The sequence below is a fragment of the Fusobacterium sp. genome (genome assembly GCF_019012925.1).
In the GTDB taxonomy this organism is placed as follows: Bacteria; Fusobacteriota; Fusobacteriia; order Fusobacteriales; family Fusobacteriaceae; genus Fusobacterium_A.
The window spans coordinates 1-57,671 of sequence record NZ_JAGIRL010000015.1 but is presented as its reverse complement, the minus strand read 5'-3'; the positions used below and the strand labels follow the sequence as shown (position 1 = coordinate 57,671).

Sequence of the window (57,671 nt, the reverse complement as noted above, 5' to 3'; positions counted from 1 at the left end):
CTTCTTACACATATGAGTGAAGAGCCAGGAATGAAGGTTGTATTGGATAATTTAGATGAAAAAGCTTTTTTGAATATGGAGATGAGATTGGGAGAAGGAACAGGTGCTGTACTCACTTATCCAATGATAGAGTGTGCTATTGATATGATAAACGGGATGAAAACACCAGTAGCTGTATATGAACTTTTTAAATAGAACTCTTTTTAGGAGGAAGATATATGGAGAGTAAAGTTGAGGGTCATAGAGAAAGACTTAGAAAAAAATATTTACAGGGAGGCTATTCAGCTTTTCACGAATATGAGATACTAGAACTTTTATTGACATATGTGATACCTAGAAAAGATACCAAGCCAATAGCTAAAGAGTTGATAGAAAAATTTGGAAATTTAGACAATGTAGTAAGTGCTAATTATGAGGAGCTTTATAGTATAACAGGGATAAAGGAGAGCAGTGCAATCTTTTTAAAAATATTGGGAGATCTATCTAAAAATCTCTATAGAGGAGAATTAGAGAGAGAGGAGATACAGCTTAGAGATAAAAACTCTCTTTTGAGATATTTGAGAAGTGAGATTGGATTTTCAAATCGAGAGGAGTTTAAAGTCTTATTTGTAAATAATTTCAATGTACTTACAGGGAGTGAAACTCTTTTTACAGGAACAATAGATAAGAGTGCTGTATATCCGAGAGAGATCTTAGAGAGAGCTTTGTTTTATAAGGCTAAGGGAGTGATATTTGCACACAATCACCCTTCTGGAAATATTAGACCTTCTAAGCAGGATATACAGATAACTGAACATATGAAAGAGGTTTTAGAACTGGTTGAAATAAAGTTATTAGAGCATATAATTGTGACAAGAGACGGATATTTTAGCTTTTTAGAAGAAGGCTTGATTTAGAAGCTTGTATTGTGACAAAAATTATGATAAGATGATATAAAATATGTGTGTAGTAAAACTTGGAGGATTAATGGAAAATTTAAATAAAGAACAACAAGAGATACCTCAAGAACCTAAATTTTATAATGTATTAGGAGTTATGTTTGAGGTTACTAAGAAGAGATATTACTTTGAAGTTGTAGATAAAGTTGAGTATAAAAAGGGAGATAAGGTAATAGTCGATACTATAAGAGGAAAAGAGATTGGAGTAGTTTATGGAGAACCAAGAATGGTAAATGAAAAAGATCTAGTTCTACCTTTGAAACCAGTGTTGAAAAAAGCAAGTAAAGAGGAAGAGGAGAAGTACAAAGAGTTAAAAAAACTATCTCTAGAAGCTAAAAATATCTGTAAAGAGAGAATAAATCATCATAAATTACCAATGAAACTTGTAGAAACTGAGTATACATTTGATAAGACAAAATTGATATTTTACTTTACAGCAGAGGGAAGAATAGATTTTAGAGATCTGGTAAAGGATTTGGCTAATATATTTAGAGTTAGAATAGAGTTGAGACAGATCGGTGTTAGAGATGAAGCTAGAATATTGGGTACAGTAGGAGTATGTGGAAAAGAGCTATGTTGTAGAACTTTTATTAATAAATTTGACTCTGTATCTATAAAGATGGCAAGAGATCAGGGATTGGTAATAAATCCAGCAAAAATCTCTGGAGTATGTGGAAGATTACTTTGCTGTATAAATTATGAGTATCAGCAATATGAAGAAGCATTAAGACGTTATCCAGCAGTTAATCAGCATGTAAAGACTCCAAGTGGAGATGGAAAAGTTATGAGTATAAGTCCTTTAAATGGGTATCTGTTTGTAGATGTAGAGAATAAAGGTATGATAAAATTTGATGTAGATGAGATTAGATTCAATATAAAAGAGGCAAATAGATTGAAAAATGCTAAGACAGCAGAGGAGTTAGCTCATAAGGAGTTAGAGAAGGAATAGTTATGTTGTGTAAAGATGAAAATATGACATTACTAAAGGATGATTATAAGATTATTCAAAAAATAAATGGATTTAGATTTTCAGTAGATGCAGTGATACTATCAGACTTTTTTTTACCTAGTAAAAGTGGAAAAATATTGGATATAGGAACTGGAAATGGAGTGATTCCAATACTACTCTATGCTAAGGATAAGGGAAAGGATATAACAGGGATAGATATTCAAGAGGAGAATGTTCTATTAGCTAAAAAAAATGTAACATTAAATAGCTTAGACGAGTATATAAAAATAATAGGTTGTGATATCAAGGATTATTCAATGGGTAATTCCTTTGATTATATAGTTTCAAACCCACCATATATGAAGGTAGATGGAAAGAAACAAAATGATTTAACAAGTAAGGCTATAGCTAGACACGAGATAAAACTTAACTTATTGGAGCTTGTAAAAAGTGCTAAAAAACTTTTAAAACCAAGAGGAAGTTTTACCTTTGTACACCAAAGTTATAGATTTACAGAGATTGCAAAAGTATTGGAAGAGTGTGGTTTTTCTCTGAAAAGAGTGAGATTTGTCTATTTTTCTAAGGAGAAAAATTCAAATCTTGTTTTGATTGAAGCTTGGAAAGGAAAAAAAGCACAACTGGAGATAATGCCTCCTCTTTTTCTTGAGGAGAGTGGTTATTAAAAGAGAAAAAAGTAACTATAATTGATTGACAACGAGATTTTTATTATCAAAACAGAAGGAGAAAATTTACGAGAACAAAATGGAACTTTTAAAATTTGTTGAACAAGATGATCTAAAAGGATTTAAAGAAAATTTAGATATGGACTCTATTGAGGAGTTGGATGATAAGAAAAATACAATTTTACATCTTTGTGTAGAAATGGGTAAGTATGAGTTTGTAGATGCTTTATTATACAATGGGGCAGATCCTAATGCTAAGAATAAAGATGGAAATACAGCTCTACATATTTCAGCTCAAAAAGATAGTGGAAAGATAATGGAAATTTTATTAGAATTTGGTGGAGATTTAGATATAAAAAATAATCATCAGAGAACAGCTATTAACTTAGCAAGAGTTTCTAAGTCAAACAATGTACTAAAAGTTATTGAAAATAGTGGTGCTGATTATGTAGGAGCTGGAAGTGGCTTTGAAAAGATGAGTCATCATAGAAGATTAGAAGATTATTAAAATAATTGTAAATAAAAAAGAAGAAAGTTGGATAAACAATTTTCTTCTTTTTTTCATTAAATAGTATAAAGATTATTTCAAAACTTTTTCATATGCTATTTTATCCCCAGCAATAAATACTAATCCACAATACTCATAACCATTTTTTTCAAATAGGTGTTTCATAGTTAGATTGTCAGGTGCAGTATCAACTCTTACTGATGAGATATTTTTACTTATTGCTAAATTCTCAGCAAACTTAAAAAGTTCACTTCCATACCCCTTTCCTCTAAGAGTTTTATGCATAGCACATCTATGTATAGAAGCGTACTCAGAATCAGTTTTCCAAGCTCCTCTAATAGCTCTATAGATCTCATCATCAACAAAATCTACCACAAGATATCCTCTTACAAGATTATCTACAATTAAAACATATCCTATCTTTTTTTCTATATCTCCTAAGATAACCTCTCTATTTGGATATTCTCCACTCCATTGAGTAAGACCATTTTCTTTCATATAGTCTTTAGCATGGGATATTATCTCTAAAATATCTTCTACATCTTTAATTTCAGCTTTTCTAAAATTCATCTTTTCCTCCAATTTAATAAAAATTAACTAAATTATATAGTGCTAAAAATTCTTTGTCAATATTTAAGACGAATTTACAAAGATTTTACAAAAAATAAATAATAAATTAACATAGAAAAGATAAAATTAATTTGTCAAAGAAATTAAAATAGTGTGGAGGGAATTTATGTTAAGTAGAAAAAAAATAATGTTTTTAGGAATGACAATGATGGCAGTGACAAGCTTTGCACAAGCTAAGTATGTATTCTATTTTATAGGAGATGGAATGGGAGCAGGTCAAAGACAGATAACTGAAGAGTTTAAAAAACAGGTATTAAAAAAAGATGAAAAATTATTGATGAACTCACTACCAACAGTAGGAATAACAACTACTTATTCAGCAGACACTTTAATAACAGATTCAGCAGCAGCAGGAACAGCCTTAGCAACAGGACACAAAACTAACAATGGATATATAGCAAAAGATAAAGATGGAAAAGATTTGAAAACCCTTTTAGAAATAGCACAAGAAAAAGGTATGGCAACAGGATTAGTAACAACTACAAGAATAACTCATGCAACTCCAGCTGTATTTGCTTCACATAATATAGATAGAGATGATGAAAATGGCATAGCTGTTGATTATGTGGATAGTGGTGTAGATTATTTAGCTGGGGGAGGATATAGACATTTTGTTGGAAAAAATAGTGGATTAACAAGTAAAAGAAAAGATGATAGAGATTTAATAGGTGAATTTAAAGAGAGAGGATATCAAGTATATTTAGGGGAAAAATCAATAAAAGATTTTGAGAAGTGGAATCCTAAAGAGGGAGAAAAAGTTTTGGCTACTTTTAAAGCTTCACATATGCCATATACAATAGATGATAAAAATGGAGAGTATCCAACTTTAAAAGAGATGACTGATAAGGGAATAGAACTTTTATCTAAAGATAAGGATGGATTCTTTATAATGGTAGAGGGAGGAAGAATAGACCATGCTTCTCATGCTCAAGATGTTGCAGGGACAATATATGATACTCTAGCTTTTGATGATGCAATAAAATCAGCATATGAATTTTATAAAAAATATCCACAAGATACATTAATAGTTGTAGCAGCTGACCATGAAACAGGTGGAATGGGAATGGGATTTGGGAATAATTACTATATGAAATTAGATGAGCTAAAAAATGTAAAAGTCTCAATAGAAGATACATTACAAGGGATATATAAAGGGGATAAAACAGAGTATTTTAACTATATTGAAAAAAACTTAGGACTTAAAAATTTAACTGATAAAGAAAAAGAAAGTATTTTAAGAGCTATGAAAATAGAAGATGAGAAGGAAGAGGTTGGAGATACATTTGGTGGATATAGTCCTACTGCAATAGCTGTAGCCCATATTATATCAGAAAGATCAGGAATGCAATGGACTACTTTTGCACATACAGGAGTACAAGTACCATTGGCAGTTGTAGGTGAAGGAGCAGAGAAATTTACAGGATTTAAAGATAATACTGATGTGGCTAGAAGTATAGCTAACAGCATGGGAAAAGAGATAAAATAACCTTAGGGGGTTAATTAGGTTGAAAAAAATAGGAGTTATGATAATAGTATTTTCTCTTGCTTTTCTAATTTTTAATGAAAAAATAAGAGAATGTATAGATGAAAAAGTATTAAAAAAAGAGCAGATAGGGAGAGTTATATCAATAGATAACAGTAATATGATAACTCAAGGAATCTCTAGAATAGGAAGTCAAAATTTAGAAGTAGAGATATTAAGTGGAAAGTATCAAGGGGAAGTAATAGAGATAAATAATTTATTGAATGGTAGTATGGAATATGATGAGGTTTATTCAACTGGAGATAAAATTTTAGTTGCAATTTTGGAGAATGAGGGTGAAATAGTAGGGAAAGCACTATCGTTATTAAGAATGGATAAAATTATGGAGCTAGGCTGTATTTTTATAGTTTTATTATTAATCTATGCTAGAGGAATAGGATTTAAATCACTTATATCATTTGTGGGAAGTGTAGTAATAATTTGGGAATACTTAATACCTGCATTAAAAGATGGTGAAAATATATTTTTTATAACAATTATAACTTTAGTATTTTTATCAGCATTGATTATTTTTTTAGTAGCAGGATTTACACGAAAGGGTATCACAGCTTTTTTAGGAACAATGTCTGGATTATTTACTACAGCAAGTTTAACTTTTCTTTTTGGAGATATATTTAGGATAGATGGAATGAATCAGCCTTTTGCTCAAAGTGTTGTTTTTGCAAGTGCTATGAGAATAGATATATTAAAAATATTTTATTCAGCTATAGTGATAGGTGCAAGTGGAGCTGCAATGGATATAGCAATGGATATGGCAGCAACAATAGAGGAGTTAAAATATCATAATCCTAAAATTTCAACTCATCAACTAATAAAATCTGGATTTAATGTAGGGAGATCTGTAATAGGAACAATGACAACCACATTGTTATTAGCATATTCAGGAGGATTTTTAACTTTAATGATGCTATTTTTAGAAAGAGATATGACATTGTTACAGATTTTAAATATGAAGCTGATAACTTCTGAAATAATTAAAATAATAATAGGGAGCATAGGGTTAGTGGTAGTAGCTCCAATGACAACTTATATAGGGGGAGTGATTTACTCTTTACAAATAGATATAGAGAGTATCTTAAAAAAGAGATGTCCACTTAAAAAAGTTTTTAATATAATTTTAAAATAAGAAAAATTAGAAAATAGGATTGTTGTAAAGAGAGACAACAATCCTATTTTTATTATTATTTCTTATGATATAGGGAGTAAATATGGTATAATTAAATTATAAAAATAAAAAAGGTGATTCAATGTTTAAATTACATTCTAAATATACTCCTATGGGAGATCAACCACAGGCAATAAAAAAAATAGTTGAGAATATAGATAATGGGATAGCAGACCAAGTACTTCTAGGGGTAACAGGATCTGGAAAGACTTTTACTATTGCTAATATAATAAAAGAGACAGATAGACCAGCACTTATATTAGCTCCAAACAAAACATTGGCGGCACAATTATACAGTGAATATAAATCATTTTTTCCAGAGAATGCTGTTGAATACTTTGTATCTTATTACGATTACTACCAACCAGAAGCATATATAGCTGTAACAGATACATATATAGAAAAAGATTCATCTGTAAATGATGAGATAGAAAAATTGAGACAGGCAGCAACAGCAGCTTTAATTAATAGAAGAGATGTAATAATAGTAGCTTCTGTATCGGCTATTTATGGATTAGGATCAGCTGAAACATATAAGAAGATGACAATTCCTATTGATAGAAAAACAGGGATTGGTAGAAAAGAGCTAATCCAAAGATTAATAAGTATTAGGTATGAAAGAAATGATCTAGCTTTTGAAAGAGGAAAGTTTAGAATAAAGGGAGATGTAATAGATATATATCCTTCGTATATGGAGAGTGGATATAGATTGGAGTTTTGGGACGAGGACTTAGAAGAGATCTCAGAGATAAATACTTTAACAGGACAAAAAATAAAAAAGAATCTAGAGAGAATAATGATATATCCAGCTACTCAATATTTGACTGAAGATGGAGATGTAGAAAGAATAATAGCAGAGATTCAAAAGGATAAGATAGAAGAGGTTAAAGCCTTTGAAGAGAAGGGAAAACTTTTGGAGGCTCAGAGATTGAAACAGAGGACAGAGTATGATATAGAGATGATAAGAGAGATTGGATATTGTAAGGGTATAGAAAACTATTCTAGATACCTATCAGGAAAGGGAGTAGGAGAGACACCAGATACACTATTACAGTATTTTCCAAAGGATTTTGTTACATATATTGATGAGTCACACATATCTGTTCCTCAGATTAGGGGAATGTATAATGGAGATAGGGCAAGAAAAGAAGCTTTGGTGGATAATGGCTTCAGATTGAAATCAGCACTTGATAACAGACCTTTGAGATTTGAAGAGTTCCGAAGATTAACTGGACAGACAGTTTTTGTTTCAGCGACTCCAGGAGATTTTGAAATGGTTGAATCAGATGGAAATATAGCTGAACAATTGATTCGTCCAACAGGGATATTAGATCCTGAGATAGAGGTCAGACCAACTAAAAATCAAGTAGATGATCTAATGGAAGAGATCAGAGTGAGAGCAGAGAAGAGAGAGAGAGTTTTGGTTACAACACTTACTAAAAAGATGGCAGAGGAACTCACAGAGTATTATTTGGGACTTGGAATTAGAGTTAAATATATGCACTCAGATATAGATACATTGGAGAGAATAGATATAATAAAAGGGTTACGTAAAGGTGAATTTGATGTACTGGTTGGGATAAACTTACTTAGAGAGGGATTGGATATACCAGAAGTTTCTCTTGTAGCTATATTGGAAGCAGATAAAGAGGGATTCTTAAGAAGTAGGCGTTCATTGGTCCAAACTATAGGAAGAGCAGCTAGAAATGTAGAGGGAAGAGTTATACTTTATGGAGATATTTTAACAGATTCTATGAAGGCAGCTATAGATGAAACATATAGAAGAAGAAAGATACAAAATCAGTATAATATAGAGAATGGTATAGATCCTAAGACAGTGATAAGAGAGATAAGTGAAGATGTTATAAATCTAGATTATGGACTACCAGAGGAATTGACAAAAGATAAAGATATCAAGAGTTTTAGTTCAAAGAGTGATATTGAGAAAGAGATAGGAAAACTTGAAAAAGAGATTGTAAAACTATCTAAGGAGCTGGATTTTGAAAATGCTATAATAAAAAGAGATGAGATGATAAAATTAAAAAAATTGTTACTAGATTTTTAATTTGAGGGAGAATTATGTTTGAAGAGAGAACTTATTCAGTAACTGAATTTAATAGAATGATAAAAGGGTATATAGAAGATAACCCAAATTTGAAAGAGTTTTTTTTGGAAGGGGAGCTTTCAGGAGTAACCTATTATAAAAGTGGACATCTCTATTTTAATTTGAAAGATAAAGAAGCACAAATAAAGTGTGTGGCTTTCAAGTATAAATTTAAGAGAATAGCTGAAGATTTAAAAGATGGAGATTCAGTTAAATTATTTGGAGATGTTGGCTTTTATGAAAATAGAGGGGATTTCCAAGTTTTAGTTAGACATATTGAAAAGAAAAATATGTTGGGGGATATGTTTGCTAAGTTAGAAGAGTTAAAAAAAGAGATGGAAAAGAAGGGATATTTTTCACCTCTCTACAAAAAACCACTACCTAACTATCCAAGAAATATTGGTGTAGTTACAGCAATTACAGGAGCAGCTGTACAGGATATAATAAAAACAGTGAAAAAGAGAGATAATACTATAAATATATATGTGTATCCAGCTAAAGTACAGGGAGTGGGGTCAAGTGATGAGATAGTGAGAGGGATAGAGGTTCTAAATCAGATTCCTGAAATAGATATGATAATAGCTGGAAGAGGTGGAGGAAGTATAGAGGATCTATGGGCTTTTAATGAAGAAAAAACAGCTATGGCATTTTTTAATTCTGAAAAACCAATAATATCAGCAGTAGGGCATGAGATAGATAACCTTTTGACAGACTTAGTTGCAGATGTAAGAGCAGCTACTCCAACACAGGCAGTAGAGCTATCTGTTCCAGAGAGAAAGAGGAGTATAGAGGGATTAGAGGATAGAGAGAGATACCTAAATACTCTTATGAAGAACATATTAAATAAGAAGAGAAAAGAGTTAGAGAGCAGAGAGAATAACTACTACATAAAGAGTTTTTCAAAAGTGATAGAGGAGAAAAACAGTGTTTTAGTTGAGAGGGAGAGAAGGCTACAACAGGCTATTACCTATTACATAGAGGGTAAAAGAAATAGTTTGGAGAATAAGATACAGAGATTGATAACTTTAAATCCTCTAAAAACATTGGAAAGAGGGTATAGTGTTGTTAGTAAGGCTGGTGTTAGCATAAAAAGTGTAGATGATTTAGATATAGGAGAGGAGATTGATATCAGATTAAATGATGGATCAATTTCAGGAAGAGTAGAGAAGATTATAAAGATTTGAGGAGATATTTGATGAAGAAGATAGTAAGTTTATTGTTTTTAATGGGAAGCTTAGTTTATGGAGAGGGATTTTTATTCTGGAAAGGGGACAGTGAAAAAGAGAAAGTAGATGTAAGTAGACAAGAGATGAATCAGAGATGGGAGAGAATAAAAGAGTTGGATCAACAGATCTCTTTTGATAGGGATAAATGGAGATTACAGAAGAATTATAAGGAGTATAAAAAGGAATTTGACATCTATATGGATTATCTACAAAACAACAGTAATGAGCTTTTTAATGTGGGAGATTACTACTTTAAAAATGGAAGATATGAAAAAGCTTATGAGGTTTTTTCAAGGGATAATACAAACATAAAGAATGTTTTTGGGGCAGCTACATCAGCAAGATTTTTAAATGACAATGAGAATGCATTGAGACTCTACACTCAGAGTATAGAGATGGATCCTAATTTCTATGAAGCATATTTAGGAAGAGGGGTTATAAATAGAAATATTGGAAACTATTCAGAGGCTATCAATGATTTTAATAAGTATATGAAATATAGACAAGATGAAGCAGTATATACAGGGCTTGGAGATGTTTATATGATAACTAAAAATTATGGAGAAGCAAAAAATATATTGGAAGTTGGAAGAAATAGATATCCTAATTCGAAGGTAATAAGAGATATGTTAATAAGACTATATGCAGAGCTAAAAAATAATTAAAATCACAAAAGAGGTGAGGGGCTTGGAGTGGTATAGGTTAAAAGTGGTGGATATAAAAGACAGGACATTTAGAATACTACTGAAGTTCTTTGAAGAGTATGAAGATATTTTTAAAGTTGATAAAAGAGTGTTACAAGATAGCTACAAATTGGAGATTGAAGAGATAGAAAAGATTTGGGACTCTCAAAAAGTAGACTTGAAAGAGGAGATAGAAAAATTAAAAGAGAATAGAGTGTCTCTTCTTTTTATCAAAGATGGAGATTATCCAGAGGAGTTAAAAAATATAGCAAAACCACCAATATTTATGTATTATAGAGGAGATATTTCTATTCTAAAAGGGAAAAAGATAGGGGTAGTAGGGACAAGAAGGCCCACCTCATACGGAAAGATAGCTTGTGAAAAATTAGTAAGAGAGTTGGTGGAAAATGGAGTAACAACTGTCAGTGGACTAGCAAGTGGAATTGATAGAATCTGTCATCAAAAAACATTGGAAAATGGGGGAAAGAGTATAGCAATTGTGGGTAGTGGATTGGATGTGGTATACCCTAAAGAGAATGAGAGATTATGGCAAGAATTAGGAGAAAAGGGTTTAATTATGAGTGAATATCCTTTAGGAACGTTGCCGTATGCTTACAATTTTCCAATGAGAAATAGAGTAATAGTTGGAATTTCACAAGGTATAACAGTGGTTGAAAGTAAGATAAAAGGTGGAAGTTTAATTACAGCTGAATTGGCATTGGAGGAGGGAAGAGAGGTATTTGCAATCCCTGGTGAGATCTTTTCTCCTGTGTCAGAGGGGTGTAATAATCTTATAAAAAATTCGAGTGCTAAATTAGTAACCTCTGTGGAGGATATATTAGATGAATTTAATTGGAAAAAGAGAGTAAGTGAGGAAAAAAAGAAATTAAATTTGACAGAATATGAAGAAAAAATATACAATGTTCTTGAGAGAGAAAAAAATCTAGATGAGATTATTATGGCAACTTTGATGAAACCAGGTGAAATACTATCTATTTTAATGGATTTAGAAGTAAAAAAAGTGGTGATGAGTGTTCCTGGAGGAAAGTATAGGAGAAAAATTTAAATAGAAATCTTGATTTTTTTTTAAGAATTTAGTAGAATGAAACGGAAAAGAGATAATAGAGCAACAGGGGTGAAGTAAGTGGCAAAGACAACAGATAAAAAAAATTTAGTAATAGTTGAGTCACCAGCGAAAGCTAAGACAATTGAAAAAATTTTGGGAAAGAATTTTCAGGTTGTAGCATCATTTGGACATGTGAGAGATTTACCTAAGAGTAAATTAGGAGTGGATGTGGAGAATAATTTTACTCCGTCATACTCTACAATCAAGGGAAAAGGTGATGTAATAAAGAATCTTAAAGCTTTGGCAAAAAAATCAGATAAAGTTTATCTAGCATCTGACCCTGATAGAGAAGGAGAGGCAATAGCTTGGCACATAGCTTATGCTTTAAAATTAGATGAAAACGACACTAATAGAATAGAGTTTAATGAGATAACTGAACACGCAATAAAGGAATCGATTACTCATCCGAGACAGATCGATATGAACAAGGTCAATGCCCAACAAGCTAGAAGAATATTGGATAGATTGGTAGGGTATGGAATAAGTTCACTGCTTTGGAAGAGTATAGCTTCTAATACCAGTGCTGGTAGAGTGCAATCAGTGGCTTTAAAACTTATTTGCGATTTAGAAAATGAGATAAAAAAATTCGTGCCAGTAAAATTTTGGGAGGTAAAGGGAGATTTTTCCAACAAACTAAAATTAGCTCTATATAAAGTAGAAGGAAAAAAAGTTGATAGATTAACTGATGGGAATGTTGTAAAAGAGATAAAATCAATAGAGAAAAAGGAATTTACAATTAGTGAGGCTAAGGTAAGTAAGAGAACTAAGAACTCACCACTACCTTTAAAGACTAGTACTTTACAGCAGTTAGCTTCATCATATTTGGGATTTTCAGCTTCCAAAACTATGAGAGTGGCACAGGGGCTATATGAGGGTATAGATGTAAATGGAACTCATAAAGGTTTGATTACCTATATGAGAACAGACTCTACAAGAATCTCTGAAGATGCTCAAGAGATGGCTAAAAACTATATTTTAGAGAACTTTGGTAAAGAGTATCTAGGAGTGAAAAAAGAGAGTAAAAGTAAGCAGAAGATCCAAGATGCTCACGAGGCAATACGTCCAACAGATATAAACTTAACTCCAAGTATATTGGAGGTCTCTTTAGATAAGGATCAATTGAAATTATATAAATTGATTTGGGAGAGATTTTTGATATCTCAATTAGCTCCAATGAAGTATGAACAGTTTGAATTGGTAGCTACATATGATAAATTTGACTTTAGAGGAACAATCAATAAGATAATATTTGATGGTTATTATAAAATATTTAAAGATGAAGATGAATTGCCATTAGGAGATTTCCCAGAGATTAAGATAGGGGATAAAACTAAATTAGAAAAATTACATATTAAAGAGGATTTCACAAAACCACCTTCAAGATTTACAGAGTCATCTCTTGTAAAAAAATTGGAGGCAGAAGGAATAGGAAGACCTTCAACTTATGCTTCAATAATAGAGACATTGAAGAAGAGAGAGTATGTAAAAATAGAGGGGAAAAGCTTTATTCCAACAGAGTTGGGATTTGAGATAGAAGATGCTTTAGATAAAAACTTTCCAAATATAATGAATGTAAAATTTACAGCTGAAATGGAGAATCAATTAGACGAGGTGGCAGAGGGAGAAGAGAACTGGATAACTCTACTTTCTGTATTCTATAAAGAGTTAAAAGAGTACATAGACAAGTTTGCTGAGAAGGTAGAGGAGGAAGCTAATCGTAGAATAGAATCAGATGTACCTTGTAGCTGTGGTAAGGGAAATATGATATTAAAAACAGGAAGGTTTGGAAGATACCTAGCTTGTCCAGAGGTTGATAAGGACGGGGAGTGCAAGGAAAAAATATCTTTGAAAGGGATAGATATTCCAGCTGAAGAGATAAAACAAGGTAAGATCTTTGTGAGAGATAAGGTAGAAGAATTAGTTAAAACTAAGCAAGGAAAAGCTACAGATGTAAAAACTGAAAATGGAGATATGTATCTATTGAAAGTTGGAAGATTTGGTAGCTATTTAGAGAGTGAAAAATATGTTCAAGATAATTTAAGAATGCCATTACCACCAGAGATAAGAAAAGCTTTAGCTAACAATCAGATTCAAGAGAAAGATGGAGTTATGCAGATAAATGCAGAGCTTTCAAAACTATTAGCTGAAGATGAGAAGATTTTAAAAGAAGCTGGGGTATGTGAAAAATGTGGAAGACCATTTAAAATTGGTAGAGGAAGATGGGGTAAATTCCTAGCTTGTACAGGATACCCAGAGTGTAAGAATATAAGAAAGATAGATAAAAAATAAGGAGTACTTAATGACAAATAAAGAGGTAATAGTAGTAGGAGCTGGACTTGCTGGAAGTGAGGCAGCTTATCAACTTGGTAAAAGAGGGATAAAAGTTAAACTTTATGAGATGAAGAGACATAAGAAGACAGAAGCTCATAAAAGTGATGATTTTGCTGAGTTAGTGTGTAGTAATTCATTGGGAGCAGATAACCTAGCCAATGCATCAGGACTTATGAAAGAGGAGTTAAGAAGATTAGATTCGTTGGTAATAAAGAGTGCAGATAGAAATAGAGTTCCAGCAGGACAAGCTCTAGCTGTGGATAGAGATGGATTCTCTCAAGAGATAACTAGAGTTTTAAAAGAGATGGAGAATGTAGAGATAATCGAAGAGGAGTTAACTGAGATACCAGAGGATAAGATTGTTCTTATTGCTTCAGGACCACTTACATCTGAAGGATTATCTAAAAAGATTGCTGAGATTACTCATAGTGATTATCTATATTTTTATGATGCAGCAGCTCCAATAGTTACATTGGAGTCGATAAATATGGATATAGCATACAGACAGTCTCGTTATGGTAAGGGTGAGGGAGAGTATATAAACTGTCCAATGGATAAGGAGCAGTATTATAACTTCTACAATGCTCTAATAACAGCAGAAAGAGCTCCATTAAAAGCATTTGAGGAGGAGAAAATATTTGATGCTTGTATGCCAGTGGAGAGAATAGCTATGACTGGAGAGAGAACACTTGTATTTGGACCATTAAAACCAAAAGGACTTATAAATCCTAAAACAGATAAGATGGATTATGCAGTTGTTCAATTGAGACAGGATGATAAAGAGGGAAAATTATATAACTTAGTAGGTTTCCAAACAAATTTAAAATGGGGAGAGCAGAAGAGAGTTTTCTCTATGATACCTGGACTTGAAAATGCGGAGTTTATAAGATATGGAGTTATGCATAGAAATACATTTATAAATTCAACTCAATTATTAGATGAGAGTTTAAAATTAAAAACTAGAGACAATGTGTATTTTGCAGGTCAGATCACAGGAAGTGAAGGTTATGTATCCTCTGTGGCTACAGGAATGATGGCTGCTATAAATATAGCTAATAGATTGGCAGGAAAAGAGCCATTTGTATTAGATGACAGAAGTGCTATTGGAGCAATGGTTAAATATATAACTGAGGATAAGAAAAACTTTCAACCAATGGGACCAAATTTTGGAATTATAAGAAGCTTAGATGAGAGAATAAGAGATAAAAAAGAGAGATATAACAAGATCTCTACAATAGCTTTAGAGTATTTAGATACTAGATTAGCTGATGTTAAATAAATTTATAGTTGTACCAGAGAGAGAAATGTTATATAATTTGGAGTGGTATAGTTAAATATGGAGAAAAGAAATATAGAAAGAGATATTAAAGATTTTCTATATTTTGCAGAGTTTGGAGATAATAAAAGCTCGAACACTGTAAAATCTATGAGAAAAGATTTACTTCAATTAGCACAATATTTAAACGAGATAGAGAGAGTAGAGTCGAGTATAGATGTAGATTCTGTTATGATTAGAGGATTTATAGCTTTTCTTCAAGAGAATGGGATAACTAAAAGAACTGTAAATAGAAAATTATCATCTATACGTTCATTTTTTAAATATCTTGTGAAAAATAGAAATGTTAATCAAAGTCCAGTTGAAGTGGTAGCTTCTCCAAGTTTTCTTGTAGAGAAACCAGATATACTAAGCTTAGATGAGATCAATAGATTACGAGATGTGATCTCATTAAAAACAGCTAATGGATTGAGAGATAGATTGATGTTGGAGCTATTGTATTCCAGTGGAATAACTTCTACAGAGATGCTAGGAGTTGGAGAGAAGGTTTTTGATCTAGATAGAAGAGAGCTATATGTTACAAATGGAAAGAGCAGTAGAGTTGTATTTTTTAGTGAGAGAACTAGAGAGTTTTTCAAAAAATATGTAGATTCTAAAAAAGAGAAATATGGAGAGAGATACAATCCAGATATACTCTTTGTAAATGGTTCAGCTACTAGATTAAGTGATAGATCTCTACGTAGAATAATAGATAGATATGCTGAGAGAGCTGGAATAGATCGTGAGATTAGTCCGTATAGTTTTAGACATACATTTGCTGTACATATGCTGAATAACGGTATGGATCTACTATATTTAAAAGAGTTGATGGGACATGCAACTCTTGAGAGTACAAGAGTTTATCAAGAATTGATAGAAGTGAAACTTTAAAGAATGGATAGTGTGAGGAGAGCAGATATGATAAGAGCTACTACTATAATTGCAGTAAAAAAAGATGGGAAAGTTGCAATGGCAGGAGATGGGCAGGTAACTTTTGGAGAGGTAGTATTTAAAGGAAATGCTAAAAAAATAAGAAGAATAGAGAAATATAATGTAATGGCTGGATTTGCTGGAGCAGCAGCAGATGCTTTTGCATTGATGGATAAATTTGAAAGTAAATTAGAGGAGTTTTCAGGAAATCTAAAAAAATCAGCTGTAGAACTAGCTAAGGAGTGGAGAAGTGACAAGGCTTTAAGAACTTTAGATGCTATGTTGATAGTGGCAGATAAGGAGAGTATATTGGTTCTCTCTGGAAATGGTGATGTAATAGAGCCTGATGGAGATGTAGCAGCTATAGGAAGTGGAGGAAACTATGCTTATGCAGCAGCTAAAGGAATACTTCTTTATGGAAAGGATATCTCAGCTGAAGAGGTGGCAATAGAAGCTATGGCAATAGCAGGTGAGATGTGTATTTATACTAATTCAAATATTACATATGACGTAATTTAAAATGAGGAGAAGATAATATGAGTAAGAAAATTTGTATCGGTTGTGGAATAGAACTGCAAAGTGATTACCCAGAGAAGAATGGATATCTTCCGGCAGCTAAGTTAGAAGAGGCTGGAGACCATTATTGTCAGAGATGTTTCAAGATAAAAAACTATGGTAAGTATATGCCAGTAAAATTGACAAGAGATGATTATAGAAGAGTTGTTCAAGATGAGATGGGAAATGCTCAAGTGGCAATAGCTGTTTTTGATATCATTGATTTTGAAGGATCTTTTGATGATGAGATATTAGATGTATTAAGAGAGATGGATTCAATAGTTGTAATCAATAAATTGGATCTTATACCTGATGAAAAACACCCTTCTGAAGTGGCTAACTGGGTAAAGGTAAGACTTGCTGAAGAGGGAATTTCTCCTTTAGATATCGCCATTGTAAGTAGTAAGAATGGATATGGAATTAACGGAATATTTAAAAAGATAAAACACTTCTATCCAGATGGAGTAGAAGCTTTAGTTTTAGGAGTAACAAACGTAGGAAAATCAAGTATAGTAAATAGATTGTTGGGATTGAAAAAGGTAACTGTTTCTAAATACCCAGGGACTACTTTGAAGAGTGTAAGAAATCAAATACCTCATACAAAGATAACATTGATAGATACACCAGGATTGATTCCAGAGGGAAGAATATCAGATTTAGTATGTGAAAACTGTAACTTAAAGATGATACCTGCTAATGAGATCTCAAGAAAGACATTTAAAATGTCAAAAGATAGAGCCTTAGTTATAGGGGAGCTAGTTTGGTTTAAAGTTCTAAATGATGAAGAGACTAAACCAATATTTTCACTATATGCAGCTAAAGAGGTAACTTTCCATGAGACTAATTCTGAAAAATTAGAGGAGTTACTAAAGAGTGATAGAGGAGATCTATTATCTCCACCTTGTGATCACTGTAGAGATGAGTATAGAAAATTAGAAAAGAAAAAACAAAAAATTGTTGTAAAAACAGGAGAAGAGCTTGTATTCAAAGGACTAGGTTGGATTTCAGTTAAGAGAGGACCACTAGAGATAGAGGTAACAGCTCCAAAAGAGGCTGGAATTGTAATAAGAGATGCCTTTATCAAGCCTAAAAGATAATTATGAAGATATTCAAGCACGAAGTGAGTGGGACAGTAATAACAACAGTATTTTCAATATTGGGAACAGCCTTAGTAATAATCTTAGGAAGCTATAATGTTAAGGATCTAACTGAAGCTAAAAAAGCTGAAAAAGTTTTGGAGGAGCTAAAGGGATTGAGAGTGGCTCTTGAAGAGTATTATCAGTTGACAAGAGAGTACCCAAATTTGACATTAGAGGGAGCTAAGGATAATTTGAGGATACTGGATTATAGAGATGAGAATGGTAATCTTATATCATTTGCCAAAATTTATGGTCATGATACACTACCTAAAACTCCAGCTGTTGAAGATATAGTGGAGAGCAATGCCATTTATAATACAAACAGTTTTAAACAAGATGAGAACTATGGTGGTTGGAATTATGACTATACTGGAAAAACAGGCGAGATACATGCAAACTTACCAATAAATATATATTCTCAAGGAATAGATTGGAATAACTATTAAAAGAACAGGAGAGAGATTTTTTATGAAAAAGTATGATATTATTTTTCTAGGTGGAGGACAAGCTGGAGTTTTTGGAGCTTATGAAGCTATTGAGAAAAATCCAGAGCTAAGCATTTTAATATTAGATAAGGGAAAAATGCTAAAGCAGAGAGTTTGTCCAAAGGAAAAATTAGGGAAATGTGTGAGTTGTCCAACTTGTGCAATAATCTATGGAGTGAGTGGAGCAGGAGCTTTCTCTGATTCAAAATTCAATATGGATTATAGAGTAGGTGGAGATGTACATGTAATTACTGGAAAAAAACTTGTTAATGACACTATCAATGATGTAGTTAAAGTATATAGAAAGTTTGGATTTAATGAGGAGCCTACAGGGTTAAAATATAACCAAACTATGGAGCAGATAAAAAAAGGTTGTATTGAAAATAGAATACAATTAGTAGATACACCTACTATGCACTTAGGAACAGATGGATCTAGAAAACTTTATACACAATTGATAGATTATTTAATAGAAAAGGGTGTAGAGTTTGTTACTGAAAGAGAAGTGGATAGCCTAATAGTTGAAGATGATAGAGTGAAGGGTGTAGTGGTATCTCATAAAGGAGAAGAGGAGAGATACTATTCAGATAATGTAGTTGCAGGAATGGGAAGAAGTGGTGCTAAAAAGATGATGGAACTTTGTCAAAAGCACGGAATCAAATATGAGAATGGTGCAATTGATATTGGAGTAAGAGCTGAAATTCCTGATATTATAATGAAGGATATAAATGAAAATTTCTATGAAGCTAAGATGATCTACTACTCAAGAAACTATAGAGATAAGATGAGAACATTCTGTAGTAATCCAAGTGGATTTATAGCTGCAGAAAAGTATGATGATTTCATATTAGCTAATGGTCATGCTTATAAGGATAGAAAATCAACTAATACTAACTTAGCACTATTGTGTACAAAGAAGTTTACTGAACCATTTAATCAACCTTTTGAATATGCTACAGCTATAGCAAAGATGTCATCTATGCTAACTGGAGGTAAACTATTAGTTCAATCTTATGCTGACTTGAAAGAGGGAAGAAGATCTACAAATGAGAGATTAGAGAGATTGAATATAGTTCCTACTACAGAGGACTATGTAGCTGGAGATATAGCTCTAGCTTGTCCACAGAGATTACTAGATAATATAATGGAGTTTATTGAAGTTTTAGATAAGATAACTCCAGGATTTGCTTCAGGAGACCTATTATTATACTTCCCTGAGATTAAATTTAGAAGTACAAGATTAATTATCAATGAACATATGGAAACTTCATTAAAAGGGCTATATGCAGTAGGAGATAGTTCTGGTTATGGAAGTGGACTAAATATAGCAGCAGTTATGGGAATGCTTGCAGTAAGAGATATAATAAGTAAATAATTGAGTTAAAAATGGTGCATTGTCTTTCATTTTTTGGAGAAAAAGGCACCATTTTTTATAGCTTTGAATTGAAAAAAATAATATTTTATGGTAAAATGAAGTGAAAGAGATTACTAGGAGGAGAAGAATGGGTTTTTTTAGTAAACTATTTAAAAGAAAAAAAGATGATGAGCAGGAGAGCTTGAAAGTAGCAGAAGTTGAAATAGATGAGTTACTAGAGAAAAGTCAAGAGAGCGAAGAGGAAAAAGAGGAGATACAATCATCAGTAGAAGCTGAAAATGATACTCCAAAGATAGAAGAAGAAAACATTGAAGAGAAAAAAGAAGATGTAAATATAGAGCAAACAGATGGTGATATAGATAACAAAATAGATGAACAAGTAGAAGAACCAAAAAAGGAAGTAGAAAAAGTTGAGATAGAAGAGGTTAAAGAGGAGAAAAAAGGCTTCTTTGCTTCATTAAAAGATAAACTATTCAAGTCTAGAGAGGGACTGTTTGGTACATTAAAATCATTTATTTTAGGAAGAAGCGTAATAGATGATGAGATGTATGAGGAGTTAGAGGATATTTTAGTACAGTCAGATATCGGTATGGATATGACTCTAAAGATAGTAAAAGAGCTTGAAAAAGAGGTAAAAAGAAGAGGGGTAAAGGATCCTAAAGAGGTTTATCCCGTACTTAGAGAGGTAATGGAAGGATTCCTAATAAAAGAGGATAATGAGATACATATTGAAGATGGAAAGCTAAATGTGATTTTAGTTGTAGGAGTAAATGGAGTTGGAAAAACAACTACCATAGGAAAGCTAGCTTCAAAGTATGTTAAAGAGGGTAAAAAGGTTATATTAGGAGCAGGAGATACCTTCAGAGCTGCTGCAATAGAGCAATTAGAGGAGTGGGCTAACAGATCTGGAGCTGAGATAGTAAAGAGTACTCAAGGATCAGATCCAGGAGCAGTAGTGTTTGATACTTTAGCAGCTGCCCAATCAAGAGGAGCTGATATAGCTATTATAGATACTGCTGGAAGACTTCATAACAAAAATAACCTAATGAAAGAGTTAGAGAAGATTCATCACATAATTAAGAAAAAATTGGGAGATCAAAAGTATGAGTCTATATTAGTTATAGATGGAACTACAGGACAGAATGCTCTTAATCAAGCAAAAGTTTTTAATGAAGTGACTGAACTGACAGGGTTCATTATAACTAAACTTGATGGAACTGCTAAAGGAGGAATAGTATTTAGTATTTCAGAGGAGTTAAAGAAACCAATTAAATTTATTGGTGTTGGAGAAAAGATAGAAGATTTAAGAAAATTTGAAGCTAAAGAATATATACAAGCTATATTTGATTAAGAAATAGTATATATATTGTATATCTTTAAAAAAAGTATTTGTATTTATACTTAAAATTTGTTAGTATATACTTAACATCATAAAATGATGTGTTTATTTGTATATAAATTATATTTAAGATAAAAAATTAAGGAAGTGAGTATTTTGAGTTTTTTAGTAAAAATCAGAGAAAAGGCAAGAGAAGTACAAAAATCAGTTGTATTACCAGAAGGAACAGATGAAAGAGTTGTAACAGCAGCAGCTAAAATAGTTGAGCTAGGAGTAGCTAGACCAGTTGTTTTAGGACACAGAGACGATATGGAAAGAGTTGCTAACGACTTAGGAATCAGCTTAAGAGGAGTAGAGATAATCGAAGCAAAAAATCCTCCAAAACTAGAAACTTATGCAGAGAAATTAGCAGAATTAAGAGCTAAAAAAGGAATGACTGTAGATCAAGCTAGAGAGATCTTATTAAACGATCCTAACTTCTATGGAGCTATGATGGTTAAAATGGGAGATGCAGATGCTATGGTATCTGGATCAGACTCTCCAACTGCAGATGTACTAAGAGCAGGATTACAAGTAATCGGAACAAGAAAAGGAATAAAAACTGTATCATCAGTTTTCGTAATGGAATTAACTGAAAGACAAGATACTTACGGAGACGTTTTATTATTCGGAGACTGTTCAGTAATACCAGTTCCTACATCAGAGCAATTAGCAGATATAGCTGAAGCATCAGTTATAACAGCTGATAAAGTTGTTGGAATGCAAGGAAAAGTTGCTTTATTAACATTCTCAACTAAAGGATCAGCAAGCCACCCAGATATAGATGTAGTTATCGAAGCAGGAAAAATCTTAGCTGAGAGAAAAGTTGAGTTTCCTTACACAGCTGAAGTTCAAGCTGACGCTGCATTAGTTAAGTCAGTAGCAATGAAAAAATGTCCTGAGTCAAAAGTAGCAGGAGATGCTAACATCTTAATATTCCCTAACCTAGCAGCAGGAAATATTGGATATAAATTAGTTCAAAGACTAGCTGGAGCAAATGCATATGGTCCATTAATTCAAGGACTTGCAGCACCTATTAACGACTTATCAAGAGGATGTTCAGTAGATGATATCGTTAACTTAGTAGCAATCACAGCAGTACAAGCAGCAGAATAATAATTTTAAGAGGAGATATAATAGAATGAAAGTTTTAGTAATTAACTGTGGAAGTTCATCATTAAAATACCAATTAATGAATCCAGAAACAAGAGAGGTTTTTGCAAAAGGATTATGTGAAAGAATAGGAATAGATGGTTCTAGAATGGAATATGAAGTACCAGCTAAAGACTATGAAGTAAAAATCGAAAAACCAATGCCAACTCACAAAGAAGCTTTAGAATTAGTTATTGGAGCAATAACTGATAAAGAGCACGGAGTAATTGCATCTGTAGAAGAAGTTGAAGCAATAGGACACAGAGTAGTTCACGGAGGAGAAACTTTTGCAAGTTCAGTATTATTAACTGAAGAGGTAATGGCTGCAGTAGAAGCTAACAACGAATTAGCTCCACTACACAACCCAGCTAACTTAATGGGAGTAAGAACTTGTATGGCATTAATGCCTGGAAAACCTAACGTAGGAGTTTTCGATACAGCTTTCCACCAATCTATGCCAGCAAAAGCATTTATGTATGCTTTACCATATGCTGATTACACAGAATTAAAAGTAAGAAAATATGGATTCCACGGAACATCTCACTTATTCGTATCTGAAACAATGAGAGAGATAATGGGAAATCCTGAGCATTCAAAAATAATAGTTTGTCACTTAGGAAATGGAGCTTCTGTTTCTGCTGTATTAGATGGAAAATCAGTAGATACATCAATGGGATTAACTCCATTACAAGGATTAATGATGGGAACTAGATGTGGAGATATCGACCCAGCTGCAGTATTATTTGTTAAAAACAAAAGAGGATTAACTGATAAAGAAATGGATAACAGATTAAACAAAGAATCTGGAATCTTAGGAATTTTCGGAAAATCATCAGACTGTAGAGATATGGAAGATGGAGTAGCTGCTGGAGACGAGAGAGCAAAATTAGCTGAAGAGATGTTCATCTACAAAATCAAATCATATGTAGGAGCTTATGCAGCTGCTATGGGTGGAGTAGACGCTATCTGTTTTGCTGGTGGAATCGGAGAGAACGCAGCAGGAATAAGAGAGAGAGTAATTGAAGGATTAGAGTTCTTAGGAGCAAAAATCAATAAAGAAGTAAACTCAGTAAGACAAAAAGGAAATGTAAAATTATCTACAGATGATTCAAGAGTATTAATCTACAAAATACCTACAAACGAAGAGTTAGTAATTGCTAGAGATACTTATAGAATCGTTACTGGAAAATAATAAAATATGTAAGAAAATCATATATAAAAAATAAAAATGGTTATATAAGAGAATAAAATCAAAAAAATTTAAATAATTGTTGACAAATTTTAAATATGATTTAAAATAATAGTATAGAAGTAAATTATAAAAATACTTTCATAAAAGAATTATAGGAGGAAATTGTAATGGTTAAAAAAATGCAGACAATGGATGGAAACCAAGCTGCAGCATACGCTTCATATGCGTTTACTGAAGTAGCTGGAATTTATCCTATCACTCCATCATCACCAATGGCAGAGTACACAGATGAATGGGCTTCAAAAGGAATGAAAAATATATTTGGAGTACCAGTAAAAGTTGTAGAAATGCAATCAGAGGCTGGAGCAGCAGGAACTGTACACGGTTCTTTACAAGCAGGAGCTTTAACTACTACTTATACAGCTTCACAAGGATTATTATTAAAAGTGCCTAACATGTATAAAATAGCTGGAGAGTTATTACCAGGAGTAATTCACGTTTCAGCTAGAGCATTATCAGCTCAAGCTCTATCTATCTTTGGAGACCACCAAGATATATATGCAGCTAGACAAACTGGTTTTGCAATGTTAGCAACTAACTCAGTTCAAGAAGTTATGGACCTTGCAGGAGTAGCTCACTTAGCAGCTATCAAAACTAGAGTTCCATTCATGCACTTCTTTGATGGATTCAGAACTTCACACGAAATTCAAAAAGTAGAAGTAATGGATTACGAAGTATTCAAGAACTTAATCGATATGGAAGCAGTTCAAGCTTTCAGAGAAAGAGCTCTTAACCCTGAGCACCCAGTAACTAGAGGAACTGCAGAAAACGATGACGTTTACTTCCAAACAAGAGAAGCACAAAACAAATTCTATGATGCAGTACCAGATGTAGTAGCACACTACATGGCTGAGATCTCTAAAGTAACTGGAAGAGATTACAAACCTTTCAACTACTATGGAGCACCAGATGCTGAGAGAATAATCGTTGCTATGGGATCAATCTGTCCTATATCAGAAGAGACAATAGATTACTTAAATGCTAAAGGAGAAAAAGTAGGGATTTTATCTGTACACCTATACAGACCATTCTCTGCTAAATACTTCTTTGATGTATTCCCATCAACAGTTAAGAAAATTGCAGTTTTAGACAGAACTAAAGAGCCTGGATCACAAGCTGAGCCATTATTACTAGACATTCAATCTCTATTCTACGGAAAAGAAAATGCTCCAGTAATAATCGGAGGAAGATACGGATTATCTTCTAAAGATACTACTCCAGCTCAAGTTATAGCTGTATTTGATAACTTAAAATTAGACCAACCAAAAGATAGATTTACTGTAGGAATAGTAGATGACGTTACATTTACTTCACTAGAAGTAGGAGCACCTGTAACTGTAACTGGTGACGATGTAAAAGAGTGTCTATTCTTCGGATTAGGAGCTGACGGAACAGTTGGAGCTAACAAAAACTCTATCAAAATAATCGGAGATAAAACTGATTTATATGCTCAAGGATACTTCGCATATGACTCTAAAAAATCAGGAGGAGTTACTAGATCTCACTTAAGATTTGGAAAATCTCCTATAAAAGCAAGCTACTTAATTTCTAACCCACATTTCGTAGCATGTTCAGTACCAGCTTACTTACATCAATATGATATGACTTCAGGAATCAGAAAAGGTGGATCATTATTAATCAACTGTATCTGGGATGCTGAAGAAGCTGTAAAACAAATACCTAACAAAGTAAAAAGAGACTTAGCTAAAAACGGAGCTAGATTATTCATAATCAATGCAACTAAATTAGCTGAAGAGATTGGATTAGGACAAAGAACAAATACAATAATGCAAGCTGCTTTCTTTAAATTAGCTGACATTATTCCATTTGATGAAGCTCAACAATATATGAAAGATTATGCTAAAAAATCTTATGCTAAAAAAGGTGACGATATAGTACAAATGAACTATAACGCAATCGATAAAGGAGCAGAAGGATTAATCGAAGTAACTGTTGATCCAGCTTGGGCTGAATTACCAGTTGAAGAATTAAAAGCAGTTGAAGAAGATTGTTGTGGAGGATCTTGTGGATGCCACGAGAAATCAAAAACTGAGTTATTCGTAGAAAGAATTGCTAAACCTATAAACGCAATAAAAGGATACGACTTACCAGTTTCTGCATTCAACGGATATGAAGATGGTACTTTCGAAAACGGAACTACTGCATTTGAAAAGAGAGGAATAGCTGTACACGTACCTGAGTGGAAAGCTGAAAACTGTATTCAATGTAACCAATGTTCTTATGTATGTCCACACGCTGTAATAAGACCATTCTTAATGACAGAAGAGGAAAAAGCAGCTTCTCCAGTTGAGTTAACAACAATTAAACCAGTTGGAAAAGGATTAGATGGATTACAATATAGAATGCAAGTTTCTACTTTAGACTGTACAGGATGTGGATCTTGTGCTAACGTATGTCCAGCTAAAGAGAAAGCATTAGTAATGGTATCTATTGGTCAATCATTAGAGAAACAAGAGGATAAGAAAGCTGATTACTTATTCAACAAAGTTGAGTACAGAAGCGACTTAATGTCTAAAGATACTGTAAAAGGATCTCAATTCTCTCAACCATTATTCGAATTCCACGGAGCATGTCCTGGATGTGGAGAAACTCCATACTTAAAAGCAATAACTCAATTATTCGGAGAAAGAATGATGATAGCTAACGCTACTGGATGTTCATCAATATACAGTGGATCAGCTCCTTCAACTCCATATACAACTAACAAAGATGGACATGGACCATCATGGGGATCTTCTCTATTCGAAGACAACGCTGAGTTCGGAATGGGAATGCACGTTGCTGTAGAAACTATGAGAGATAGACTTCAAAACATAATGGAAGAAAATATGGATAAAGCTCCAGCAGAGGTTGCTGAGTTATTCAAAGAATGGATAGAAAACAGATCATTTGCTGCTAAATCAAGAGAAGTATCTGATAAGATAATCGCTGCTTTAGAAGGAAAAGACTGTGAAGTATGTAAAGAAATCTTAAGCTTAAAACAATACTTAGCTAAAAAATCTCAATGGATCTTCGGAGGAGACGGATGGGCATATGACATCGGTTATGGTGGAGTTGACCACGTATTAGCTTCTAAAGAAGATATAAACATTGTTGTACTAGATACAGAGGTTTACTCAAATACTGGAGGACAAGCTTCTAAATCAACTCCTACAGGAGCAATTGCAAAATTCGCAGCTGCAGGAAAATCAGTTAAGAAGAAAGACCTTGCTGCAATAGCTATGTCTTATGGACACATCTATGTTGCACAAGTATCTATGGGTGCAAACCAACAACAATACTTAAAAGCATTAAAAGAAGCTGAAGCTTACAATGGACCATCTTTAATCATTGCTTACTCTCCATGTATCAACCACGGATTGAAAAAAGGAATGGCTAAAGTTCAAAACGAAATGAAGATGGCAACTGAATGTGGATACTGGCCAATATTCAGATACAACCCTGCATTAGAAGCAGAAGGTAAAAACCCTCTTCAAATAGATTGTAAAGAGCCTAACTGGGATAAATACGAAGAGTACTTATTAGGAGAAGTAAGATATGCTACTCTTTCTAAAGCTAACCCAACAGAAGCTAAAGATCTATATGAAAGAAACAAAGCAGAAGCTCAAAGAAGATGGAGACAATACAACAGACTTGCTGCTATGGACTTCTCATCTGAGAAAAAATAATAGTAAACTGTTATACTGTTAGATAATAAATCATTACAGAGGACTGGTACTTAGGTACCAGTCCTTTTTATATAAATAAACTATTATTTTAGATGAAGTTTTGTTATTTGAAAGAAATTGATATATATGTTATGATAGGGTTGAGTAAATTACAAATTAAGGGGGAGTGAAATGAAGATATTACACACTTCAGATTGGCATTTAGGAAAGAGATTGGAAGGATCAAAAAGAATAGAGGAACAGAAAAAATTTGTAGATACACTTGAAAAAATAGTAAATGAAGAGAATCCACAGTTAATATTAATAGCTGGGGATATATTTGATACACCAGCACCAAGTTCAGAGGCAGAGAAACTATTTTTTGATGCAATGAAAAAAATATCAAATTTTGGTAAGAGAGCCATAGTTATAATTCCAGGTAACCACGATAGTGCAGAGAGATTGGTAGCCTCAAAGAATTTAGCTAAAGAGTTTGGAATAATAATATATGAAAAACCTTTTGAAGAGAAAGAGTTAGGAAAATATGGAGAGTTTGAGATAGAGAGAGCCACTCAAGGAGGGGCGTTATTAAATATAGGTGGAGAGAGAGTATATATTTATTCGTTACCATATATGAGTGAAGCTATATTAAATGATGAGTATAGAAATTTATTTGAAGAGAGTGATGAGGATTTACCTTATACTAAAAAGATAGGAAGGGTATTGAAATATGGAGTTTCTCAATTGGAGAATATTCCAAAAGTTGTAATGGCTCATCTATTCATTATGGGAAGTATTGGTGATGGAGATGAGAGAGGAGTCGAATTAGGTGGAAGTAAGGGAGTAGACTTAAATGATCTACCTGATGTTGATTACATAGCACTTGGACATATACACAAGCCAGTAAAATATAGTAAGAAGAGAGCTTGTTATTCAGGATCACCGATAGAGTATAGAGTTACAGAGAATAGATATAAGAAAAAAGTGATAATAGCAGAATTAAAAGGGGAGCTACAAACAGATATAAGGGAGATAGAGCTAGAAAATTATAAACCTATAAAGAGATATGAGGTGATAGGTGTAGAAGAGGCTATAAACCTATCTAAAGAGCTTATGAAGGTAGAAGAATGGGTATATTTAAAAGTTGAAACTGATAGGTACTTATCTGGAGCAGAGATTAGGGAGATTAAAAAAAATAAAAATATAGTTGAACTAACTATTGCATACCAAAATAGTGAAGAGAACCAAGAGGTAAATTATTTTGAAAATGGTGAAATCAATATTAAAGATAGTTTCATAGAGTATTACAAAAAATTTGATGGAATAGAGCCAAGTGAAGAGACAATAGATCTATTTATGGAATTGTTAGGTGGGGAGGAGTAGAATGAGACCAATTTTATTAGAGATAGAGGGATTACAAAGCTATAAGGAGAAACAAGTTATAGATTTTGAAAAGCTATGTGAAAATGGACTGTTTGGAATATTTGGAGAGACAGGTAGTGGAAAATCTACTATTTTAGATGCTATGATATTGGCTATCTATGGAGATATTCCTAGAGCTTCGGAACTTGCTAATGAAAAAAATGGTCTAAAGAATTTTTTGAATACCTCATCTAAAAAGCTTGAGATATATTTTAAATTTGCTTTGGGAGAGGATACTTATGAGATAAAGAGAAAGTATGCTCTAGGAAAGAGTAAGGGTCAAGATGAGTTAAAAACAAAAGAACAATTATTAATAAAGAATGGAGAGATAATAGCTGACTCATCAACTAAGATCAAAAGTCAGATAGAGGAGGAGTTTGGTTTATCAATAGGTGATTTTTTGAGAACTGTTGTTTTACCTCAAGGAAAATTTAGTGAGTTTGTCAAACTTAAAGGAAAAGATAAGAGAATAATGCTTGAGAAAATCTTTGCTATGGAAAGATATGGACAGAGATTACAAGATAGAATAAGAGAGAGGGTAAAGGGATTAAAAGCTAAGGATAAAGAGTTATCTCAAGAGATGGAGAGCTTTTTAGAGGTAAGCATTGAAAAGATTCAAGAGTTGGAAACTCTAAGAGATGAGAGATTATCTATAAAAGAGAGAAAGGTTGAAGAAGAGAAGGAGATTGAAAAGAGGTTTGTTGAATTAAACTCTTTGAAAAAAGATTTTGAAGAGTTTAGCTTTTACTCTAAAGAGAAAGAGCAACTAGATGGTGAAAGAGATGATATAGAGTACAAAAAAGCCAAATTACTTTGTGGTAGAAATGCTAATGAGGTAAAAAAGGTTATTGTTGAATTTGAAGAAAAGGAAGAAGAGAAGAAAAGAGTAATTAAAAGTTTAACTCAACTGAAATTGAAAGAGGAGGCTCTACTCTCAAATATTGACAATTTGAACAAAGAGATTGAAAAAGAGAGAGAGAAGAATATTGAGATTCAAGATAAGAGAGAAAAAGTTGATTATAGCAGAGATGAAGAAGAAAAAATAAATGAGGTACTAAAAAATAAAGAGATAGTAAAATCTAAAGAGGGGTATTTAAAGAGAATAGCAATTGAAGTTGAGGAGTTAAAAGAGATTAGAGATAAGAAAAATATTGAACTTCAAGCTAAGAGAGAGGAGCTAGAGACAAAAAGTAGAGAGTTACTTGCTTTTCCAGAGATAGATAGAGAGAGTATAGACGAATATAGGGTAAAAATCGAAGGGTATCAAAGAGTTTTTGAAAGTTATCAAGAGAAAAAACAGGAGAGAGAGTTAAATTTAGTAAGAATAGGTAAGTTAAAAGAGGAGTTAGAGAGTTTACATCAGGAGAAAATAGAGCTAGAAAGAGCAGTTGAGGAGTTAGAGAGTAAAAAAAGAGAGAATCTTGCATATGAACTAGCCAAAGATCTGAAAGAGGGAGAGCCTTGTCCTGTTTGTGGATCTATACATCATATGAAGTTAGAGCATAAAGAGAGTGAAGATATTGAAATCATAAAAAAAGAACTAAAAAATTTAGAGAATAAAAAAGTCAACAACACTGTAACTATTGGTAAAAAAAATGGAGAGATAGAGAGCTTAGAGAGAAATATTGAGAGATTAAAAGTATATTATGAGGATAGATTGATAGATGAAGATATTTTAAAAGAGTTGATGACAGACAGAGATAGATTTCAAAAGAGTTTAGAGGAAGAGGAGAAAAGGCTAGAGAGATTAAGTTCAGCTAAAAAAGAGTTAGAGTATCTGGTAAAAGGGTTATCAGAGAGTGTTAAAAATATAGAGCTAGAACTAGAAAGATTGGTGGAAAAAAATGAGAAGCAAGAGAGAGCATATTTAGAATTAGAAGGAGAGATAGATAGATTAAACTCTGAGATAGAAAAGTATGGTGAGGAGTTTCTAAATCAAGATATAGAGAGTTTAAATTCTAGAAGAGAGATTTTAAGAGAGAATTATAAAAAGATTGAAGCTTATGATTTAGAGATGAAGAGATTGAGAGCTTCTATCCAAAGAGGAGAGAGTGAGCTACAGGAGAGTAAAAAATCAATAGATGAGAATAGAATGGGAATTAATAGATATGAGGTAGAAGTTAAGAGTTTAGATGTAGTGATTGAGAAATTAAAAAAACAGATAGATGAATTGATGAGTAAATATAATTTTATAACAATTGAGGAGATAGAGGATAACTGTATCAATGAGATTGAAGAGACTTCATATACACAGGATATCAATAGTTATGAAGATAGATATCAAAAAGTTACTATTCTATTGAAAAAATCAGAGGAAAATATAGCTGGAAAAGAGTTTTCTATAGAAAAATGGGAAGAGATACAAATAGTTAAAGAGGGAATAAAAGAGGAGATAGTTCAGCTAATTGAGGATCTACAGAGATTAAATATGGATATAGATGAGATGAAAAAACAATTGGCTCTTTCAAAAGAGAAGGGAAAAGAGTTGAAAGAACTTAGAAAAGAGTTGGCTATTGCAGAGGATTTATTAAGTAAATTTAGTAGTGGTGGTTTTGTAAACTACTTAACAACTAGAAAATTAAGAGGAGTTATGGAGAATGCCTCTTATTATGTGAATAAAATTACAAATGGTAGATATAAGTTATATACAGATGATGAGTGTGACTTCTATGTAATAGATGTATTCAATGAGGGAGTAAAGAGAAGGGTTGGAACTCTATCTGGTGGAGAGATCTTCATAGTATCACTATGTTTAGCTTTAGCTCTTTCTAAGCAGTTACAATTAAAAGGGAAGGTGCCATTGGAGTTTTTCTTCTTAGATGAAGGATTTGGAAGCTTGGATAGCAATCTTCTAGACAAGGTTATGGAGGCTATTGAGAGTATTAGAAGAGAGGAAAATATAAATATTGGAATAATCACTCACTTAGAGGATTTGAAAGTTAGAATTGATAAGAAACTACAGGTTGAGAAGGCAATTTTTGGTGAGAGAGGAACAAGAGTAAAAATAATATAAATAAACTCTTGACAATTGGAAATGAATATAGTATATCAGTATTGGGCTATTTAAATGAAAATTAAGGAGATGATTGTAATGAGCACAAAATTTAAATTAGCTGGAATTGAAATGAAATATTTTATTCCAATATGTCTAGTTGTTATAACTTGTACTGCAATGGGAAAACTACCAACAGGAATGTTAGGGGCTTTACCATTAATGATTGTCATTGGTGTAATTTTTGATTTTATAGGAAATAAGACTCCTATTGTAAAAGATTATCTGGGTGGAGGACCTATTGTTATTATATTCTTATCGGCTTTTTTGGTATATTATAATGTGATTCCAGAGAAATCTTTAGCTATTATGAAGAACTTTATGACAAAGGAGAGCTTTTTAGATTTTTATATTGCAGCTCTAATTGTAGGTAGTATTCTAGGAATGGATAGAAAACTACTTATGAAAGCAGCGTTGGGATATCTGCCTGTAATATTGGGTGGAGTTGCTGTTTCAGTTCTATTGACAGGATTGGTAGGGTTTATAACAGGGTATGGATTCTTGAAATCTATTTTCTTTATAGCTATTCCTATTATGGGAGGAGGAATGGGAGCTGGAGCTATTCCTTTGGCTCAGATTTTCAGTACCTCTTTCAATCAGACACCAACAGAGTTATTAGCTGTAATGGTACCAGCAGTTGGATTGGGAAATGCTTTAGCAATAGTTTTTGGTGGACTATTAGATAAGTTAGGTAAAAAATATCCAAGCTTGAGTGGAGAGGGAAAACTTTTAAAATCTCAAGAGGAGATAGTAGAGCAAGATGAGGATCAAAAGAGAATAGAGTATACAGACTTAGGAATAGGTCTACTAATAGCTACAACATTCTTTGCTTTTGGTACTATTTTAAGCAAATATATTCCAATACACTCATATGCTTTGATGATAATATCAGTTGTTATATGTAAATTGTTTGGAGCAATAGATCCATATTATGAGGGGTGTTGTGCAAAATGGTTTAACTTTGTGGCTAAGAACTTTACAATTCCACTATTAGTTGGAATAGGAGTGGCTTATACAAGTATAGAGCAAGTTCTAGCATCATTTAGCTTAACTTATATAGTTTTAGTTACAACAACTGTTGTAGGGGCTATTATAGGTACAGCAATAGTTGGACATTTTATAGGTTTTTATGTGATAGAAGGTTCTATAACTGCAGGACTTTGTATGGCAAATATGGGTGGAACAGGAGATGTGGCTGTTTTATCAGCAGCAAATAGAATGGTACTTATGCCATTTGCTCAGATCTCTTCAAGAATAGGTGGGGCGTTTATGTTACTACTTACTTCCCTTATAATAAATTTTGTAAAATAAAAAAGAGTTGATAAAAAAGGAAAAAAGTTACTCGGAGTAATTTTTTTCCTTTTTAATTTAAAATTTAACTATTTTTAGAATGTTTTGACTAGGGAATTCAATAACCTCAATTTTATCAAGATCAGTTATACTAGAAAAATTATCACTTAAAAGAGTATCAAAATTTTTACTCTGGTCAATAAAGATAAATCCACCGTCAATAACTTGAGAACTATTTCTACCATAGGCTGTAACTCTATATTGAACAAATCTCTTTTTAGTAAGATTTTTTAATGTTCCTTTTATATAAAGTCTACCATTTTTTTTATAGACTTTATAGTTGTAGAGATCAACTTTTGGGGGAAGATCACCAACCCAAGCAAACATCTGTATAGCTATATTTACTCCAAATTGAGTGCCTGCTACAAGGGCAGTTTTTTCTTTATCAAAGACAAAATCTGGAATGGTAATACTCTCTATGTAAGTATAGAAGGCATACTCTCCTACTTGAGCATTCAAAGGAGAGTTAGCAAAAATCTTCAAGCACCTGCTCTCTCCAGGTTTTATAGTCATATATCTAGGCTGAAATACCACCCACTTATCCATACTCTTCTCCTTTATTTTACTAGGAAGAGCACTAAATCGGTAACGAACAGTATGGTTTGTCTTATTACTTATGGTATATTCTTGAAAAGCACCTCCATTATCCAGACGTTGTCCAAAATAATCTGGGGTAATTTCAAAGGCAAATAGATTTAAAGTGATTATGAAGGTAAAAATAAGTGTTGTAATTTTTTTCATAGTTAGCTCCTTTTTAAAATTTTCCACTCTTATTTTTTGGAACAAGAGTAACCTTTACATTTAATCTCCCTTGGTAGTATCCTGGGATAGTTTTTGTGTAATCAACAATTTGGGCTGTGATTAGAAATTTTCTTTTGTTAAATCGTTCATCAACACTTATTGGCTCTTTAGGTATGATTGAGTTAACCTGAGCAGTAACAAATTTTGTAGGATCAAGTCTGTTTTTTTTTCCAATATATTTTAAAGTCATACTTTTTTCAGTTTCGACTAAACAATCATAATTTTTATTGTATTCAGTAGCTATTTCAGCTGTTTTTTTCTCACCAATAGAACCATTTTTAACTTTACCAAATTCAAAATTTTGAAGGGTATTAACAAGGAGGTCAGGTTTTGGATCTTCAGTAAAAAGAATTTCCAAAACAGTATTGGGAAGGAGAAAGCCACCATAGAACTCAGTTTTAATCTTGTCTATTCCCACTTTTTTAAACTCCTCTCTATTTATTTTACAAGTGATTATGTTATTAGCAATAGAGTAGGAGATAGAGTCTTTTCCTAAACTCAGATTTAAATCCATATATTCTTTTACTTTAGGACCTTTTTTTACCTGTTTATTTCCTCTATAAAAGAATATCTGCTTAGATTTAGTATCAAATATCCTAGCTCCAAAAAATGAATCTTCTTGAATAACTTCAGAAGAGGGAAGGTGGTTTTCAATATACCCCCACCACAATATTTTCTTTATATAGAAAATATCATTATTAAGTGTTTTTGCATAAACTTTGATAACTCCATTGTGTTCCCAGAGAAGACTATAGGGTTTAAATGAATAAAAATTAGCAGGAGGAGTATCAATATTCGTGCCTCTTTTCATCAATCTAGGTCTTGTTGAAAACTTTACCTCAATAGGATAACTAGACAGATTGCTCTCTTCAGATTTTAATATATACTCTTTAGATTCAAGTGGTATATTGATATTGGAATCAATTTTTCCATAGAGAGTGTCAGAGTTATGTATATTATTTAGATTGGTTAATTGCTTATTATTTTCAAAATAGAGAGAGATTGGAATTTTTTCTTTAAACTCCTTCCCTTCTAAAAAGTACTTGATATTCCTAATATCTAAAACAATATTTTGATTGCTCTCTTTTCTATGAGATATTTTAGCTATTTTGAGAACTACCCCATATCTATCAAGCTTGTAAAGTGTATCTTTTGTGTCGTTGACACTTTCAATTATAATATGTCCGTCTGCTCTTGAAAGATCAACATATTCATCTACTATCCTTCCAGTGTAAACTTTTTTTATCCTATCTCCTTGGATCAGCCAAAAATATAGTTGTTTAGGAGTAGAGGTAAAAGAGTAATCAACTTCTAAATACTTTTTATTGTTAAGAGAGATAACTTTATTTGGGAACATTCCAACAATATCTGTAAAGGATCTTATACCCTTTATGCTATCAGTTATATATACCCTGTTTGAAAATAGATCCATATCTGATGTCAGTTCAGCATAGAATTTTTTATTGTTACGATCGACTATTAAATCCAAATAATTGTTGCTTTTAATTTTTGTAACCTCTATATTCAATTGAGCAGTACGTCCTTTTTCATAAGCCATTATCCCAGCTGTTCCCAAAATTGTATTTGTAAATAGGAGAAAAGAGATGAGAGTGGTAACTATTTTTTTCAAATCTCCTCCTCCTTACCATAAATAGAGTAGTTAAGAGGAAGAGTTCCCAGATAATCTCCCTCTATCTCATTTTGATTTTTTCCTTGAGAAAACTCTTTCTTATCTAAAATAACAAAGTATATGAGCTTTTCATTCTCCTTCTCTATTATGATCTCATCTTTTTTATTTTCAAAATTAATATTTTCACTTTTAATAAAGTTTTTTCCATTACTTAAAACCAATTGTTCAGGAGTTTTAAATTTAATAAGTTTTCCAATATCCTCATCTAGATTATCTGTAGTTATTATGATTATTCCTCTAGCAGTAGCACTATATAGTCCACTATTTTGTGCTCTGATTTCGTGAAATTCTAAAGGTTTAACCTTTATTTTAATTTCAGAATAAGAGAGTCTATTAAAAATTAAAAGCAAAAGTGTAATTAACTTTTTCATCTACTATCTACCTCCACAGTTATATATACTCTTTTTCTATGAGTTCCCTCCTTACTAATATTTTTTCCAGAAATTTTAACATAGTTATCTCGAATAATTTTACTATCAATATTTTTATTAACATAGATTACAGTGTCAATTTTTCCATCACTATCTATATCAATCTCTTTATTACTGAGATTAAATCTGTATTTATAAAAAGTATCAGGTTTTTTGTTTAATTCCATTTCAAACGGAAGAGTAATCTCCTCATCATCTACAACTAAGGTTTTTACCTCTATATCTGAGATAACTTCTAGTGGAACAAACACTTTAGCCTTAGTATCAACTCTGATTGAATCACTTTTTATTAACTTTCTCTCTTTTTTTACAACTTTTGTACTCTCTTTGTTTTCTGTATCTACAGTAGTTACTGCAGTTTCAGCCCAAAGAAGAGCAGAGGAGATAAAACATAGAGAGATAATTTTTTTTAACATCTTTTCTAACTCCTTTCTACTATTTTATTTTTATCAATAGTTGCATTTAATATAATTGTATTTCCATTTCCTTTTTTGTATTTAACTCTTATTTTTTTTATTAAAGGAGTTATATTTGTATTTTTAAATGATCTGATCTCAAGAGTGTATTCACCTTGAGGAAGTTGACTGATATCATAGTAACCTAAATAATCAGGAAGTGTGTTAGTAATCAAATTTCCTTTACTATCTTTTAGAGTAATTACTATTTCTGAAAGTATTTTTTCATCAAGTTGTAACTGTCCAGAGACACTGAAAAAAGGTTTAATTGGAATATCTACAAGAATATCCCCACTACCTGTTCCCTTAAGATAGAGTTTTGTATTATATAGATCATAGCCAGGAAATCTAATAATTGGTTTAAGTTCATAGAGTATATCATTGGGAATATTGTAAAAATATATGGGTTTTTTAGAGTTTGTTATCTTCTTTTCTCCATTAATTTCAATTTGAACATTCCCTACAAAGCTCTCCCCAATATCATATCTATTATTTCCATTTAAATCTAAAAAGCTTCTCACTTTAGCTCGAGAACTATCCATATTATCAATCGGTTTTCTAATATCCTTGAGATCCATAATTCTATTGAATCCAAGAGAAATATCGTAATTTCCATTATCTTTTGTATTCACATCAATTTTAAATAGATTGTCAAGCTCTATATTGAACTTAAAAGTTAGTTTTTCTCTCTCCTTTTTGTCATAGGAAAATTCAATAGAGTAGTTTACTCCACTGTTTCCTCTGATGTTGTACAGGGCTATTTTACTTTTTAGATCTCTTTCTCTTTCTGTTATGGAGTTATTCCATCTGATTCCATAATTATTAGGTAGGGAGTAATAGAGATTGGCCGAGTAAATATCATCTCTATTGTCAGCTCTCTCATATTCAAATGTAGTTAAAACCCTTCCAAAAGATTTAGAAATCTCCATATCCCAATTATATTCACTATATCTTTCGCCCTTCCAACTCTCTCTCCATTCATAGGATTGATTTAGTGTTAGAAAGGAGAAAGGTTGGTAGTTTAATGACAGAGTATCTAAATTTTTATCAGAATAGTATTCACTATAATTAGCTTTTTCATACTCAAAAGTTAAATCTGAAATTTTGATCTGTGTTTTTCCAAAAAAACTGTTACTCTTCCTATAGATATTTTTATTCAATATTTTTTCACTGTTTAGATCAATAGTATAGGTAATAAAATCAAGAGTATTTGTATATATAAGCTCCATACCACCAAACTCTAAATACTTTAAATCTCTGTTATTATCTTTATTAACCAATAATTTTGGAGATTTAGAGTAGCTACCACCAATTGTTAAAAAGTCAGTAATACCATAAAATATCTTGGAGTTAAATTCACTTCTTTTTCTATCATATGAATCTTCCAACTGAGAAATATCTAGTTGATATTGAAATTCACCTCTATTCTGTTGATTAAAATTATCAGCTGTTTCAATAGTTTTAATCTCTATTGTTCCGTTGGGGTTGTGTATTCTAAGAGTGTACTCTCTATTATCTCTAAGTTCCTTATTATCAAAAACAACTACTCCATTAACAGCATCTTGAATATCAATAGTGGTTCCTAGATAGATCAGTTCTACACGACTTCCAATTGGTACATTCTCTTTGATAATAAAGTTTTTTCCATTGTCATAATAGCCAAGATTTTTATCAATTGAGATAGATTTAATCCAACTATCGTTGAAGCTCTTTTCTCCCTTAAACTCTAAGTAGTGAGAGTAGGGTAAGTTATCATAACGTAGTTTTAAAAGATCCAATTTTCTGTTTTTTAAATCATAATTTCCAGTAAAAGTTCCATAGAGTAGATCGCTTTGATATATCAGTTTACCATTCCAATCACTATTTTTTTTCTTGGAAAATCTAGAAAAATATCGATTAAAATCAACTTGTAAATAACCTAAATTGATAAGCTGATGTTTATTTGTATAGTATATTTCATCAATGTTTTTTTTCTTTTCTAATAGGGATTTCGTTTCTTTTAGTCTATTGCTAATTTTATCAGGAAGGTTGTATTTAGAAGTTAGAGATAACTGTTGCTTATTGTTATCAATGTGAAAAGTTGAAGTGAAAATGTTTTTAAATAGATTGATACTAATATAATATCTATTCTCCTCTATATAAAAATCAGATTGTTTAAATTCTGCTGTTCTATTATCTTGTATAACCGTGAAATTTTTAAAATCAATCTCCACTTTATTTAAAGAATCTCCTAAATACATCGTTAATACACTATTTTTAAATTGATAGTTATTAAAATGTATTAATTTAAAGTAATCATCTAAGGATATATAATTTTTATTATTTCTAGTTAATATTTTTAAGTTGTTTGTTATTAGTTTTCTATCAATAAAAAGAGAGTATGAATAATCTTCTTTTAATCTACCCTCTAATTCTGCTTTTAAAAAAGCATAATCTTCATTAGTTATATAATTTTTAGCTTTTAATTGTTCTAGTTTTTCAATTGTTAATCTATCTTCTCCCAAAATAGTGGTACTTACTAAAATAAGAGAAGAGAGAAAAAAAATAATTTTTTTTTTCATTTAAGTCTTCTCCTATCTTAATTTAAAGATTTTGATCTCTTCATCACTATCAAAATCTTTAATCACCAGTTTTTTAGGTCTTTTATAATTTTTATCTTTTAAATAGTAAAATTCATTTTCCTTAAATTCAAGGGAATCCCCCTTATTTAAACGTAGATTTCCTAAGAAATATTCATCTAAATAAATCTTGTATCTTCCCTGCCTTTTACCTATATTGGTAATTGTTCCTTTTAATGTAACTCTATCACTGTTCTCTTCAATACCTATATTCTTTATCTCTAATTTTGGGAATATGTTGCCAGCATATCCATTTAATACAAGTTTGAAATCTGTATATACAGCAATAGAACTTTTTTCCTTTTTAATCTCTTCTTCATATACAGGAATCTCTCTAATACCTAAAATTGCAGAATACTCTCCTTCAGGAAGTGGTTCATAACTAGCTATATTGATCTTTATTATTCCCTCTTCTCCAGGTTTTAAAGTTAGAGAGTGTGGAAAATAGTTTATCCATTTTGACATATCTCTATCTTTATTGTTAGAAGGCTTTTCAACATAAACACGATAAAATATTGGTTTATCTGTTTGATTAAATAGTGAGTATTCTTGATAACTCCCCTCATCATCAATTTTTTTATCAAAGGAGAGAGGGTAGATATTAATATAGGCATATGTTACCTGTAAGGAGAGAAGAAAGAGTGTTATTAATTTTGTCATAAGATCTCCTATTTTAAAATAGGAAGAGATGGTTCTCTTCCTAATTGCCTAATATTTTGAATTTTTTGTGTATGTAACTACTAAATTTTGAGGAGTAGTAGTGTAAGTCTTTAAGTTTTCATAAATATATTGACTATTATCTTTGTTAGAAAGGGTTGAAGTAATAGAAAATTCAGCCTCAACATCTTTACCAATGGAATTTTTGTTGACAGAAGTGCTAATAGTTGTTTGTAGATTTGTGGTATCTACAAAGGGAATAATTTCACTAGTTCCACTTTTTCCATCAAAGCTTATTGAAATTTCACCTGTACTATAATTTCCCGGTGTTGTTTGAATAACTTTAAACTTTTCAGTAACTGGAGTAAGTCTAGAGATCTCTGTTCCATTCTTTATTTTTCCGTGGTTTAAAGTTATTTTATCAATATCATTTCCTTCAGAATTTACAATTTTGAAAGAGATATCTTCTGGGATAATTTCAACAGTAGCTTCAACAGGTACAGTGACACTATTTTTTGTTTCACTACTTGTTACAACCCCTTGAATAGCACCAAAACTAATTAAAGAGATTGAGCATGTTAAAAAAATAATTTTTTTCATAATAATATTACCTCACAATAAGTTGTTTAAATGTTTTTTACTTAAAGAAAGGAATTGTTTTTATTTTAAATAAAGTCACAATTCCCATAATTTCTTTAAATAATAGAAGTAATTACAATTAATACAGAATTACTAAAAAGTAAGAGTTAAAATATAAAAATATTGTAGAAATAATATCAAAAGTAATTGGTAATTATATGGTTGAAAGATGAAGAATGTGAAGAATAGATAAAAGTTTCTATTTTTATATTCTTAAAAAATTAATGTCAATAGATATAAATTAATAAAAATATATTGTTTTGTATTATTTTTTGATAACTTTTTAATAAAATAATAAAAAATTAACTTTTTTTATATTTTAAAATATAGTATAATATAATAATAAATGTAATATAGGAGGTTTTTGTAAAATGATTCAATATGAAAGTTTAGAAAAATTACATTTTAAAGGTGAAAATGTAGTTGAGGAATATCAAAAAAGAATTGAGAATTATTGTACTTATAATACTGAATTAAAAATTCATCCTATATTAAGAGGAGAAAGAGTGGTAAAGGAACAGTATTCTTTATTCTGTTTACCTATAAATGAAATTAATTTTCTTCAAGAAAAAATATTTTTAAATAGTAAAGAGATTATGGCACTAGATTCAGAGTTACCAAATGCTGCAAAGTTTGCTTGTATCAATGATATTATGACAAATGAAATTACTAAAACTAATGGAATCGAAGGGATACATTCGACCAAAAAAGAGATATATGAGAGTATGGAACAAAAGAAAAACACTCGTTACTCTGGTATTGTTAATAAATATACCCAAATTGTATTAAATAATATTGAAAATATTGATTCTCCAGAACAAATAAGAAAAATGTATGATGATATATTTTCAGAAGATATTTTAAAAAATCCAGAAAATAAATTAGATGGAGTTTTATTTAGAAATGGAAGAATAAATGTTTCAAATGGAACTAGTAACATACATAGTGGAGATCCTTCAGAAAACACCATAGTAGAGCATATTAGTGACTTAATTAAATTTATGAATAGAAAGGATATTCCTTCTTTGATAAAAGCTTCTATTGTTCATTATTATTTTGAGTATATACACCCATTCTATGATGGAAATGGAAGATTTGGAAGATTCCTTTTCTCTATGTATTTAGCGAGAAAAATAGATATTTATACAGGTTTATCTCTTTCTTATTCAATATTTGGAGATAGAAAAAAATATGCTGAACTTTTCTTAAATACTTCAAAAGTAAAAAATTATGGAGAGGTAACATTCTTTGTAATAGGCATGTTAAATTTCATTGTTAATGGTCAAGAAAGTATTATACAAATGCTTAAGGATAAGATATTAAAACTTAACTATGCAGAGAAGTATATAAAAAGTATTGAGTATTCTTTTAATCTCTCAGAGATTGAATGTAATATATTATTTATCTATATTCAAAACTATATTTTTGCTAAAGAAAATTCATTATCTGATAAGGAATTATTAAAATATGTAGAAGGAATAAAAAGTATTCAAACTTTAAGACGTCATTTAGATAATTTAACAGATTTAGGGTTAATTGATTTAAATTCAAAGAAACCTTTAATCAGAATTATAAGTAATACTATTAAGGAAGTGTTAGATTGATAATTCCATATGGCTATAAATGGAAATAGCTTTTGATATTATTCTGTATATAAAATAAAAAAATTGAGTAAAATAGCAGGTTTGTAGCAGATTGTAAATATTAAAAGGAGGAGAGATGGATAGGATAATCATGCATTATGATATGGACTGTTTTTATGCTTCAATAGAGATCAGAGATAATCCAAAATATAGAGGACTTCCATTAGTAGTAGGTGGCGGTGTAGTTACAACAGCTAGTTATGAAGCTAGAAAATATGGTATACACTCTGCTATGAGTGTTTTTGAAGCTAAAAAGCTTTGTCCTAATTTGCTAGTGATACCTGTTGATAAAGATAAATATATAAAGATTTCACAACAAATTCAAAGATTAGTTTTAAAAGTTACGGAAAAGGTGGAGTTTATAGCCTTAGATGAAGGTTATGTAGATATAACAGATATAGCAAAAAAGTATGATTCTTTGGATAAGTTTGCTAAAAAATTTCAAGAGAGAATAAAGCATCATACCAATCTAACTTGTTCTGTGGGAATAGGAATAAATAAATTGAGTGCTAAAATTGGAAGTGGAATAAATAAACCTGGGGGAAGATATATATTCAATTCACAGATGGAGTTTGCAACTTATATTGGACCAAAAGATATTAAGATAGTTCAAGGGGTAGGAAAAAAATTAAGAGAGTTATTAAATAGAGATGAAATATATAAAGTGGAGGATCTCCTGCCCTACACATTTCAAGAGTTGGTGAATAGGTATGGGAAATCTAGAGGTGAACTCTTATATCTCTCTTGTAGAGGAATAGATTATAGTGAAATTGAGTATAAAAGAGAGATACATTCCATTGGAAATGAAAATACTTACAGATATCCTCTTGATTCAGATGGGAATATTCAAAAGGAGTTAAATGATATATTTGAATACTCCTATCAAAGATTATTAAAAAAAGAGTTGATAAGTAAAACAATAATATTGAAAGTAAAATATAGTGATGGGAGTTTAATAACTCGCTCAAAGACTTTGTCAAGACCAACTGATGATAAAATAATACTTTTTGAAAATTTAGAATTATTGTTGGAGGAGATAGAGGAAAAGCCAATAAAACTATTGGGAATATCATTTGGTAATTTAATAAAAAAATCTATTAGGCAATTAAGTTTTTTTTAGGTATAATATAGAAAAAGGTGTATAATAGGTTGTGAAGCAAAAGGAGAGATAGCTATGGGATTATTAAGATTAATAGTATTTATAGGGATGTTTTTTGGAATAACTTATGGGATTGAGCTTGTTTTGCCACCATTTGGAAAGTTATTCTATACTAATCCGTTGGATATAATAGGATCAGTAGCTCAAGGAATATCTTATGGAGTGAATATAGCACCAAAATATGCCTTTGGATTAACAGTTTTCTTAATAGGACTTCCACCCCTAATAATAAGTATTCAGATTGGAAAAAAACTAAAAAAGAGTGGAAAATATAGATTTTAGAGTATTTTAAGGAGAAAATTAATGGAGTGGAAAGAGTATGGTATTCAGGATAAAGAGATAATTGATGAGTATCTAAAAGGAAAATTCAATATAAGTGATTATAATTTTACAAATCAATACCTATGGAGCATAGGAGAAGAGAGTAAATATAGGGTAGAGAATAATGTTTTGATAGTTAAAGGAGTTTTTGCAGAAGAGGAGTATTATTATATGCCTGTCCCTAAAGATAAGACAGATGATAATTTGAAGGCTTTAGTTGAGGTAATAAGGGAGATTATCCAAGATGGGCATAGAATAATCCTTGTTCCAGAAGAGTGGAAAGAGATCTTAGAGAAAAACTTTATTCTTGAAGAGAGAAGAGAGAGTTTTGATTATATCTATAACTCTAAAGACTTAGGAACTTTAAAAGGGAGAAAATATAGTAAAAAGAAGAACAAAATAAACAATTTTACTAAAACATACAATTACACTTATGAGAGAATCTCTGAAGATAATATTAATGAAGTAATTGAGTTTCAAAAAAATTGGTGTTTAGAAAGGGAGTGTGATACTATTCCTATACTAAAAAATGAAAACCTTGGAATAATGAATCTTTTAAATCATTATACTGAGATGGATTACATAGGGGCTATGATAAAGATAGAGAATAAAGTTATAGCTTATTCATTGGGAGAGATTCTAAATGATGACTATGGAGTAATTCATATTGAGAAGGGATTGAATGAGTATACAGGAAGCTATCAGTTAATAAATCAGCTATTTGCACAGAATGAGTTTTCTAATTGTAAATATATTAATAGGGAAGATGACTTTGGTGATGAAGGATTAAGAGAGGCAAAGGAGTCTTATCATCCAGCTTTCTTGCTAAAGAAATATGAGATAGTTGGATTAAAATAAAGGAGTGAGAGAGATGACAACAAAGATTTTAAAATCAATATCAATAGGATTAATATTAATGTTTCAATTAGCTTGTAATGGAAAAAATGTGGATAACAATTTAAAAGTTAACTCATTGGATTACAAAAGTGAGGAGAATGCAGTTGCTAAATATGAGTTAAAGATACCACAAATTGAAGATGAAAAGAGTGAGGATATAACTTATTTCAATGCTACAATGAAGGAGGAAATGAGATACATACTAGAAAATCTTTCAACTAGTGAAAATGATGGAAAAATACAAGATGCCTATGTTAATTTTGAAGAGTATAAAAACAATTTTGGTGTTCTATCAGTAACAGTATTATCAAGTGTATATACAGGTGGAGCACACTCTACAAATGGATTTGAGAGCTACAATATCAATTTAAAAGACAATAGCATTTTAACTTTTGATAAACTATTTACAGAAGAGGCTAAAGATTATTTTAATATGAAAATAAATGATATGATAAAAAATAAGGATAAGGTTTTAAACACTAATGGTGATGAAGTGATGTTCTTCGATAACTGTGAAGCTAATATAGCTAATGCCGTAGTGTATTTTGAAGGAGATAATGTTGTATTTGTATTCCATGAGTATGATTTATCACCATATTCAAGTGGTATGCCTGTATTTAAATTCGATAAAAAAGATGTAAAAAAATATCTAAATATCTAGTCTTAGTAAAAAAAGTTGATTTATATATACAAAAAGTGATATAATATTCTGTATTATATATTTAAACATAGGAGAAGTAATATGGAAATGAAAGATATCATTGCAAAAGTCAATTATTTTTCTAAAATAGCTAAGGAAAGAGAGTTGACTGAAGCAGAAAAAGAAGAGAGACAAAAATATAGACAACTTTACTTAGAGCAGTTCAAAGCTCAAGTTAGAGGTCATCTAGACAATATAAAGATCGTAGATGGAGAAGTTGAAAATAAAGGAAAAATTAAGATAATATAGTTTATGGGGGCATATACAATGGAAAAAGTTACAGTAAAATCTCTATTTAGAGAAACAGAAAAATACCTGGACAAAGAAGTAGTAGTAACAGGTTGGGTAAAAAAGATAAGAGATCAGAAGAACTTTGGTTTTATTGAAATCAATGATGGTTCATTCTTTAAGGGAGTTCAAGTTGTATTTGATACAAGATTGGCAAACTTTGAAGAGATTTCTCGTCTATCAATAATCTCTACAATAGAGGTAAAAGGAAAATTAGTAAAATCACAAGGTGCTGGACAAGCTTTTGAAATAGTAGCAGAAGAGATAAATGTATTTCAAAAAGCTGACTTAGATTATCCTTTACAAAATAAAAGACATACTTTCGAGTATTTAAGAACAAAAGCACACTTAAGACCAAGAACAAATACTTTTGCAGCAGTATTCAGAGTAAGATCTGTAGTTGCTTATGCAATACACAAGTTTTTCCAAGAGAACGGATTTGTATATGTACATACTCCAATCATAACAGGATCTGATTGTGAAGGTGCAGGAGAGATGTTCAGAGTAACAACTCTAGATATGAATAACCTACCTAAAAAAGAGGATGGAAGCATAGATAACAGTAAAGATTTCTTTGGTAAAGAGACTAACTTAACAGTAAGTGGACAATTAAGTGGAGAGACTTTCTGTTCAGCTTTTAGAAATATCTATACATTTGGACCTACATTTAGAGCAGAGAATTCTAATACAGCTAGACACGCTTCTGAGTTCTGGATGATAGAGCCTGAGATTGCTTTTGCTGATTTAGAAGCAAATATGGAATTAGCAGAATCAATGGTAAAATATATTATTAGATTTGTAATGGAACAATGTCCAGAAGAGATGGAATTTTTCAACAACTTCATAGAAAAAGGATTATTTGATAAGTTAAACAACGTATTAAATAATGAGTTTGGAAGACTTACATACACAGAAGCTATAGATATACTATTAAAATCAGGTAAGAAGTTTGATTACCCAGTTGAGTGGGGAATTGACTTACAAAGTGAGCATGAGAGATTCTTAGCTGAAGAGTATTTCAAAAAACCTGTATTCTTAACTGATTATCCAAAAGATATTAAAGCTTTCTATATGAAGCTTAATCCAGATGGGAAAACAGTTAGAGCTATGGACCTTTTAGCTCCTGGAATTGGAGAGATAATTGGTGGTTCTCAAAGAGAGGATAGTTTAGAGATATTAGAAAATAGAATAGTAGAGTTAGGAATGAGACCAGAAGATTATGAGTTCTATTTAGACTTAAGAAGATTTGGAAGCTTCCCACACTCTGGATATGGACTAGGATTTGAAAGAATAATAATGTACATTACAGGAATGACAAATATCCGTGACGTAATTCCTTTCCCTAGAACACCAAATAACGCAGAATTTTAATTAAGAGGAATTTATGATAAAATTTTTTATAATCTTAGCAGGATTGGGGTTACTATTTTATGTAGTAACCTACCCCTATGCATTTAAACTTTCAAGGAAGATACGTAGAGTATTGTCCTTTGAAGAGGTAACCTATATAGAGAATCAAGATTTTGATTATAGCAGAATATCTCCAGAAGATCAGAAAAAAAGATTGGTGATGGAGAGGAAAATCTTAAAAAATGAACATATAACTGAGGAGTTAGAGTATGTAGTGATAAAAAATTCAGATGAGAAAAGAGATGATCTTCCATGCTTAATTTTGCTTCACGGACTTAGAGACTCTTCAAATGATTGGTTAGAGAGAGGAAGAATAAGAGAGAATTATCTTACTCTTTTAGATCAGGGGAAGATAGATAAGTTGAATATCGTACTTATAAATTCTGGTTGTAATGGAATGTCTTGGTATACAAACTTCTATAGAGATAGACACAATAGATATGAGGAGTGTCTAGTAAAAGGATTGTTAAGTGAATTAAAGCAAGAGTTTCCAAAATCTCAATTTGGAATAGCAGGATTTTCAATGGGAGGTTATGGAGCCTTTAAATTGGGACTTAAGAATCTGGATATATTTAAGGTGATTGGAAGTTTCTCAGGAGCTATAAGCATAGTGAGAATGAGTGTTAATAGAAGGGTTATTAGAATTTTTAATTTCTTATACATACCCAAACAACTTTTTACAAATGAAGATAAACTACATTTTCTAAGAGTTTTTGGTTCGTGGGGGTATAAGATTTTAAAAGAGGATCCTTATACATTGACTAAAAGATTACCTGAATCAAAATATAGAGATAGATATTTTTATCTAAGTGTAGGAGAAAAGGATGTAGAGACACATCTGATGTTACAGCAGTGGCTAGACACTGTTAGAAGAATGAAAAAACATAAGTATAACTTTATAGGTTATCTTTGTAAAAATGAGACTCACACTTGGGAGTATGTAGCAAGAGATTTAAAAAATTTTTTAGTATATTTTAATGAGAAGATAAAATTATAGAGTTAGGGGCTGTTACAAATTACAGCCCCTTTTAACAAGGAGTTAAAATGAAAAAAATTATAAAAGAGATCATAGTAGTAGAGGGAAGAGATGATATCTCTGCTGTAAAAGCAGCTGTTGATGCTGAGATAATTCAAGTAAATGGTTTTGCTGTGAGAAAAAAAGGTACTATTGAAAGAATACAGGTAGCTGAAAAAAATAGAGGAATAATAATATTAACAGATCCAGATTATGCTGGAGATGAAATTAGAAAATATATACATAAATTTTTTCCAGAGGCAAAAGATGCTTATATAAGAAGAAGTGAAGGGACAAAAGATGGAGATGTAGGAGTTGAAAATGCATCACCAGAGGCTATTATTAAAGCTCTTGAGAAAGCAAGATGTACTGTGGCTGAGGAGTTACAGGAGAATTTTACTGTGGAGTATCTAATGGAGTGTGGACTAATTGGAGGAGCAACTTCTAGTGAGAGAAGAGAGAAAGTTGGTGGAAAATTAGGTATAGGGTACTCAAATGGAAAACAATTCCTTTCAAAATTAAATAGATATGGAATAAGTAGAGAGGAATTTGAAGAGGCTTTAAAAGAGATTTAAACAAACAAGTTGTTTATAAATTGAATTTAAATTTATATATAAATAGAAAAAATATTTATATTGAATAAATAGTTCTAAAAAAGTAGTTGAATTATTGTGAAATATGTGTTATATTAGAGATAAATGATAATAAATAAAAACTCATATATCCCTGTAATATGGTCAGGAGTCTCTACGGGTTGCCATTAGAATAACCCGCTATGAGTTGAAATTGTAAAATTCTTTTGTGGTATTTTTAAATATCAGTTTTTTGCTATTTCACTTCTAGATATATTCAGATAGATGAGAATAAAATTTTTAGGAGGAAAAAGTGAGAAATAGATCACCTTATCACTTAGATGGAGTTCCATCATTAAAAGAAGCTATACCATTAGGATTACAACATGTATTAGCCATGTTCGTAAGTAATATCACGCCGTTAATAATAGTAGCTGGAGCTCTAAAATTACCGTCTGAAACAAAAACTTTTCTAATTCAATGTACAATGTTTGTAGCTGGAGTGAATACTATGATACAAGCATATACTGTTGGACCTATCGGAGCCAAATTACCTATCGTTGTTGGTACAAGTTTTGCTTTTGTACCTGTTGCACTTTCAATTGGATTACAATATGGATATGAAGCTATATTAGGAGCTGCCTTAGTAGGTGGAATTTTTGAAGCATTCATAGGATTGATTATAAAGAAAATAAGAAGATACTTCCCACCAGTTGTAACTGGAGTTATTGTTTTATCTATTGGATTATCACTATTACCAGTTGGTGTATCAAATTTTGCTGGAGGAGTAGGAGCAGCAGATTTTGGTTCATTTTCAAACTTAACTTTAGGAATGATTGTTTTAATTACAGTTATCTATTTTAAACAGTTCACAAAGGGGATTACAAGTACAGGATCTATGTTTATAGGTACAGTAGTTGGATTTATAGTGGCTATATTTATGGGAAAAGTAGATTTATCAAGCATAACTACAGCTGGATATTTCAATGTTCCAAGACCATTTACATATGGATTAACTTTTCACCTAGATGCTTGCCTAGCTATGATAATGATGTATATAGTATCAGCTGTTGAAACAGTAGGAGATATGTCTGGAGTTACTATGGGTGGTGCTAATAGAGAGTTGACAGATAGAGAGTTATCTGGAGGAATATTAGCTGATGGAATAGGAAGTTGTATAGCAGCTAGTTTCTCAATATTACCAACTACATCATTCAGTCAAAATACTGGACTTGTGACAATGACAGGAGTTATGAGTAGATTTGTAGTAGGGGTAGGGGCAGCATTCTTAATCTTAGGAGCTTTTATTCCAAAAGTAGGTGCGATACTTTCAATAGTTCCACCAAGTGTAATTGGAGGAAGTTTGGTAATGGTATTTGCTATGATCTCAATATCTGGAATTAACCTTATAACTAAGGAGCCATTAAAAGGAAGAAACGCTTTAATACTTTCGGTTTCTTTAGGATTAGGTTATGGATTGGGAAATGTTCCAGCAGCATTAAATAATTTCCCAGAGAGTATAAGACTTATATTTGGGGGATCTGGAATAGTTGTTTCAGGATCTATAGCAGTAATATTAAATTTGATACTACCTTTAGATGAAGAGTTAGATAATAAAAAAGTAGAAGAGAACAAAATAAAAGCATAAATTTATTAGTTATTAGGAGGTTAGTTTTGTTTAGCTTTAAAAATTATATAGCTGTAACTTCTTTGGAAGAGGCTTATGATGAACTATTAAAAAATAAAAAAAATATTATATTGGGGGGAACCTCTTATTTAAGAATGGGGAATGTAGCCTATAATACAGCTATTGATCTATCTAATCTTGAATTGGACTATATAAAAGAGGGAGAAACTTGTATTCATATAGGAGCAATGGCAAGTTTTAGAGATTTAGAGATAAATGAAATTACTCAACAACTATTTGATGGAGTGTTGGATAGATGTGTGAGAGGAATATTGGGAGTACAGTTTAGAAGTAATGTCAGAGTAGGAGCTACTGTATTTTCTAAATATGGATTTTCAGATTTAATTCCAACTCTATTAGCAATGGATTCCACTGTTGTTTTATACAAAGGTGGAGAGATCTCTTTGGAGGAGTATTTGAAAGAGGAGAGCCTAAGAAGAGATATTTTGGTGGAGATCAAGATAAAAAAAGAGGGAAGAGGATCTTTCCAAAGTATTAGAAAGAGTAAGACAGATTATGCTATAACAAATACTTGTGTAACTAAGATTGATAATAAGATAAGAGTAGCTATTGGAGTAAGACCTGGAAAAGCTGTATTATCTTATAGAGCTATGGAGATTTTAAATAATAATGAGAGGACAGAAGAGATAATAGATAGAGCTTGTGAAGCTATGAGTGAAGAGATTAGTTTTGGAAGTAATATGAGAGGAACAGCTGAATATAGAAGAGCTGTTTCTAAAAATCTTGTAAAAAGAGCAATTCAGGAGGTATTATAATGATATTAACTCTTAATGTGAACGGAAGAAAGAGAGAGATTTCAATATCTCCTGACGAATATTTACTTGATGTATTGAGAAAGTTGGGTTATTTAAGTGTAAAGAGAGGTTGTGATACAGGCTCTTGTGGTCTATGTACAGTTCTTGTAGAGGAGAAACCTGTACTTTCTTGTAGTACTCTAGCAGTGAGAGCTCAAGGGAAAAAAATAACAACTATTGAGGGTTGTCAGGAGGAAGCAAAAAGATTTGCAGAATTTATGGCAGCAGAGGGAGCAGAACAGTGTGGATATTGTGCTCCAGGATTTACATTGACAGTATTGGCTCTTATGAAAGAGAATGAGAATCCAACAGATGAGGAGATTTTACACTATTTAAATGGAAACCTATGTAGATGTAGTGGATATATATCTCAACTTAGAGCTATTAAAAACTTTATGGAGGCAGAGAAAAGATAATGAGATTTGTAAATAAAGAGATGAAAAAAATAGATGGAATAGGTCTTATTACAGGAAAGCCATTCTATACTGAAGATCTAGTTGCAAACCAAGAGTATCTGATAGTAAAGCTTTTAAGATCTCCTCATGCCTATGCTAAGATAAAGAGCATAGATACAACAATAGCTTTGAAAGTTCCAGGAGTAGAGGGAATTTATACATACAAAGATGTACCACAAACTATGTTTACATTGGCAGGACAATCTTATCCAGAGCCATCTCCATATGATAGAAAGATTTTAGATGAATATGTGAGATACGTGGGAGATCCTGTAGCTATAGTAGCAGCAGTTGATGAAGAATCAGCTGAAAAAGCTATGAAGCTTATAAAGGTAGAGTATGAAGTTTTAGAGGCAGTAGTAGACTATGAAAAAGCTCTAGACTCACATATTTTAGTACATAAAGATAGAGCACATATAAACTATGACACTATAGGTTATGATAATAAAAGGAACTTAGCTTCCTCTTATTTACAGGAAAAGGGAGATGTAGAGAAAGGATTCTCAGAAAGTGAAGTAATAATTGAAAATACTTACTACACACAACCTCAAATTCATGCAATGATGGAAACATATAGATCAGCTTCATATTTTGATGTATACGGAAGATTGACAGTGATCTCTTCTACACAGATACCTTTTCATGTTAGAAGACATCTAGCTAGAGCCTTAGATTACCCAAGTAGTAAGATAAGAGTTATCAAACCAAAATTAGGTGGAGGTTTTGGAGGGAAACAGACTTCTGTATGTGAGATATATACAGCTTTTGTAACATTAAAAACTGGAAAACCATCTAAGATCATATATACAAGAAAAGAGACACAAGCTTATTCAAACACTAGACATGGAATGAGATTAACAGTAAAAATTGGTTCAGATAGAGAGGGAAATATAAAGGCTATAGATATAAAAGTATTATCAAATACAGGAGCTTATGGAGAACATGCTCCAACAGTTACATCTCTAGTAGTGTATAAAACATTCCCATTATATGAGAAAGTACCAATGAGATGTAAGGCTGATATAGTTTATTCGAATACTATGGTTGGGGGAGCATTTAGAGGATATGGAGCTACTCAGGGGACATTTGCTGTGGAGTCAGCTGTAAATGAGTTAGCACACAAATTGGGAATGGATCCAACAGAGATTAGAATGAAAAACTTAGTTGATCAATCTGAAACTGTAAGTGGAGATATAAAAAAATGTATCCAAATTGGAAAAGAGGCTTTTGATTGGAAAAATAGAAAAGTAGTGGATATGGGAAATGGAAAAGTCAGAGCTTCAGGAATGGCTGTAACTATGCAAGGGTCAGGAATAGCAGGTTTAGATACAGGATCAGCAACTGTAAAATTCCACGATAGTGGAGATTTTACACTTATGATAGGTGTAACAGATATGGGACAAGGTTGTGATACTGTTCTAACTCAGATGGCAGCTGAAATATTGGAAGTTCCAATGGATAAGATAGTATTGAATGCAGCAGATACAGATGTATCACCTTATGATCCGGGAGCATATGCTTCAAGTGGGACATATGTAACAGGAAATGCTGTTATAATAGCTTGTGAAAAGATGAAAAAAGAGATTTTAGCTTCAGCTTCTAAACTTATGAATAAAGATATAGATGAATTGCAATATACTGGAGAGTATGTTGAAGCTAAAGATGGAACAAGATTGACTTTAAAAGAGATAGCTATAAGAAGTGTAGGATTTGAAGGGAAAAATCAGATAACTACAACAGGAACTTGGGGAGGAGAAAATTCACCACCACCATTTATAGCTAGTTTTGCAGAAGTTGAAGTGGATACATTAACAGGAGAAACTAATGTAGTTGATTTCCTTTCAGTTGCTGATTGTGGAACACCAATTAACCCAGCTCTAGCAAGAGTACAGGTAGAGGGAGGAATAGCTCAGGGGATAGGATTAGCACTTACTGAGGAGATAACTATTGACAAAAATGGAAAACTTTTACAAGATACATTGATGCAGTATAAGATACCTTCAAGAAAGGATTTAGGACCAAAAGTAGGGGTGTTGTTCAGTTACTCAAATGAACCAACAGGACCATTTGGAGCTAAATCAATAGGTGAGGTAGTTATAAATACACCAGCTCCAGCAATAGCTGATGCAATATATATGGCAACAAAATCAAGAGTTAGAAGTCTGCCTATAACTAGTGAAAAATTATTCTGGGAAATGTATTCAAAATAATTGTAGATTGTGATATAATATACAAATATCATTAATTTAGAAGTAAATATTGGAGGCTTATTTCAGATGAAATTATTAAAAGATTATATTTTAAATACGGGAAAAACAATTGATTCAAAAATCTTGAAAGTAGATAATTTTTTAAATCACCAAATCGATCCCGTTTTGATGATGAAAATGGGAGAAGAGTTTAAAAAGAGATTTGAAGGGGTAGAGATAAATAAGATTCTTACAATAGAAGCTTCGGGAATAGCTGTGGGATTAGCAGCTGCATATGTTCTTAATGTTCCTTTGGTATTTGCTAAGAAGAGAGTACCTTCTACAATGTCAGATTTTTATACATCAAAGGTTTACTCTTTTACTAAAAATAAAGAGTATACTATCTGTGTAGGAAAAGATTTTTTAAATCCAGAGGATAGAGTTTTGATAATAGATGATTTTTTAGCTATGGGAAATGCTGTACTAGGGTTAAAAGAGTTAGTAGACCAAGCTGGAGCTAAGGTAATGGGTGTAGGAATAGCTGTTACTAAAGGATTCCAAGGTGGAGAAAAGCTATTACAAGATCAAGGATTGAGAGTTGAATCTCTAGCTGTAGTAGAGTCACTAGAGAATGGAGAGATCAAGTTTAGATAAAAAAAGATTGACAAATATTTAATATGGGTGTATTATAACAACATATAAAAAATTAAAAAGGAGATTATTATGAAAAAGAGTTTTGTTTTACTAAATTTAAAAACAGTTCATCATCACCATCATAGGTAGAGAGTTTGTTTTGTGAAGATTGATTCATAGATACAGACTCTAATTGACGTGCAATTGAGAATGTGTCTATGATGGTAAAACAAAAGATTTCATAATTTAGTTAGCCATCTGGATAAAAACAGATGGCTTTTTTTATTAATTATTTCAGGAGGTATAGAGATGAAAAAAATTATAATAACTATGGTGATGATGCTAAGTTTGATTGTAACTTCTTTTGGAGCTGATAGATCTTTGGAAGATGTGAAGAAAAAGGGATATTTTACAGTTGGATTAGATGCCACATTTGCACCTATGGGTTATAGAGATGAGAATGGGGAGATAGTTGGATTTGATATAGATTTAGCTAAAGAGGTAGCTAATAGAATGGGAGTAGAGGCAAAATTCAGACCTTGTGAGTGGGATGCTATCATATTTGATTTGAGAAGTAAAAATATAGATATGGTATGGAATGGAATGACAATCACTCCAGCAAGAGAGAAACAGGTGCTATTTACTAAAGCATATTTAAATAATAACCAGATAATATTCTCAAGAAAAGATAGTGGAACAATGACAACAGCAGATTTAGCTGGAAAAGTTGTAGGAGTACAGTTGGGAAGTTCTGGAGCTCAAGCTGTTGAGGATAGTAGCATTAAGAGTGAGATTAAAGAGTTAAAAAAATATGCAACTAATGTAGAAGCTCTTATGGATTTGGAAGCGGGAAGATTGGACGCTGTAGTTATGGATGAAGTTTCTGGAAAGTACTATAATCAGAAAAAATCAACATTGAACTATTCAGTTGAAAATCTAGCAGAAGAGGGATATGGAGTGGCACTGAGAAAACAGGATAAGGCTTTGACTGACGAGATTAACCAAAAACTTGATGAGATGAGAGCAGATGGAACATTTGATAAGATTAAAGAGAAATGGCTAGGAAAATAATAGAGATTAGAAGGAGATAGGAATGGAAGAGAACATATTATATATATTACAGGGATTGGGATTAACAGTAAAATTATACATAGTAACAATGGTTTTTTCACTACCTTTAGGTGTGGTATTATCATTGGGAAGAATATCAAAAAATAGCATAGTAAACAATGGAATACAGATATATACTTGGATATTTAGAGGAACACCTCTATTGCTACAACTATTCTTTGTATATTATGGATTACCTGTAATAGGAATTACACTATCTCCTTTTACAGCAGCATCTCTTACATTTATAATTAACTATACAGCATATTTTTGTGAGATATTCAGAGGAAGTATATTGGGAATAGATAAGGGACAGTATGAAGCTGCAAAGGTTTTAGGTATGAATTATTGGCAGACTATGAGAAGAATAATAATTCCTCAAGCTCTAATTACAGCTTTGCCACCACTAGGAAATGAGGCTATTGCTCTTATAAAAGATACATCTTTAGTATCAGCAATAGGAATGGCAGAGATATTAAGAAACTCAAGAGAGATAGTAACTAGGGATTTTTCAATAACTCCATTTATAATCTGTGCTGGGGTATACTTAGTTCTATCAACAGTTGTAGTAATTTTCTTTAAAAGAATGGAAAAAAAGGTGATGATATAATGATTATAAAGATAAGAGATCTATATAAAAACTATGATAATGATGTAAAAATATTAAAAGGTGTAAACTTAGATATAGAAAAAGGAGAGGTAATCTCAATAATAGGAGCATCTGGTGGTGGAAAATCAACTCTTTTGAGATGTATGATTGGACTTGAAAAGATAGATGGTGGGAGCATAGAGACACCAGATAGAAAGAAAATGGGAATGGTATTCCAAAATTTTAATCTTTTTCCACATAAGACAGCTCTACAAAATATAATGGAGTCTTTAGTTATAGTTGATAAGATGTCAAAAGAGGAGGCTAAGAGAGTGGGGCTTGAGTTGTTGGAAAAAGTTGGATTGAAAGAGAGAGCAGATTTCTATCCAAAGGCACTATCTGGTGGACAGAAACAGAGGGTAGCAATAGCTAGAGCAATGGCAAAAAATCCAGAGGTTTTACTTTTTGATGAGCCTACTTCAGCTTTAGATCCAGATATGGTAAATGAGGTTTTAAATGTAATTCAAAATTTAAAAGATACAACTGATATGACTATGGTAATAGTGAGTCACGAGATTGATTTTGTAAATAAAATCTCTGATAGAATAGTTGTAATGGAAAATGGGAATATAAAGGAGATAAGAGAGAATAGATAAGAATAGAGAGGTTTTAACTGCTATTTAAGGTTAAAATCTCTTTTTTTTATGTTTTTATAAAAATTATTTTTTATAAAAATATAAAAATGAAAAAATAATTATGAAATTATTGACAAATAGATTAGTTCTGTGCTAAAGTATATTCATAAAAATAGCTGAGGAGGGGTTAAATCTGTTGTGAATAATATATAACTTCATATAAAAATCTACAAAATATTGAAAGATTATGATATAATACTATTGAGGTGATAACATGAAATATTACTCAATAGGAGAATTTGCAGATAAAATAGGAAAAACAATTCAAACTCTTAGAAATTGGGATAAGAATAATACTTTTAAACCTGCTTATGTAACTGTTGGTGGAACAAGATATTATTCTCAAGAACAACTTAATAATTTTTTAGGACTGAAAATAAAAACTAAAATAAATAAAAAAATTATTGGTTATTGTAGAGTTAGTTCAAACAAACAAAAAGATGACCTTGAAAGACAAATTGAAAATGTAAGAACATATATGTTCGCAAAAGGTTATCAATTCGAGATAATAACAGATATTGGAAGCGGTATCAACTATAATAAAAAAGGACTAAATCAATTGATTGATATGATTACTAATTCAGAGATTGATAAAATAGTAATTCTTTACAAAGATAGATTAGTTAGATTTGGATATGAATTGATAGAAAATTTATGTGAAAAGTATGGAACAACAATCGAAATTATTGATAATACAGAGATAACTGAAGAACAAGAGTTAGTAGAAGATTTAATTCAAATAGTTACTGTATTTAGTTGTAGACTTCAAGGAAAAAGAGCTAATAAAGCAAAAAAAATGATTAAGGAGTTAATAGAAGATGATACTTGCAAAGAAAGTTAGATTGTATCCAACCAAAGAGCAAGAACAGAAATTATGGCAATCTGTAGGAATTGCTAGATTTATCTATAATTATACTCTTGCGAAACAGGAAGAAAATTATAGAAATGGTGGTAAATTTATTAGCGATGGAATTATCAGAAAAGAATTAACTCAACTAAAAAAGTCAGAACTAATTTGGTTGAATGAAGTATCAAACAATGTTACCAAACAAGCTGTAAAAGACGCTTGTAATGCCTATAAAAATTTTTTTAAAGGTTTAGCTAATAAGCCAAAATTTAAGAGTAAAAAGAAAAGTAAACCTAGTTTTTACAATGATACTTCAAAATTAAAAGTTAAAGAGAAAAAAGTCTTAATTGAAAAAGTAGGTTGGATAAAAACAAATGAACAAATACCTACTGAAGT

The 57,671-nt window shown here is 31.5% G+C and carries 52 protein-coding genes and 1 riboswitch (1 of these 53 running past the window's edge); of the genes, 44 read left to right on the top strand and 8 right to left on the bottom strand.

The genetic code is table 11. The features are described 5' to 3' along the window. The 5 genes from cobT to QZ286_RS02470 form a co-directional block, all read left to right on the top strand. Positions 1-195 carry the end of a nicotinate-nucleotide--dimethylbenzimidazole phosphoribosyltransferase gene (gene cobT, locus QZ286_RS02490; RefSeq protein ID WP_291255417.1) on the top strand. 864 nt of this gene lie to the left of the window's left edge, so the window shows 195 of its 1,059 coding nt (coding positions 865-1,059); its start codon lies off the left edge, out of view; its stop codon occupies positions 193-195. A 23-nt stretch (positions 196-218) separates the two neighbouring features. Further along, a complete protein-coding gene (radC, locus tag QZ286_RS02485; RefSeq protein ID WP_291255400.1) occupies positions 219-896 on the top strand; it encodes a DNA repair protein RadC in 678 nt (225 codons plus the stop codon). A gap of 70 nt (positions 897-966) precedes the next feature. After that, entirely contained in the window at positions 967-1,887 is a 921-nt protein-coding gene (locus QZ286_RS02480) for a stage 0 sporulation family protein (protein ID WP_291255399.1), read from the top strand. 2 nt (positions 1,888-1,889) lie between these two features. Then, on the top strand, positions 1,890-2,570 hold the full coding sequence (locus QZ286_RS02475; protein ID WP_291255398.1) for a methyltransferase: 681 nt from the start codon (positions 1,890-1,892) through the stop codon (positions 2,568-2,570). Between the two features lie 79 nt (positions 2,571-2,649). After that, positions 2,650-3,078 carry an ankyrin repeat domain-containing protein gene (locus QZ286_RS02470; protein ID WP_291255397.1) on the top strand — a complete coding sequence of 143 codons (429 nt, stop codon included), beginning with the start codon at positions 2,650-2,652 and terminating at the stop codon, positions 3,076-3,078. A 72-nt stretch (positions 3,079-3,150) separates the two neighbouring features. On the opposite strand, the gene QZ286_RS02465 is transcribed toward QZ286_RS02470, so the two are convergent. Continuing rightward, positions 3,151-3,648: a GNAT family N-acetyltransferase gene (locus tag QZ286_RS02465; RefSeq protein ID WP_291255396.1), complete on the bottom strand. Its 498-nt coding sequence runs from the start codon at positions 3,646-3,648 to the stop codon at positions 3,151-3,153. A 166-nt stretch (positions 3,649-3,814) separates the two neighbouring features. Here QZ286_RS02465 and QZ286_RS02460 point away from each other — a divergent pair, with 166 nt between their 5' ends. The 20 genes from QZ286_RS02460 to QZ286_RS02365 all read left to right on the top strand — a co-directional run bounded on the left by QZ286_RS02460 (position 3,815) and on the right by QZ286_RS02365 (position 32,920). Beyond that, complete coding sequence (locus QZ286_RS02460) at positions 3,815-5,194, top strand: alkaline phosphatase (RefSeq protein ID WP_291255395.1); 1,380 nt, start codon at positions 3,815-3,817, stop codon at positions 5,192-5,194. Between the two features lie 19 nt (positions 5,195-5,213). Then, on the top strand, positions 5,214-6,377 hold the full coding sequence (locus tag QZ286_RS02455) for a YibE/F family protein (RefSeq protein ID WP_291255394.1): 1,164 nt from the start codon (positions 5,214-5,216) through the stop codon (positions 6,375-6,377). Positions 6,378-6,498: 121 nt separating this feature from the next. After that, positions 6,499-8,481, top strand: coding sequence for an excinuclease ABC subunit UvrB (uvrB, locus tag QZ286_RS02450; protein ID WP_291255393.1), 1,983 nt, complete (start codon positions 6,499-6,501; stop codon positions 8,479-8,481). A 14-nt stretch (positions 8,482-8,495) separates the two neighbouring features. Then, complete coding sequence (xseA, locus tag QZ286_RS02445; RefSeq protein ID WP_291255392.1) at positions 8,496-9,704, top strand: exodeoxyribonuclease VII large subunit; 1,209 nt, start codon at positions 8,496-8,498, stop codon at positions 9,702-9,704. 11 nt (positions 9,705-9,715) lie between these two features. Beyond that, entirely contained in the window at positions 9,716-10,411 is a 696-nt protein-coding gene (locus QZ286_RS02440) for a tetratricopeptide repeat protein (RefSeq protein ID WP_291255391.1), read from the top strand. Positions 10,412-10,457: 46 nt separating this feature from the next. Continuing rightward, entirely contained in the window at positions 10,458-11,495 is a 1,038-nt protein-coding gene (gene dprA, locus QZ286_RS02435; protein ID WP_367243727.1) for a DNA-processing protein DprA, read from the top strand. A 78-nt stretch (positions 11,496-11,573) separates the two neighbouring features. Continuing rightward, entirely contained in the window at positions 11,574-13,844 is a 2,271-nt protein-coding gene (gene topA / locus QZ286_RS02430) for a type I DNA topoisomerase (RefSeq protein ID WP_291255389.1), read from the top strand. A gap of 10 nt (positions 13,845-13,854) precedes the next feature. Further along, the gene (gene trmFO, locus QZ286_RS02425) at positions 13,855-15,165 is read left to right on the top strand and encodes a methylenetetrahydrofolate--tRNA-(uracil(54)-C(5))-methyltransferase (FADH(2)-oxidizing) TrmFO (RefSeq protein ID WP_291255388.1); all 1,311 of its coding nucleotides are present in this window, start codon (positions 13,855-13,857) and stop codon (positions 15,163-15,165) included. Positions 15,166-15,222: 57 nt separating this feature from the next. Next, positions 15,223-16,092: a tyrosine-type recombinase/integrase gene (locus QZ286_RS02420; RefSeq protein WP_291255387.1), complete on the top strand. Its 870-nt coding sequence runs from the start codon at positions 15,223-15,225 to the stop codon at positions 16,090-16,092. A 27-nt stretch (positions 16,093-16,119) separates the two neighbouring features. After that, entirely contained in the window at positions 16,120-16,650 is a 531-nt protein-coding gene (hslV, locus tag QZ286_RS02415) for an ATP-dependent protease subunit HslV (RefSeq protein ID WP_291255386.1), read from the top strand. A 17-nt stretch (positions 16,651-16,667) separates the two neighbouring features. Further along, a complete protein-coding gene (gene yqeH / locus QZ286_RS02410; protein WP_291255385.1) occupies positions 16,668-17,783 on the top strand; it encodes a ribosome biogenesis GTPase YqeH in 1,116 nt (371 codons plus the stop codon). Between the two features lie 2 nt (positions 17,784-17,785). Continuing rightward, a complete protein-coding gene (locus QZ286_RS02405) occupies positions 17,786-18,271 on the top strand; it encodes a hypothetical protein (RefSeq protein ID WP_291255384.1) in 486 nt (161 codons plus the stop codon). A 22-nt stretch (positions 18,272-18,293) separates the two neighbouring features. Continuing rightward, on the top strand, positions 18,294-19,685 hold the full coding sequence (locus QZ286_RS02400) for an FAD-binding protein (RefSeq protein ID WP_291255383.1): 1,392 nt from the start codon (positions 18,294-18,296) through the stop codon (positions 19,683-19,685). 127 nt (positions 19,686-19,812) lie between these two features. Next, a complete protein-coding gene (gene ftsY / locus QZ286_RS02395) occupies positions 19,813-21,036 on the top strand; it encodes a signal recognition particle-docking protein FtsY (protein WP_291255382.1) in 1,224 nt (407 codons plus the stop codon). Between the two features lie 144 nt (positions 21,037-21,180). Then, positions 21,181-22,179, top strand: a complete 999-nt coding sequence (pta, locus tag QZ286_RS02390; protein WP_291255381.1) for a phosphate acetyltransferase — start codon at positions 21,181-21,183, stop codon at positions 22,177-22,179. Positions 22,180-22,204: 25 nt separating this feature from the next. Next, positions 22,205-23,407 carry an acetate/propionate family kinase gene (locus tag QZ286_RS02385; protein ID WP_291255380.1) on the top strand — a complete coding sequence of 401 codons (1,203 nt, stop codon included), beginning with the start codon at positions 22,205-22,207 and terminating at the stop codon, positions 23,405-23,407. A 167-nt stretch (positions 23,408-23,574) separates the two neighbouring features. After that, positions 23,575-27,156, top strand: a complete 3,582-nt coding sequence (nifJ, locus tag QZ286_RS02380) for a pyruvate:ferredoxin (flavodoxin) oxidoreductase (RefSeq protein ID WP_291255379.1) — start codon at positions 23,575-23,577, stop codon at positions 27,154-27,156. Positions 27,157-27,327: 171 nt separating this feature from the next. Beyond that, positions 27,328-28,518, top strand: a complete 1,191-nt coding sequence (locus QZ286_RS02375; protein WP_291255378.1) for an exonuclease subunit SbcD — start codon at positions 27,328-27,330, stop codon at positions 28,516-28,518. Position 28,519: 1 nt separating this feature from the next. Then, a complete protein-coding gene (locus tag QZ286_RS02370) occupies positions 28,520-31,570 on the top strand; it encodes an SMC family ATPase (protein ID WP_291255377.1) in 3,051 nt (1,016 codons plus the stop codon). Positions 31,571-31,648: 78 nt separating this feature from the next. Continuing rightward, positions 31,649-32,920, top strand: a complete 1,272-nt coding sequence (locus QZ286_RS02365; RefSeq protein ID WP_291255376.1) for a 2-hydroxycarboxylate transporter family protein — start codon at positions 31,649-31,651, stop codon at positions 32,918-32,920. Positions 32,921-32,977: 57 nt separating this feature from the next. On the opposite strand, the gene QZ286_RS02360 is transcribed toward QZ286_RS02365, so the two are convergent. Genes QZ286_RS02360 through QZ286_RS02330 form a run of 7 tightly spaced genes read right to left on the bottom strand, consistent with a single transcriptional unit; the run spans position 32,978 to position 40,211 of the window. Further along, complete coding sequence (locus tag QZ286_RS02360; RefSeq protein ID WP_291255375.1) at positions 32,978-33,700, bottom strand: hypothetical protein; 723 nt, start codon at positions 33,698-33,700, stop codon at positions 32,978-32,980. Between the two features lie 13 nt (positions 33,701-33,713). After that, a complete protein-coding gene (locus tag QZ286_RS02355) occupies positions 33,714-35,390 on the bottom strand; it encodes a hypothetical protein (RefSeq protein WP_291255374.1) in 1,677 nt (558 codons plus the stop codon). Then, on the bottom strand, positions 35,387-35,821 hold the full coding sequence (locus tag QZ286_RS02350; RefSeq protein WP_291255373.1) for a hypothetical protein: 435 nt from the start codon (positions 35,819-35,821) through the stop codon (positions 35,387-35,389). The genes QZ286_RS02355 and QZ286_RS02350 overlap by 4 nt, the downstream gene beginning before the upstream one ends. Then, the gene (locus QZ286_RS02345) at positions 35,818-36,297 is read right to left on the bottom strand and encodes a hypothetical protein (protein ID WP_291255372.1); all 480 of its coding nucleotides are present in this window, start codon (positions 36,295-36,297) and stop codon (positions 35,818-35,820) included. Before QZ286_RS02345 ends, QZ286_RS02350 begins: the two co-directional genes overlap by 4 nt. Before the next feature lie 5 nt (positions 36,298-36,302). Further along, on the bottom strand, positions 36,303-38,897 hold the full coding sequence (locus QZ286_RS02340; protein WP_291255371.1) for a hypothetical protein: 2,595 nt from the start codon (positions 38,895-38,897) through the stop codon (positions 36,303-36,305). Positions 38,898-38,909: 12 nt separating this feature from the next. Beyond that, positions 38,910-39,614, bottom strand: a complete 705-nt coding sequence (locus tag QZ286_RS02335; RefSeq protein WP_291255370.1) for a hypothetical protein — start codon at positions 39,612-39,614, stop codon at positions 38,910-38,912. Positions 39,615-39,662: 48 nt separating this feature from the next. Continuing rightward, the gene (locus QZ286_RS02330) at positions 39,663-40,211 is read right to left on the bottom strand and encodes a hypothetical protein (protein WP_291255369.1); all 549 of its coding nucleotides are present in this window, start codon (positions 40,209-40,211) and stop codon (positions 39,663-39,665) included. A 410-nt stretch (positions 40,212-40,621) separates the two neighbouring features. On the opposite strand from QZ286_RS02330, the gene QZ286_RS02325 reads away from it, so the two are divergent. The 19 genes from QZ286_RS02325 to QZ286_RS02235 form a co-directional block, all read left to right on the top strand. Further along, positions 40,622-41,854: a Fic family protein gene (locus QZ286_RS02325; protein WP_291255368.1), complete on the top strand. Its 1,233-nt coding sequence runs from the start codon at positions 40,622-40,624 to the stop codon at positions 41,852-41,854. Between the two features lie 115 nt (positions 41,855-41,969). After that, complete coding sequence (dinB, locus tag QZ286_RS02320; protein WP_291255367.1) at positions 41,970-43,013, top strand: DNA polymerase IV; 1,044 nt, start codon at positions 41,970-41,972, stop codon at positions 43,011-43,013. 54 nt (positions 43,014-43,067) lie between these two features. Then, positions 43,068-43,334 (top strand): hypothetical protein, encoded by a 267-nt coding sequence (locus QZ286_RS02315; protein ID WP_291255366.1) that lies wholly within the window; start codon positions 43,068-43,070, stop codon positions 43,332-43,334. Positions 43,335-43,355: 21 nt separating this feature from the next. After that, positions 43,356-44,231 carry a phosphatidylglycerol lysyltransferase domain-containing protein gene (locus tag QZ286_RS02310; protein WP_291255365.1) on the top strand — a complete coding sequence of 292 codons (876 nt, stop codon included), beginning with the start codon at positions 43,356-43,358 and terminating at the stop codon, positions 44,229-44,231. Positions 44,232-44,244: 13 nt separating this feature from the next. After that, complete coding sequence (locus tag QZ286_RS02305; RefSeq protein ID WP_291255364.1) at positions 44,245-44,931, top strand: DUF4163 domain-containing protein; 687 nt, start codon at positions 44,245-44,247, stop codon at positions 44,929-44,931. Positions 44,932-45,012: 81 nt separating this feature from the next. Further along, complete coding sequence (locus tag QZ286_RS02300) at positions 45,013-45,219, top strand: DUF896 domain-containing protein (RefSeq protein ID WP_291255363.1); 207 nt, start codon at positions 45,013-45,015, stop codon at positions 45,217-45,219. A gap of 18 nt (positions 45,220-45,237) precedes the next feature. Beyond that, complete coding sequence (asnS, locus tag QZ286_RS02295; protein ID WP_291255362.1) at positions 45,238-46,629, top strand: asparagine--tRNA ligase; 1,392 nt, start codon at positions 45,238-45,240, stop codon at positions 46,627-46,629. A 13-nt stretch (positions 46,630-46,642) separates the two neighbouring features. Next, complete coding sequence (locus tag QZ286_RS02290; RefSeq protein WP_291255361.1) at positions 46,643-47,665, top strand: alpha/beta hydrolase-fold protein; 1,023 nt, start codon at positions 46,643-46,645, stop codon at positions 47,663-47,665. A gap of 47 nt (positions 47,666-47,712) precedes the next feature. Next, on the top strand, positions 47,713-48,258 hold the full coding sequence (gene rnmV, locus QZ286_RS02285; RefSeq protein ID WP_291255360.1) for a ribonuclease M5: 546 nt from the start codon (positions 47,713-47,715) through the stop codon (positions 48,256-48,258). A gap of 121 nt (positions 48,259-48,379) precedes the next feature. Beyond that, positions 48,380-48,479, top strand: a riboswitch (purine riboswitch). Between the two features lie 89 nt (positions 48,480-48,568). Then, positions 48,569-49,903: a nucleobase:cation symporter-2 family protein gene (locus QZ286_RS02280; protein ID WP_291255359.1), complete on the top strand. Its 1,335-nt coding sequence runs from the start codon at positions 48,569-48,571 to the stop codon at positions 49,901-49,903. Positions 49,904-49,929: 26 nt separating this feature from the next. Beyond that, a complete protein-coding gene (locus QZ286_RS02275; protein WP_291255358.1) occupies positions 49,930-50,718 on the top strand; it encodes an FAD binding domain-containing protein in 789 nt (262 codons plus the stop codon). Next, positions 50,718-51,173 carry a (2Fe-2S)-binding protein gene (locus QZ286_RS02270; RefSeq protein WP_291255357.1) on the top strand — a complete coding sequence of 152 codons (456 nt, stop codon included), beginning with the start codon at positions 50,718-50,720 and terminating at the stop codon, positions 51,171-51,173. The genes QZ286_RS02275 and QZ286_RS02270 overlap by 1 nt, the downstream gene beginning before the upstream one ends. Then, on the top strand, positions 51,173-53,422 hold the full coding sequence (locus QZ286_RS02265; RefSeq protein WP_291255356.1) for a molybdopterin cofactor-binding domain-containing protein: 2,250 nt from the start codon (positions 51,173-51,175) through the stop codon (positions 53,420-53,422). The genes QZ286_RS02270 and QZ286_RS02265 overlap by 1 nt, the downstream gene beginning before the upstream one ends. Before the next feature lie 66 nt (positions 53,423-53,488). Beyond that, a complete protein-coding gene (locus QZ286_RS02260) occupies positions 53,489-54,055 on the top strand; it encodes a xanthine phosphoribosyltransferase (RefSeq protein WP_291255355.1) in 567 nt (188 codons plus the stop codon). Between the two features lie 288 nt (positions 54,056-54,343). Continuing rightward, positions 54,344-55,105 (top strand): amino acid ABC transporter substrate-binding protein, encoded by a 762-nt coding sequence (locus QZ286_RS02255; RefSeq protein ID WP_291255354.1) that lies wholly within the window; start codon positions 54,344-54,346, stop codon positions 55,103-55,105. A 22-nt stretch (positions 55,106-55,127) separates the two neighbouring features. Further along, positions 55,128-55,754 (top strand): amino acid ABC transporter permease, encoded by a 627-nt coding sequence (locus QZ286_RS02250; protein WP_291255353.1) that lies wholly within the window; start codon positions 55,128-55,130, stop codon positions 55,752-55,754. Further along, entirely contained in the window at positions 55,754-56,389 is a 636-nt protein-coding gene (locus tag QZ286_RS02245; RefSeq protein WP_291255352.1) for an amino acid ABC transporter ATP-binding protein, read from the top strand. Before QZ286_RS02250 ends, QZ286_RS02245 begins: the two co-directional genes overlap by 1 nt. Before the next feature lie 253 nt (positions 56,390-56,642). Continuing rightward, complete coding sequence (locus QZ286_RS02240; RefSeq protein WP_291255351.1) at positions 56,643-57,269, top strand: IS607 family transposase; 627 nt, start codon at positions 56,643-56,645, stop codon at positions 57,267-57,269. Continuing rightward, the coding region (locus QZ286_RS02235) for a transposase (protein WP_291255350.1) at positions 57,247-57,671 on the top strand (425 nt) is incomplete at its 3' end. The genes QZ286_RS02240 and QZ286_RS02235, both read left to right, overlap by 23 nt.

Bases quoted from the DNA above. Each gene is read 5' to 3' on its own strand.
- QZ286_RS02345 (WP_291255372.1), bottom strand. From the start codon at position 36,297: ATGTTAAAAAAAATTATCTCTCTATGTTTTATCTCCTCTGCTCTTCTT.
- QZ286_RS02420 (WP_291255387.1), top strand. From the start codon at position 15,223: ATGGAGAAAAGAAATATAGAAAGAGATATTAAAGATTTTCTATATTTT.
- QZ286_RS02400 (WP_291255383.1), top strand. From the start codon at position 18,294: ATGAAAAAGTATGATATTATTTTTCTAGGTGGAGGACAAGCTGGAGTT.
- QZ286_RS02440 (WP_291255391.1), top strand. From the start codon at position 9,716: ATGAAGAAGATAGTAAGTTTATTGTTTTTAATGGGAAGCTTAGTTTAT.
- dinB (WP_291255367.1), top strand. From the start codon at position 41,970: ATGGATAGGATAATCATGCATTATGATATGGACTGTTTTTATGCTTCA.
- uvrB (WP_291255393.1), top strand. From the start codon at position 6,499: ATGTTTAAATTACATTCTAAATATACTCCTATGGGAGATCAACCACAG.
- QZ286_RS02300 (WP_291255363.1), top strand. From the start codon at position 45,013: ATGGAAATGAAAGATATCATTGCAAAAGTCAATTATTTTTCTAAAATA.
- hslV (WP_291255386.1), top strand. From the start codon at position 16,120: ATGATAAGAGCTACTACTATAATTGCAGTAAAAAAAGATGGGAAAGTT.
- QZ286_RS02375 (WP_291255378.1), top strand. From the start codon at position 27,328: ATGAAGATATTACACACTTCAGATTGGCATTTAGGAAAGAGATTGGAA.
- radC (WP_291255400.1), top strand. From the start codon at position 219: ATGGAGAGTAAAGTTGAGGGTCATAGAGAAAGACTTAGAAAAAAATAT.
- QZ286_RS02260 (WP_291255355.1), top strand. From the start codon at position 53,489: ATGAAATTATTAAAAGATTATATTTTAAATACGGGAAAAACAATTGAT.
- QZ286_RS02465 (WP_291255396.1), bottom strand. From the start codon at position 3,648: ATGAATTTTAGAAAAGCTGAAATTAAAGATGTAGAAGATATTTTAGAG.
- QZ286_RS02480 (WP_291255399.1), top strand. From the start codon at position 967: ATGGAAAATTTAAATAAAGAACAACAAGAGATACCTCAAGAACCTAAA.
- QZ286_RS02325 (WP_291255368.1), top strand. From the start codon at position 40,622: ATGATTCAATATGAAAGTTTAGAAAAATTACATTTTAAAGGTGAAAAT.
- QZ286_RS02310 (WP_291255365.1), top strand. From the start codon at position 43,356: ATGGAGTGGAAAGAGTATGGTATTCAGGATAAAGAGATAATTGATGAG.
- QZ286_RS02460 (WP_291255395.1), top strand. From the start codon at position 3,815: ATGTTAAGTAGAAAAAAAATAATGTTTTTAGGAATGACAATGATGGCA.
- QZ286_RS02240 (WP_291255351.1), top strand. From the start codon at position 56,643: ATGAAATATTACTCAATAGGAGAATTTGCAGATAAAATAGGAAAAACA.
- QZ286_RS02245 (WP_291255352.1), top strand. From the start codon at position 55,754: ATGATTATAAAGATAAGAGATCTATATAAAAACTATGATAATGATGTA.
- xseA (WP_291255392.1), top strand. From the start codon at position 8,496: ATGTTTGAAGAGAGAACTTATTCAGTAACTGAATTTAATAGAATGATA.
- QZ286_RS02365 (WP_291255376.1), top strand. From the start codon at position 31,649: ATGAGCACAAAATTTAAATTAGCTGGAATTGAAATGAAATATTTTATT.
- QZ286_RS02350 (WP_291255373.1), bottom strand. From the start codon at position 35,821: ATGAAAAAGTTAATTACACTTTTGCTTTTAATTTTTAATAGACTCTCT.
- QZ286_RS02405 (WP_291255384.1), top strand. From the start codon at position 17,786: ATGAAGATATTCAAGCACGAAGTGAGTGGGACAGTAATAACAACAGTA.
- QZ286_RS02315 (WP_291255366.1), top strand. From the start codon at position 43,068: ATGGGATTATTAAGATTAATAGTATTTATAGGGATGTTTTTTGGAATA.
- QZ286_RS02475 (WP_291255398.1), top strand. From the start codon at position 1,890: ATGTTGTGTAAAGATGAAAATATGACATTACTAAAGGATGATTATAAG.
- QZ286_RS02290 (WP_291255361.1), top strand. From the start codon at position 46,643: ATGATAAAATTTTTTATAATCTTAGCAGGATTGGGGTTACTATTTTAT.
- asnS (WP_291255362.1), top strand. From the start codon at position 45,238: ATGGAAAAAGTTACAGTAAAATCTCTATTTAGAGAAACAGAAAAATAC.
- QZ286_RS02330 (WP_291255369.1), bottom strand. From the start codon at position 40,211: ATGAAAAAAATTATTTTTTTAACATGCTCAATCTCTTTAATTAGTTTT.
- ftsY (WP_291255382.1), top strand. From the start codon at position 19,813: ATGGGTTTTTTTAGTAAACTATTTAAAAGAAAAAAAGATGATGAGCAG.
- QZ286_RS02370 (WP_291255377.1), top strand. From the start codon at position 28,520: ATGAGACCAATTTTATTAGAGATAGAGGGATTACAAAGCTATAAGGAG.
- nifJ (WP_291255379.1), top strand. From the start codon at position 23,575: ATGGTTAAAAAAATGCAGACAATGGATGGAAACCAAGCTGCAGCATAC.
- QZ286_RS02335 (WP_291255370.1), bottom strand. From the start codon at position 39,614: ATGACAAAATTAATAACACTCTTTCTTCTCTCCTTACAGGTAACATAT.
- QZ286_RS02340 (WP_291255371.1), bottom strand. From the start codon at position 38,897: ATGAAAAAAAAAATTATTTTTTTTCTCTCTTCTCTTATTTTAGTAAGT.
- QZ286_RS02305 (WP_291255364.1), top strand. From the start codon at position 44,245: ATGACAACAAAGATTTTAAAATCAATATCAATAGGATTAATATTAATG.
- QZ286_RS02360 (WP_291255375.1), bottom strand. From the start codon at position 33,700: ATGAAAAAAATTACAACACTTATTTTTACCTTCATAATCACTTTAAAT.
- QZ286_RS02270 (WP_291255357.1), top strand. From the start codon at position 50,718: ATGATATTAACTCTTAATGTGAACGGAAGAAAGAGAGAGATTTCAATA.
- QZ286_RS02265 (WP_291255356.1), top strand. From the start codon at position 51,173: ATGAGATTTGTAAATAAAGAGATGAAAAAAATAGATGGAATAGGTCTT.
- QZ286_RS02470 (WP_291255397.1), top strand. From the start codon at position 2,650: ATGGAACTTTTAAAATTTGTTGAACAAGATGATCTAAAAGGATTTAAA.
- trmFO (WP_291255388.1), top strand. From the start codon at position 13,855: ATGACAAATAAAGAGGTAATAGTAGTAGGAGCTGGACTTGCTGGAAGT.
- QZ286_RS02255 (WP_291255354.1), top strand. From the start codon at position 54,344: ATGAAAAAAATTATAATAACTATGGTGATGATGCTAAGTTTGATTGTA.
- QZ286_RS02385 (WP_291255380.1), top strand. From the start codon at position 22,205: ATGAAAGTTTTAGTAATTAACTGTGGAAGTTCATCATTAAAATACCAA.
- rnmV (WP_291255360.1), top strand. From the start codon at position 47,713: ATGAAAAAAATTATAAAAGAGATCATAGTAGTAGAGGGAAGAGATGAT.
- QZ286_RS02250 (WP_291255353.1), top strand. From the start codon at position 55,128: ATGGAAGAGAACATATTATATATATTACAGGGATTGGGATTAACAGTA.
- yqeH (WP_291255385.1), top strand. From the start codon at position 16,668: ATGAGTAAGAAAATTTGTATCGGTTGTGGAATAGAACTGCAAAGTGAT.